Genomic DNA, 57,444 nt, shown 5'->3' with positions numbered 1-57,444 from the left:
ATATCGCCAAGGTCAACGCCACAAGGGCGGTGGCAAAAAAACGCATCGAGCGGCTGTTGCAGGACGCCGCCAAAGCCAAAGAACCCAGCGAGCGCGAAGCCATCCGCGCCGAGGTGGAGCGCGAGGAAACCGAGATGCCCGAGGAGATACGGGCACCGCGTCTGTTCACGGGCGACACGACCGCCGAGCGGCTGCAGGCAATGCTGGTAGAGCACGGCGAGCGCATGGCGGTGCACTCAGATGAGGCGGGAATCTTCCTCATCATGGCTGGTATCTACAACGGCGGCGCGGCGAATATCGACGTGTTCCTGCAGGGCCATGCGGGAACGCCCATGCGGGTTGACCGGGCCGGGCGGTCTGCCCATGTGGACAAACCAGCGCTGTCCTTTGGCCTGATGCTGCAGCCTGACGTGATGTCAGAGGTGGCCGGATCATCGCGCTTTCGGGGTTCCGGGCTGCTGGCGCGGTTTCTGTACGCCATGCCAGCGAGCAACGTGGGCACGCGGGATGTGCGCAAGCACACGCCCATCCCTGAGGAGGTGGCGGCTGAGTACCAAGACTATCTGTTCAGCCTATTGGAGGGCGTGCCTGGCGCGGTAGAAGCACCCAAGGTGCTGACCCTGTCCGAGGCTGCGCGTGATGTATGGCTTGACCTGGCCGAGGAGATCGAGCACCAGCAAGGCGAAGGCGGGCGCTATGAATCCATCAACGACTGGACCAGCAAGCTACCTGGTGCAGTGGCGCGCATCGCTGCGGTGCTGGAGCTGGCTGAGACAGGGCTGCAGGCTGTTGAGGTAAGCCATGCATCAATGGACAAGGCGCTGAAGCTGGGTAGGCTGCTGATACCTCATGCGCAAGCGGCTTTCGGTCTGCTTGGCACCGACGCCGTGGACAACGATGCAGTGGCCATCCTCAAATGGATCCGTGCCAACGAACGAACCGACTTCACCAGGCGCGAATGCCAGAAGGCGCAGGAGGGGCGCTTTCGCAGCATGGACCGTCTGCAGAAGGCACTGGCGCGACTGGAGCAGCAGGACGTGGTGCGCGAGTTCAAGCGCCATAACAAGGGTGCACCACCAACCACTGCCTACAGCGTCAACCCAAAGGTGCTGGCGACATAACCGGGTTTGTCGCAATAAGCTATTTTTTAACCTTTTTCTTTCTATATCAATGACTTACAGCCATATAGCCGTACGCACCACGACAATGTCGACAAACTCGACAGACCGGGGCGGGAAACTGAGTGTGTCGAGTTTGTCGACATTGTCGTTAGGGGTAGAGGTGGCTGGCCGATGTGGCCATGTGCGCCACCTACCCCCGTCATCGGGTCCTAGTGGAGGTCCGCCAGCCAAGGGTAATTCGAACCGCGTGAAACCGTTAGCGCATGAGGTTGGCAAATGGTGAACGGTGAACGTGTTGAAGTGAATACACGCTACCCGGCAACCATTAAAAACCCGAAAAAGGAGAGCACTACGAATTCAGTGATTTGTGCCTGGTGGCACCAACCCCCCACGGCAATAACCCCGCTGCAGGCCTTGCGCATTGCCGTCGATTGTCTGGAGACGAACCGCGTCGTACCTGGAGACGCAGCCGTCATCGTGGCCCGTGCATTTCGGCAATACTTGGACGGTCAACTCGACATTACCGGGAATCTGGGATTGCGTCCAAGGCAAGGAGGGGCGCACGACGTGCCCGCGAAGGTGGAGCGTCGGATGGTTCGGGACGCCGCCATCAAACACTTGTATGACGCGCAGCCAGAAGGCTGCAAGACGGCAAAAGCGCAGCAGGTGGCCGATATGCTGAAAACCCCGCCTGACGCCAGCCAGGTGACCGAGGCTGATGTTTTTGCTTATCTTTTGAATTTGCATCAGCAGTTCGGCACGGAATTGCCGAAATCCATGCGCCAGGTATTGCGCGTGGTTGAGGGCAAGCCCTGACAGTAAATCGTCTTGTGTGTCATTGGAGGGTCTGGGGTGATGATCGATTCATCACCTCCATACCCATCCATGAAAACACCTCCATTTATTGAAATCAACGATGCCGGAATTTCCTTTCTGGCTGACCGGCCCATCAAGCCAACACACCCGGCAGACAAGCCGGTTCAGGTGTCAATCCACCGCGACCTGAGTATCAAGATTGAAGGCCCTGGCTTTTCCGCCGCTACCCAGCTGAGCGAAGACGCTGCCTTTGGCCTGGCGTCTATGCTGATTTTCACCTTGCGCGACAGACAGTTCAAATGAACGCGCTGTACCGTAAGGCAAGCCTGGGCCAAGCTGATCTTGATGCGCGGTCCGTACCCGTGGTGATTGCCACGGACACGCCGTATCAGCGCAACGGCTATATCGAAGTTCTCGATATGTCGCGGGTAGACCTTTCTCGCGGCGACTTGCCGCTGATCGAATCACACAACGCCAATCAGTTGAATATTGGCATCGTGCGCAATGTTCGCGTTGACGGCAACAAATTGCGCGGCCTGGCCATCTTTGGTCAATCTGCCCGAGCCAGCGAGATTTTGGCCGACGTGAGCGCCGGAATCGTTACAGGCGTTTCAGTCGGCTACATGACCGACGAGGGCACGCCTTTGACCATCAATGGACAAGCAGTCCGAAAGTTCGGCTTTCAGCCTTTTGAAGTCTCTGCCGTGGCTGTACCAGCCGATACGGCTGCAGGATTTTTTCGCCGTCACACCCTTTCCCTTCCGCAAAAACAAACGCAAGAAACTCCAATGAAAACTACTGACTTACCCCTTGTTGCTGAAACCCGTAATCACGCCGCTGAAATCAGCGCCATCGCTGCCGTCATGCCAGGCGGTGCCGAGCTGGCCATTCGCTCCATTCAGGCCGGCCATACGGTCGAACAGTTTCAAGTCGAAGCCATCCGTGCCATGTCCAACAAGCCGCTGGTAACTGCGGGTTGCGCGGATATCCAAACAATCACCCCTGAGTCTGGCAGCATGAACGTGCTGCGCAGCGCTGACGACTTCCGGGCGCATTACGCCAAGCGCGCGCAAGGCGGCGAAGCGCTGGGCTTGACGGACTTCATTCGCGGTATTGCCCGCATGAAAACCACCGCAGCCGCCGCCCGTGCGCTTTCTGTGGGTGTTGATTCGTCAGGAGGCTACGCCGTTCCCAGCCTGGTGATGCCTGAAATTCTGGCTGCGCTGGTGCCTGCGTCTAGCTTGTTGCAGGCAGGTGTCGGCATTGTTCCTCTGGACGAGGGCGCTAAAAATTATTCGTTCGCGGCTGTGGATGCATTGCCCGTGGCCGGATGGCGCAATGAAAACGATGATGTCGTCGACAGCGCCCCGACCTTCAAAAATCTGGTCGTCACACCGCACAGCCTGGCGTTCATCGTCAAAATCAGCCGTGAACTGCTGGCCGATGCAACCAACATCGACAGCGCACTGCGTGAAACCATTGCGCAGGCGTTCGCCAAGGAAATCGACCGCGTGGGCCTGCGTGGCAGTGGCATCACGCCAGTGCCCCGAGGCCTGCTGAACACGGCCGGTGTCAATGCCGTCATCAACGGCGCAAACGGCGCGGTGCTGGCCAGCTATGGCAACCTGTTCAGTGGCGTTCAGGCCATCCTGGGCGCTGACGCGCCGATGCCCAACGCGGCCATCATGTCCCCGCGTTCGCTGGTCAAGCTGGGCGCATTGGCAGACACGACCGGCCAGCCTTTGCAGGTGCCGTCCATGCTGCAAAACCTGAAGATCGTGGGCACATCGCAGGTGCCGGACAACCTGACGGTGGGCACCAGCGCTGATTGCTCTGAAATCTACATTGGTGACTTCACAAAAATGGCACTGGCCATGCGGGAAAACCTGAGCATTCAGGTGCTGGAAGAAGCCTTTGCCCAAAAAGGCCAGATCGCTTTCCTGTGCCATGTGCGCATGGATACCGCCGTGTTCTACCCCAAAGCCTTCGCTTTGGTGACTGGCGTTCGCTAAGACAGTTTTGACGGGGATTAGTCGGCGAGTGCCCCTTATGCGGTGACGCAAAACCCCGACAGCCAGCGGTATACATTTCGGGTGCGTGGCTGGCACCTATTTCCAATCAAGCCTGGCAAGACCGGGCTTTTTTGCGTTTGCCTGAAGCAGTCTGTCGAGTTTGTCGACATTGTCGATGGGGTAGTGGGCTGGGGCTGAATGGTGCCGGACTGACCTGTGGCAAGCCGACGACAGCGAGAATTTATTTAAAAAGGAGTCGGCGCTGACTTCATCCGGCGCGATGTTTCAAAACAGGCAAAAAAGGGGGTAGCAGAAGCAAAGCGGGGGAACAAACGGGGGAACAAAATGAGGTTTTTAAAAGTGAAACCCCCTATCCATGCGGGTTTCCAGCCATCCTTCAATCGTACCTATCACCAGATACTGAAAAGCCCCGCAAGTCCATGACTTGCGGGGCTTTTTGCTTTTCCGGCCAGCCCGTGGCGCGATCAGACGCCTTCGCGTGCCATCTTCATGGCTTCTTTCAGAATGGCGAGGTCGCCAATATGGTTGGACAGCAGCAGCACCAGCCGGGCGTTGACCATGGCGCTTTGCTCGTCGCTCAAGCCTTGATGGGTGTCAATCAGCATTTCATAAAAATCGTCGCCGGCTGAAAAGGCGTGGCGGTAATGCTTGCCGATCTTGGAAAAATTAGGGTTCAGGTTCAAGGTCATGCCGGCTTTCTCATGAATGAAGGGTCGCGCTTGCACGGGCCAGCGCCGCCCGGACGGTGTCCAGCTCAAAATTACGCCAGCGGGCAGCGACATGCTGGTCAGGGCGCAGCAAATAGACCGTTCCGGGCTGGCTGTCATAGCGCTCGGCAAAGCGACCGGCGCTGTCCCTGAAAACCCGCAATCCCTCGGGCGCCCTGCCCGGCCCGGGTGAAACCAGCACGACCTCTACCGGAATCGCACCAGCCGACAGCGCATGGAAGGCGTTAAGCGTCGCCGCGTCAAGCGCGGTCGGGTCGCTGACACAGACCAGCGCCATGAAACGGCCACCGACGCGGTCCAGCAACCAGCACGCCTGACCGTCTTCCTGCATCGGTGCATCGTCCATCGCCGCGCCAGGCTGCATGCTGCCCTCAAACGGGTCGCTGTCCGGCGTGTTCAGCCGTGACGCGCTCAGGCAGGCCGGCACCGACAAGCGACCGGAATTGACCAGCGCCCGGGCAAACGCATGGTCCTTGGCCAGCGTCAGGACGGCATTGCGGAACATCAGCGAGGTCTTGCTCTTGGGCGTGATGAAGTCGGTCGAGCGCGTCGAGTTCATGAGGTTTTCGTCGGCGGCAAAGCCGCGCTCTTCGCAATAGCTGTCAAGCAGCGCCTCGGGTGCCTGGCCGCCAATCACCAGGCTGAGCTTCCAGGCCAGGTTGTCGGCGTCCTGGATGCCGGAGTTGGCGCCGCGCGCGCCAAACGGCGACACCTGGTGCGCGGCATCGCCGACAAACAGCACACGCCCATGCCGCAACTTGTGCATGCGCCGGCACTGGAAGGTGTAGACGCTGACCCATTCCAGCTCGAACGGACGGTCATCGCCGAGCATCGCCTGGATACGCGGAATCACGTTTTCAGGTTTTTTCTCTTCTTCCGGGTCCGCCTGCCAGCCCAGCTGAAAATCGATGCGGTAAACCTGGTCGGCCTGACGGTGCAGCAGCACCGACTGGCCACGATGAAAGGGCGGGTCGAACCAGAACCAGCGTTCATGGGGAAAGTCGGCCTTCATCACCACATCGGCAATCAGGAAGCGGTCCTTGAACACCTTGCCGTCGATGTCCAGCTTCATCATGCGGCGAATCGGGCTGCGCGCGCCATCGGCCACCACCAGCCAGTCGGTTTCCAGCGTATAGACGCCATCGGGCGTTTCGACCTGCAAGGTGGCGCCTTGGCCATCGGGCGCAACGTCCACCACCTTGTGGCGAAAGCGCAGTTCCAGGTTGGGCAGTTCCCGGGCGCGCCTGACTTCGAACTCTTCAAGGTAATACTGCTGCAGGTTGATCATGCCCGGGCGCTTGTGGTCGGGCTGCGGCAGCAGGTCGAAATGGTAGACCTCCTGGCCCTCAAAAAAGGTGCGGCCAACGTTCCAGCTGACGCCTTTATCGATACAGGCATTGCCGACGCCCAGCCGGTCCAGCACCTCCAGCGTGCGCTTGGCATAGCAGACGCCGCGCGAGCCAAGCGACACGGTGTCATCGTCATCGAGCAACAACACCGGCACGCCTGACTGCGCCAGGTCAATCGCCGCCGCCAGTCCGACTGGCCCGGCACCGACCACTACCACCGGATGGCGCCTGGTTTCGCCGCTCTTTTGCTCGGGCGGCTGGACATAGTCGTATTTCGGATATTGGTAGGTGCTCAGCATGGTGGCCTGTCTTTTGGTGATAGTTCCCGCTGCATCCGCAACACAGCGCAAGGCGGGTGCAAAAATCAGCCGGCAGCCTGCAGGCCGTGCCACATTTCGCGGTCGCGTTCGGCGGTCCAGATGCGCGGATGCTTGATGCCGCTGGCCTCGTCGACCGCGCGCGTCACGTCAAACGGCAGGCAGTGCTCGTAGATGAAGACCTGGCCGAACTTCGGGTCCATCGCCTTGCGTGCGTGCGCCATGGCCTGGTTCAGGTTCATGCCCTGGGCCACCGCTTCCCGGGCAGCGCCCAGCAGCGTGGTGACGAAATCGCGGGTGTAGTCCAGGCCTTCGGTGACGCGTTCGGGCGTCAGCAGCGCCGGGCCGCGTCCGGGCACCAGCTTTTGCGCGCCCAGCGCGGCCAGCACATCGAGCGTAGCCGGCCATTCCTCCAGCTGGGCATCACCGGTGTAGCAGGCGGCGTCAGCTTCGACCAGGTCGCCGGAGAACAGCACCTGCTCGGACGGCACCCAGACGATCGTGTCGCCGCGCGTGTGGCCGGCGCCGGGGTGCATGATCTTGACTTCGAGCGAACCCATCCACAGCGTCATTTCGTCCCTGAACACCAGCGTCGGCCAGGTCAGGCCGGGAATCGAGTCGAAATTCTGGAACAGGCGCGGAAAACGCTCGTATTCGGACTGGATGTCCTGGGCGCCGCGCTCGACGATCATTTCATAGGTGCCCTGGCTGGCAATGATTTCCTGCAGGCCGGCATCGAGGTAGCCCGAAGCCCCCAGCACCCGCACTGCGTGGTAGTGCGACAGCACAACGTACTTGATCGGCTTGTCGGTCACGCGGCGGATTTCGGCAATCAGGCCCTGGGCCATGACGGGGGTGGCCAGTGCATCGCAGATCAGCACCGAGTCGTCGCCGATGATGACGCCGGTGTTTGGGTCGCCTTCGGCGGTGTAGGCCCAGCAATGTTCGGACAGCTGGAGAAAGGTGGTTTTTTTGACTTCAAGGTCGGCCACGGAGGCGAAGGCTGGGCTGCTCATGGAAAACTCCTTTTTAAATATGGCTTGAAGCATAGACTTAATTTAAACATGGTACAACTCATTTGTTGATGACAAATTTTCAGTCGACTACGCAAGATGGCCAAAGGAATTCAATGCAGAACGAAGAAAAAGAAAGGCGCGGCATCCAGTCGATCGAAGTCGGCGGGCAGTTGCTGGCGGCGCTGGCCGACTCGGGCAGCGCGATGACCCTCAAGCAGCTGGCCGAAACGGCCCGGATGACCCCCGCCAAGGCGCACCCCTATCTGGTGAGCTTTGGCAAGATCGGCCTGGTGGCGCAGGACCCGGTGTCCGGCCGCTACGGTCTGGGTGCGCTGGCGCTGCGCATGGGCATTGCCGGCCTGCGCCAGCTCAATCCGGTCCGGCTGGGCATGGCCGCTGCGGTGGCGCTTGAGCAGCGGATTCACCACACGGTGGCGCTGTCGGTCTGGGGCAATGCCGGCCCCACGGTGATTCACCTGGAGGAATCGAGCCATCCGATCCACATGAACCTGCGTCCCGGCACCGTGATGGCGCTGACGACCGCCACCGGCATGGTGTTTGGCGCCTACCTGCCGGCCGAGAAAATGCAGCGCTTCGTCGAGCAATCGATGCATCCGCAGGCCTTTGCGCAGGTCGTCGGCGCCCTGCGCAGCTGGCCCAAGATGCAGCCCGACCTGCAGGAAGTGCGCCTGCGCGGCATGGCGCGCGTCATCGGGCAACCGATACCGGGCGTCAGCGCATTCGCCGTGCCGGTGTTCGACCACAACGGCCAGGTCGCGCTGGTGTTGACGGTCATTGGCCCGACCGGCGGGTTCGACCCCGACTGGCAAGGCGAGAACGCCCGCATCCTGAAAGACGTCGCAGGCGGCATTTCGGCACGGCTGGGATTTTCGGAACCGAACCCGTGAGGGCAGTGCGCTTCACGCCCTGCTGATCAGGTCGGCGCTTGCCCGCGGGCTTCATGGCAAGGCCGCTGCGCAAGGCGCAGCAAGCGCCTGAAGCCGGCCGTGCAGGCGTCGCTGGAGTTTTGGCTTCGACCCACATCGACACCGGATTTTGCGTGGGCGAACGGTGATCGACCGCGCTTTCGAAAGACTGGGCAGGCTGGGCGACAAAGCAGCCGGCGCAGGGCTGATGGCTGAGGCGTTCGAGACGGCCCGCAGCGGTGAGGCACTTTGTCTGCCGCTGGCGCAGGCACGTAAAACCCCAACCGCTGTTGCCCGACCCGTCCCCTTGACCAGGATCAAAATACGATGCCAGGCAAAGGCGTAATCTTCCGGCCGTGCGATGAGCCTGCTCCGGGCCTCATGCCAGAACCCTGATCCCGCATGGCCTCCTTTTCACTTCCCCCCGATACCGCAGCGGCTGCCCCGGCTGTCGCGCCGCAGCCCGCCCCCTTTGAACTGGTCTGCCCCGCTGGCAGCCTGCCGGCGCTGAAAGCAGCGGTCGACAACGGCGCCAGTTGCGTCTACCTGGGCCTGCGCGATGCGACCAATGCCCGCAATTTTGCCGGCCTGAACTTTGACGAAGCAGCGATTGCCACCGGCATCCGCTACGCCCATGAACGCGGCTGCAAGGTGTTCATGGCGCTCAACACCTACCCTCAGGCGTCCAACCCGGGCCTCTGGCGCACGGCGTTGGACAAGGCGGCGGACCTGGGCGTGGACGCGGTGATCCTGGCTGATCCGGGGCTCATGCAGTATGCCGCGTCAACCTACCCCACGCTGCGCCTGCACCTGTCGGTGCAGGGTTCGGCCACGAATTACGACGCCATCAATTTTTACCGCGAACAGTTCGGCGTGGTGCGCGCCGTGCTGCCGCGCGTGCTGTCGCTGACGCAGGTGGAGCAGGTGATCGAAAAAACGCCGGTGGAAATCGAGGTGTTCGGCTTTGGCAGCCTGTGCGTCATGGTCGAGGGACGCTGCGCGCTGTCGTCGTATGTGACGGGCGAGTCGCCCAACACGCATGGCGTGTGCTCGCCAGCCAAGGCGGTGCGCTGGCAGCAAACGCCCAAGGGTCTGGAATCGCGCCTGAACGGTGTGCTGATCGACCGTTATGCCGATGGCGAAAACGCCGGCTACCCCACGCTGTGCAAGGGGCGATTCGATGTCGGCGATGATGAAAACTATTACGCCATCGAGGAACCCACCAGCCTGAACACGCTCGAACTCCTGCCCCAGCTCATGAAGATGGGTGTTCGCGCCATCAAGATCGAAGGACGCCAACGCAGCCCGGCCTATGTTGCGCAGGTGACCAAAACATGGCGTGAAGCGATTGACCATTGCATTGCCAACCCGCACCGTTACGCCCCCAAGCCGGCCTGGATGACCAGCCTGGACAAGGTGGCTGAAGGCCAGCAGCACACACTGGGCGCTTACCACAGGCCCTGGAAATGACGATGACTCCTGCTTTGAAACTTGCGCTCGGTCCGCTGCAGTACTACTGGCCGCGTGACACCGTTTTCAGCTTTTACCAGGCGATGGCCGCCACACCGGTCGATGTGGTCTACCTCGGCGAAACCGTCTGTTCGCGCCGCCATGAGTTGCGCCTGGCCGACTGGCTGGACATCGCTGCCAGGCTGCAGGACGCCGGCAAGGAGGTGGTGCTGTCCACGCAGGTGCTGCTCGAATCGGGCGCCGAGGTGGGCACCATGCACAAGATTGCCGCCAACGGCAATTTTGGGGTCGAAGCCAACGACATGGGCGCGGTGCAGCGTCTGGCGGGCAAGGTGCCGTTCGTGGCCGGGCCGCAACTCAACCTCTACAACCTGCCTTCACTGCAATGGATGGCGTCGCTGGGTGCGAGCCGCTGGGTCATGCCGCTGGAGATGAAAAAGGACGATCTGGCCGTATTGCAGCAAGGCCGGCCCCAGGGACTGCAAACCGAAGTGTTTGCCTATGGCCGCATGCCACTGGCTTTTTCGGCGCGCTGCTTCACCGCGCGGCACCGCAACCTGCCCAAGGACGACTGCCGCTTCAGCTGCCTCGATCACCCTGACGGCCTGCTGCTCAAGACGCGCGAGAGCGAAGAGTTCCTGGTGATCAACGGCACGCAAACCCAGTCGTCCAAGGTGTACAACCTGGTCGATTCGCTGGATGAGATGCGCGCGCTCGGTGTCGATGTGCTTCGCCTAAGTCCGCAGGCGCAGCACATGAGCGACATCGTGGCCCTGTTTGACGCGGCCCGAACGCAGGCACTGGCGCCGCACGAGGCGCTGGCGCGCATGCAGCCGCTCATGCCGGCGCCGGGATGCAATGGTTACTGGCACGGTCGCCCGGGGCAAGAGCTTATCAAGGCGGTCGTCGCGGCCTGATCTACCGATGTACCACGGCGAGCGCTTCAACAGCATCAGCCACCTGGTGGGTGCGGCGCTGGCGCTGGCCGGCTCGGTGGTGCTGATCGTGCTGGCGGCGCGCCTGGGCGACCCCTGGAAAATCGTCAGCTTCAGCATCTACGGCGCCATGCTGGTGCTGCTTTATGTGTTTTCCACGCTTTATCACAGTGTGCGCGGCCCGGCCAAGAATGTGCTGCGCAAGTTCGACCACTGCTCGATTTACCTACTGATTGCCGGCACCTACACGCCGTTTGCGCTGGTGTCGCTGCGCGGCATCTGGGGCTGGTGGCTTTTTGGCGTGATCTGGGGGCTGGCGCTGGTGGGTATCGTCCAGGAAATCTGGCTGGCCAAAGGCGCGCGCATCGTCTCGCTGATCATTTACATCCTCATGGGCTGGCTGGCCATGGTGGCGGTCTTGCCGCTATGGAAGGCGCTCACGCCGGCCGGCTTTGCCTGGCTGGCAGCGGGTGGCGCCTGTTACACACTGGGCATTGTTTTTTATGTACTGGATCACCGGGTGCGCCACGGCCACGGCCTGTGGCACCTGTTTGTACTGGGCGGCAGCATCTGCCACTTCTTCACCGTGCTGCTTTACGTGGCCTGACTCACCGGACCGAAATGACTGCAACTTCTTCTTTTGAAATGCCCCGCCCCGTGGGCGCGCTGCTGTCCCGCCTGCCGGCCTATCCGGGCTCGCTGTTGCTGGTCAGCGGGTTGAACCTGGTGCTGGCCAAACAACTGCCTGACGACGTGCGCCAGCTGTTGCTGGACAAAAAACTGCGCATCCATGTGCGCGATGCCCGCCTGACTTTTGACTTTGGCTGGACCGGCCAGCGCTTTGCCGCCTGCCCGAAACAGCAATCCACCGATCTGACCCTCAGCGCCAGCGCACACGACTTTTTGCGTCTGGCGCAGCGCCAGGAAGACCCCGACACGCTGTTCTTCAGCCGCCGCCTGTCCATCGAAGGCGACACGGAACTGGGCCTGGTCGTGAAAAATGCGCTCGACGCTCTGGAGCTTCCCGTGTTCGACCTGCAGCAATTTGCGCCGCACCAGGTGCTGGGGCGCTTGACGGCATGGCGCTCGCGAACGGGATCATGAGTGCACAGAACAACCCCCTGCCCTTGGTGTACGCCTGCTCGGGCTGCTCCAGTGCCGCGCAACTGGCCAACCATGTCGCAGTGCGGCTAGACCGCAGCGGCGTGGCCGAAATGTCGTGCATTGCCGGCATCGGCGGCGACGTGCCCAGCCTGCTCAAGACGGCGCGGTCGGGCCGGACCATTATTGCGCTCGACGGCTGCCCACTGGTCTGCGTGAAAAACAGCCTGGCGCGCCACGGCATCACGCCCGGACGGCATTACCAGTTGCAGCAATATGGCATTAAAAAACGCCTGCATGAAGACTTTGACATCGCGCAGGCCACCACGGTGCTAGAACAGGTAAAAGCCGACCTATCATGCGAAAGCTGACCTATCCATTGAAACACCGGGCAAAAAGCCATCCATTGACATGACAAACGCATCTCTCCAGCAGACATTCGCAACCCGCACTCCGGACCTGGCTGCCCCATGAGCACCGCCTTCGCCCACATTTCCGCGCCACGCCGCATCATCGTCGCCATCTCGGGCGCCAGCGGTGCCGTTTATGGCGCGCGCCTGCTGCAGGTGCTGCGTGATACCCCCGGCGTCGAGTCGCACCTGGTGGTGTCGGACACCGGCTGGCGCAACATCGAGCATGAACTCGACATGGACCGCGACTTCATCGAAGACATGGCCGACGAAGTGCATGACGCGCACAACCTCGGCGCGGCCATTGCCAGCGGCTCCTTTGCCTGCAGCGGCATGGTGATTGCACCCTGCTCGATGCGCACGCTCGCGGCGGTGGCGCATGGCCTGAGCGACAACCTGCTCACGCGCGCCGCCGACGTCATGCTCAAGGAGCGCCGCCGCCTGGTGCTCCTGGTGCGCGAGTCGCCGCTGCACGCCACGCACCTGCGCAACATGCTCAGCGTGACCGAAATGGGCGGCATCATCTGCCCGCCCGTGCCCGCGTTTTACCTGCACCCGCAGTCCATCGGCGACATCGTCAACCACAGCGTAGCCCGCGCACTCGACCTGCTCGACGTACCGCACAACCTGGCCAAGCGCTGGGAAGGCATGGAGTTGGCTGAAGCAGCCTGAGCAAGCACCAGCGTCCGCGTCCGCGTCCGCATCCGAACCCGAACCCGAACCCGCTCCTGAATCAAACCCGTCCTGGCCGGGCCTGTGATGACCGGCAAAAGCGGGATCAGGGCCGCGCGCTGATTGAGCCGCAGGCGAGTTTGCGCGGACCCCCGCTTTTGCCGGGCAGCGCAGGTTGCCCGAAGCGAAGGGACCCGGACTGCGGGTCGCCTTTCTTTTGCTTACTTTTCTTTGGCGATAGCCAAAGAAAAGTGAGTCGCCGCCGGGCGATTCCCGGCCCCGGAACTCAAACCAGTCAACCAGTCAACCAGTCAACCAGTCAACCAGTCAACCACTATAAAAACAATAGCTACCCGCGCATACCCAGAAAGCGCAAACGTCAATTTTCACCAAAAATCCCTCGCCCCAGCCATCCCCCAGAGGGAGAGGAAGTAAAACCAAAAGCCAACCCATGCCCTACCAAGACCTGCGCGACTTCATCGCCCAACTGGAGCAGTCCGGCGAGTTGCGCCGCGTCAGGCAGCCGGTCTCGCCGCACCTGGAAATGACCGCCCTGTGCGACCGAGTGCTGCGCGCAGGCGGCCCCGCCATCCTGTTCGAGCAGCCCACCGGCCACACCATGCCGGTGCTGGCCAACCTCTTCGGCACCCCGGCCCGCGTGGCACGCGCCATGGGCGTGGCCGACCTGCAGGGCCTGCGCCCGTTCGGCGAGCTGCTGGCCGCGCTGAAAGAGCCCGAGCCGCCCAAGGGCTTCAAGGACATGCTCGGCATGGGCGGCCTGCTGAAAACCCTGTGGAACATGGCACCCAAAGAGCGCAGCTCGGCCCCTTGCCACGACGTGGTGTGGGAAGGCAACGATGTCGATCTGGCCAGGCTGCCGGTGCAGCACTGCTGGCCCGGCGATGTGGCGCCGCTCATCACCTGGGGACTGGTGATCACGCAGGGGCCGCACAAGGCGCGGCAAAACCTGGGCATCTACCGCCAGCAGGTGCTCTCGCGCAACCAGCTCGTCATGCGCTGGCTCGCGCACCGGGGCGGCGCGCAGGATTTTCGCGACCATGGCCTGGCCCATCCCGGCCAGCCGTATCCGGTGGCGGTGGCGCTGGGTGCCGACCCGGCGACCATTCTGGGCGCGGTCACCCCGGTGCCCGACAGCCTGTCCGAATACCAGTTCGCCGGCCTGCTGCGCGGCGCGCGCACCGAAGTCGTCAAGGCGTTGGGCGTGCCGCTGCGCATACCCGCCTCGGCCGAGATCGTGCTCGAAGGCCATATTTACCCCGACGCCAGCCACAAGAGCGGCTTTCAGCATGCGCTCGAAGGCCCGTACGGCGACCACACCGGCTATTACAACGAGCAGGCCGAGTTCCCGGTGTTCACCGTGGACCGCATCACGCTGCGCCGCGACCCGATCTACCACTCAACCTACACCGGCAAGCCGCCCGACGAGCCCGCCGTGCTGGGCCTGGCGCTCAACGAGCTGTTCATTCCGCTGCTGCAGCGCCAGTTTCCCGAAATCCTGGACTTTTACCTGCCGCCCGAAGGCTGCAGCTACCGCATGGCCGTGGTGAAGATCAAGAAAGCCTATCCCGGCCATGCCCGGCGCGTGATGATGGGCGTGTGGAGCCACCTGCGCCAGTTCATGTACACCAAGTTCATCGTCGTGGTCGATGACGATGTGAATGTGCGCGACTGGCGCGAAGTCATCTGGGCCATCACCACCCGCATGGACCCGGCGCGCGACACCCTGCTGGTCGAGCACACGCCGATCGACTACCTGGACTTTGCCTCGCCGGTGAGCGGCCTGGGCAGCAAGATGGGCCTGGACGCGACCAACAAGTGGCCCGGCGAAACCCAGCGCGAATGGGGCCGCACCATCGCCATGGATGCCGATGTAACGGCGCGCATGGACGTCTTGTACGAGTCGCTGGGCCTGTGATTCCATTTCCAGATCATTTCTAGATTAGGCGCGAAGCCGCAGACAGTGCTGCAGCACGGCAAGGCGAAGCAACGACCTATCGGAATGATTTGGAAATGGAATGACCCTGCCGCAGCTGTCGCCTGCGTGATGACAGCAAGCCCAAGCCGCTTCGACAATGGCGGATGGACTTTTCCCACTCCCCCACAGCGCAAGAACTCAACCAGCGCCTGGAAGCTTTCCTGCAGCGCTACCTGCTGCCCTACAACCCGGCCTGGCACCACTCGGTGCAAAACGGCATCTACCCGCCGCCCTTCCTGGAAGACCTCAAAAGCCTGGCCCGCGAAGAAGGCCTGTGGAACCTGTTCCTTCCCGGCCTGAAGGCGCACGAGCCCGGCACCCGGCTGTGCAACCTCGACTACGCGCCGCTGGCCGAAACCATGGGCCGGCTGCCCTGGGGCGCCGAAGTCTTCAACTGCAGCGCGCCCGACACCGGCAACATCGAGCTGCTGCACCGCTTTGCCACGCCAGCGCAAAGCGCCCAGTGGCTCACGCCGCTGCTCGAAGGCACGATCCGCTCGGCCTTCGCCATGTCAGAACCCGACGTGGCGTCGTCCGACCCGACCAACCTGCAAACCACCGTGCGTCGCGACGGCGACCAGCTCGTGATCTGTGGCCGCAAATGGTTCATCACCGGCGCGGCGCATCCGAACTGCCGGCTGCTCATCGTGATGTGCCGCAACGAGGGCGATGGCGCAGCCCCGGATTCGCCGCAACGCCACCACCAGCACAGCCTGGTGCTGGTGCCGCTGGACACCCCCGGCGTCCGGGTGCTGCGCAACATTGCCATGCTGCACCACCACGCGCCCGAAGGCCACTGCGAGATTTTGCTGCGCGACGTGCGCGTGCCGGGCGAGAGCCTGCTGGGCGGCTGGGGCGACGGTTTCGCGATGGCGCAGGCGCGGCTCGGCCCCGGCCGCATCCACCATTGCATGCGCACCATCGGCCAGTGCGAACTGGCGCTTGCGCTGGCCACCGAGCGCACGCTGGAGCGCCAGGCCTTTGGCCACTACCTGGCCGATTATTCCAATGTGCAGGACTGGATCGCCGAGTCGCGCATCGAGATCGACCAGGCGCGGCTGCTGGTGCTGCATGCCGCCTGGCGGCTCGACCAGGGGGAAGCGGCCAACGCGCAGGCCACGCGCGCGCAGGTGGCCGCCATCAAGGTGGTGGCGGCGCGGCTGCAAACCCGCGTGGTGGACCGCGCCATGCAGGTGTTTGGCGCGATGGGCCTGTCGCCCGATACGCCGCTGGCGCAGTTCTGGACCTGGGGCCGCGCGCTGCACCTGATGGACGGACCCGACGAAGTGCACCTGCGCAGCGTGGCACGGCACGAACTGGCGCAGGCGCGCAGCCGCATGGGCGAATCCAGCGCCTGGTTCACCACGCCCGAACAACTGCAGGCGCCGCCGCGCATCCGCTGAAAACCCGGCGCTGGCAGGCATGGGGCGCTGGCAGCCCCTGCCCGCCAGCATGGAGAAATTCCGGTCTGAGATAATGGCCGGCTTTCCCAACCACAGCCTCTGGATACAAACCATGAACCGCTGCACACCGCACACCCTGGTCACCGTGGCCGTTCTGGCCGCATCGGCCCTCCTGGCGTCCTGCGCCCACGACACCACCGGCGCCGGATACGCTGTCCGGCAATTTCCCGCCGCCGCCCTGCGCGGTGAAATGGTGGTGCTGGCGCCGCCCGTCATCACGCTGGACGGCAAGGCCGACCGACTGTCGCCCGGCGCGCGCATCCGCGATGCCAACAACATGCTGGTCATGTCGGGCGTGCTGGTGAAACAGAAAGTCGTCGTCAACTACATGCGCGAAAACGCCGGCAATGTCCATGAAGTCTGGATTCTCAACAGCGCAGAAGCCAGGCTGAAGCGCCCCAACACCAAGGCGCCCTGGTTCAGCTTTGGCAGCAACGCCGACGCCGCCGTTCCGGCCACCGCCAAGGCGCCCTGACGCATCGGCCGCAGACCGGCCAGCCGTCAAAACCCTAATTTATCAATCAAATTGGCCTTTTGCGCTCTATCCACGGGCGCAAGCAGCTATCAATCCAGTAGCAAACCACCATGAGCAAAAAAGTATTCATCAAAACCTTCGGCTGCCAGATGAACGAGTACGACTCGGACAAGATGAGTGACGTGCTGCATGCCGCCGAGGGCTACGAAAAAACGCAGGACATGGACGAGGCCGACCTGATTTTGTTCAACACCTGCTCGGTGCGCGAAAAGGCGCAGGAAAAGGTCTTCAGCGACCTGGGACGCGTCAAGCACCTGAAGAAAAAAGGCGTCTTGATTGGCGTCGGCGGATGCGTCGCCAGCCAGGAAGGCGCGGCCATCATCCAGCGCGCGCCTTATGTCGACGTGGTGTTCGGCCCGCAAACGCTGCACCGCCTGCCGCAACTGCTCGCCAGCCGCGCCCGGCTGGGCAAGCCGCAGGTGGACATCAGCTTTCCGGAAATCGAGAAGTTCGACCACCTGCCGCCAGCCCGGGTCGAGGGTGCCAGCGCTTTCGTCAGCATCATGGAAGGCTGCTCCAAGTACTGCAGCTACTGCGTCGTGCCATACACGCGCGGCGAGGAAGTCTCGCGGCCGTTCGAGGATGTGCTGGTCGAGGTTGCCGGCCTGGCCGACCAGGGCGTGAAGGAAGTCACGCTGCTGGGCCAGAACGTCAACGCCTACCGCGGAACCATGGGCGGTACGGCGGAGATTGCCGACTTTGCCACGCTGCTCGACTACGTGTCCGAGATTCCCGGCATCGAACGCATCCGCTACATCACCAGCCACCCGAACGAATTTACCCAGAGGCTGATCGACGCCTACGCCAGCCTGCCCAAGCTGGTGAATCACCTGCATTTGCCGGTGCAGCACGGCTCGGACCGCATCCTGATGGCGATGAAGCGCGGCTACACGGCGATGGAATACAAGAGCACGATCAGGAAGCTGCGCGCCATCCGGCCCGACCTGGCGATGAGCAGCGACTTCATCGTCGGCTTTCCGGGCGAGACCGAGGACGACTTTGACAAGCTGATGAAACTGGTGAACGACGTCGGTTACGACACCTCGTTCAGCTTCATCTTCAGCCCGCGCCCCGGCACACCGGCCGCGAATCTGGAGGACGACACGCCGCACGAGGTCAAGCTGCGCCGCCTGCAGCATCTGCAGGCCGTGCTCGACGACAGCGTGCGCGCCATCAGCGCCAGCCGGCTCGGCACGGTGCAGCGCATTCTGGTCGAAGGCACGGCGCGCAAGGATGCGACCGAGCTGATGGGCCGCACCGAATGCAACCGGGTCGTCATCCTGAAAGGCCAGCCGCGCCTGATCGGCCAGATGGTCGATGTAAAAATCACCGAAACCAGCCAGCGTTCCCTGCGTGGCGAAGTCCTGACGCAAGACCACACCGTTGCCGCCGTTGCGGCCTGAGCGCGCCTTCTGAACCTGCCTTCCAAGCCCATGCTGCAGCGGTTTTCGTTCCGGCCCCTGCTGGTGATTGCCTTCCTGCTGATTGCCGCGCTGCTCGGCGCGGCGTCGCTGCGCGCGCTGTTTGCGCTGGAAGACCTGACCGTGCAAAGCCGCGACAATGCGGCGCGCGCACTGGACCTGAGCGGCGCGGCGCAGTCGCTGCGCGAGCGAAGCGTGTCGATGGAGCGCAGTTCGCGGCAGTCGGTGGTGCTCGATGACCGCATCCTGCGGCAGCGCTTTCGCGACGAAGCCCGCGATGCCACGGCCATCCTCGCGCGGCTGGCGCATGAAAAGATACCGGCCGCCCGTGAAAAGCCCTGGCGTGCGCACCTTGACACCATGCTTGACCTGCTGACCGGACCGCTGGACACAGCGCTGGACCGCGAGCACCAGCTGGCGCAGGAATTCCGCGAACTGGAAGGCATCAACACCGCCATTGCACTTCAGGTGCAGCAAGCCATCCAGCAGCGCAACCAGTCACTGCAGGAAAAGCTCGAAACCAGCCGCCAGCACCTGGCGCAACAGGTCACGGGGGCCATCGTGCTGGCGGTCTTCATGGCGCTGGCCTTCGGCGTGTGGTTCACCCGGCCGCTCAAGCGGCTGGAAAACGCCATCGTCGGCCTGGGCGAGAACCGGCTCGACCAGGTGATTGCCATCAACGGCCCAGCCGACCTGGCGCTGGTCGGCGAGCGGCTGAACTGGCTGCGGCTACGGCTGGTGGAACTGGACGCGGACAAGTCGCGCTTTCTGCGCCACATTTCGCACGAGTTGAAAACGCCGCTGGCGTCGCTGCGCGAAGGCGTGTCGCTGCTGGAAGACGGCGTGGCCGGCCCGCTGAGCCAGGATCAACGTGAAATTGCGCAAATCCTGAAACACAACACCGGCGTGCTGCAAAGCCAGATCGAGGACCTGCTGCGCTTCAACACCGCCGCCTTCGAGGCGCGCCAGCTGCACCGCCGCACCGTGGACCTGCTGCAGCTCATCGAGGAACAGGTCGATGCGCAGCGCCTGCAATGGCGCGCCCGGGAGCTGAAGATCGTGGTGAACGGCGAGCCCTTGAAAATGGAAGTGGACCCGGAAAAAATAGGTACCGCGCTCGCCAACCTGCTGTCCAACGCCATCCGCTACTCGCCGCTCAAAGGTACCATTGAACTTTCACTGAGGCAGCAGCCTGGCCTGGTGCATATCGACATCCAGGACCAGGGTGCCGGTGTCGCGCCGGCTGACCGGGAACGGATTTTCGAGCCCTTTTACCGGGGCGAGCGCCAGCCGCAGGGCGGCGTTCGCGGCAGCGGCATCGGCCTGTCGATCGTGCAGGAATACATCGCCGCACACGGCGGACGCATCGAGTTGCTGCCGCAGGAAGCGGGTTCCCATTTCAGAATCGAGTTTCCCCATGTTTACAAGAGCTGAGTTTTTTGCGCACTTCGGCAGGGCCGGCTTGCGCCTGTCGTGCGCGGGTCTGGCGGCTGCCTTGCTGGCGGCCTGCGGGCTGGTCGCGCCGCCCCAAGGCGTCCAGCCGGCAGCACCGGCCAGCAGCGCTGCCGCCAACGGCAACGCAGCAGCGCCGGCGCCGCTTTCGGCGGACACGGCGCCAGCGCCCGAACGCGAAGCCGTGCTCCGGGTGCTGGCCTATGCAGACCGTGCCCGTTCAATGTCCTCTGCAGAATTGAACCAGGAAGTCGCGCGGCTGGGCAATCCCTACCTGCCGCCCAGCCAGTTGCAACTGGCCATTGTGCTCAGCCAGCTGCGCCAGACGCCGGAGCTGATACGCGCGCAGGAAGTGCTGACGCGGCTGCTGGCCAATCCCGATGCCCAGGCCCAGGTGCTGCATCCGCTGGCCCGCCTGCTGGCCGCCCGCTATGGCGAACAGCGCCGCATCGAAGACCTGCTGGAAAAACAGAACCAGCAAACCCGCGAAGTCCAGCGCCGGCTCGACCAGACCAATGAAAGGCTGGAAGCGCTCAAGGCGATTGAACGCAGCCTGACCAGCCGCGTGCCCGCGCCGGGTGCGTCGGCACCCGCCAGCCGTGGCCGCACGCCACCCCCAGCGCCATGACGCTTGCACCCGCCCCGCTCTCACCCACGGCAGCCAACCTGCTGGTGGTTGACGACGACGCCGACATGCTTCGGCTGCTCACCATGCGGCTCACGGCCGCCGGTTACCGCGTCACGGCCGTCACCTCGGCCGAGGCCGCGCTGACCGAACTCCAGCTCAAGCGGCCGCAGCTGGTGCTCAGCGACGTGCGCCTGCCCGGCAAGGACGGGCTGGCGCTGTTCGACGACATCCGCACCCTGCACCCATCGCTGCCGGTGATCCTGCTGACCGCGCACGGCACCATTCCCGACGCGGTCGAGGCCACCGAACGCGGCGTCTTCACCTACCTGACCAAACCCTTCGACGGCAAGGGCCTGCTCGACAAGATTGCCGAGGCGCTGTCGCTGAGCGCGCCGGCCCCGGCCCGGCTGGGCAGCGCCGAGGCCTGGCAAACCCGCCTCATCAGCCGCTCCAGCCGCATGGCCGAGGTGCTGGCCGAAGCCCACATGGTGGCCGCCACCGATGCCAGCGTGCTGCTGCGCGGCGAAAGCGGCACCGGCAAGGAGCTGCTGGCCCAGGCGATCCACCAGGCCAGCCCGCGCGCTGCCAAGCCCTTCATCGCGGTCAACTGCGGCGCCATTCCCGAGGCATTGCTCGAATCCGAACTGTTCGGCCATGTCAAGGGCGCTTTTACCGACGCCGTGAGCAACCACAAGGGCCTGTTCCTGGCGGCCGACGGCGGCACGCTGCTGCTCGACGAGATCGGCGACATGCCGCCGGCCTTGCAGGTCAAGCTGCTGCGGGTGCTGCAGGAGCACGAGGTGCGGCCGGTGGGCGCCAGCGTGTCGCTTCCGGTCGATGTGCGCATCATCTCGGCCACCCACCGCGACCTGGATGCGGCCATGGAAGCGGGCGACTTTCGCGCCGACCTGTACTACCGGCTCAATGTCGTCACGCTCACGCTGCCGCCGCTGTCCGAACGCCGCGAGGACATCCCGCTGCTTGCCAACCATTTCCTGGTGACGCTGGCGGCCAAGTACCACAAGCGCCTGAGCGGCTTTGCGCCCGAAGCCCTGAAGGCCCTCGGCACCGCCGCCTGGCCGGGCAATGTGCGCCAGCTCTACAACGTGGTCGAGCAGGTCTGCGCGTTGTCGGCCACGCCGCTGATTTCTTTGTCGCTGGTACAGCGCGCCCTGCGCTCGCCCAGCATCCAGGTGCTGACCTTTGCCGAAGCCAAACAGCGCTTCGAGCGCGACTACCTGGTCGGCCTGTTGAAGCTGACCGACGGCAACGTGGCCGACGCCGCCCGGCTGGCCGACCGCAACCGCACCGAGTTTTACCGCCTGATGCAAAAGCACAGCCTCACACCCGGCCACTTCAAGAGCGACAGCTCGCAGCCGTCGCCGGAGTGAGTCGCTTTCTGGCGACAAGCCAAGCCCTTGATTTCAAACAACTTTTCAAAATGGGCGGAATTTTTGTCGCTGTCTGGCGACAAAACCCGGGGTTTTCGCCTGTTTTTTCAGGATTCCCCGCCTGAAAATTCACATCTCGATTCCAAACGGTTGATTTAAAAAGGTTTTTTGAAGCTGGCACAGGGTTTGCCCTAGTGATTCCATGCAAGCCTTTTTTCATCGTTTCAAACCTTCCGGCGCGCCAAGCTGGCGGGTTTCTTTTTCAGCCGTGGCCTGCGCCGCCGTACTGGCCCTGGGCAGCAGCCCGGCACTGGCGTGGAATCTGGAAGATGTCGCCAAACTCGCCAGCCAGCGTGCCAAAACACCGTTCAAACCCGCCTCGCTTGCCGTGCCAGCCGAGCTGGCCAAGATGGAATACGACGACTACCGCGACATCCGCTTCAAGCCGGAAAGCACGCTGTGGCGCGCAGACAAGCTGGCGTATGAAGCCAACTTTTTTCATGTTGGCCGTCATGGCGACTCGGTGCGTGTCCATGAAATCACCGCCGCAGGCCCCAAGCGCATTCCCTATGATCCGGCCCGATTCAACTTTGGCAAGAACAAGCTGTCGCCGAAAAGCTGGGGCGACCTGGGCTATGGCGGCGTGCGCTTTTTCAGCAACCTCAATTCGCCGACCTATAAAGACGAACTGATTGTTTTCTCGGGCGCCAGCTACTTCCGGGCGCTGGGTTCCGGCCAGCTTTACGGGCTGTCGGCACGCGGCCTGGCGGTGGACACGGCCGGTCCCGGCCCCGAAGAATTTCCGCGCTTCACCGACTACTGGCTGGAAAAACCCGCCGCCGAAGGCGCTCCGCTGACGATTTATGCGCTGATGGATTCGGAGCGCATGACGGGTGCCTACCGTTTCGATGTCAAGCCCGGCGAGCAAACCGTGACTGAAGTGCGCGCCCGCATCTTCATGCGGCCCACCGACAAGCCGGTCACCACCCTGGGCATCGCGCCGCTGACCAGCATGTTTTTCTTTGGCGAAAACCAGCCGCGCCCCGGCGACTTCCGCCCTGAAGTGCACGACTCGGACGGCCTGATGATCGCCACCGATGACGGCAAGGGCGGGGGCGAATGGCTCTGGCGCCCGCTGCAAAACCCGGCGTCGCCGCTGGTCACCTCGTTCAGCATGCAAAAACTCAAGGGCTTTGGCCTGATGCAGCGCGACCGGGCTTTTCGCAGCTATGAAGACACCGAAGCGCGCTATGAAAAGCGCCCCAGCGCCTGGGTGACGCCGTTGAGCGACTTCGGCGCCGGCCGCGTCGAGCTGCTGCAATTTGCCACGCCCGACGAAACCCACGACAACGTCGCCGCTTACTGGGTGCCTGAAAAAATGCCGGTCGCCGGCGAGCCGCTGGACCTGGCCTACCAGATCGCCTGGCAGGGCAAGAACCAGCAGCTGCCGCCCAACGGCTGGGTGAAGCAGTCGCGCCGCGGCATCGGCTACAGCAAGCTCGGCGCCGATGCGCTGGGCCAGCAGATCCAGTTTGTCGTTGATTTTGCCGGTCCGGCCCTGGACGCCCTGCCCGAAGGCGCCAAGGTCGAGGCCATCACGACGGCGGGCAGCAATGCCCGCGTGGTCGAAAGCCTGGCCTACCCCAACCCGGCCACCGGCGCCTGGCGCATGACCGTGCGGGTCGAGCGCCTCAAGCCAGCCAACGCCGCCGAGCCGGTCCAGCCGATTGAACTGCGCGCCTTTCTCCAATACAACCAACAAACCCTGAGCGAAACATGGACCAACCTGATCACCAACTGAATCGGCGCAGCCCACTGCGTGAAGAGCGTCATCCCAATGCAGTCACCGCGCCGCCGGTGCACCGGGGTTCGATGGCGCCGCGTCCCTGGCGCGGTTTCTGGAACAGCCTGGGCACGGCGGCGCTGCTGCCGGTGGTCAAGCTCACCGGCCGCAAGACGCTCGAACAACCGGCATCCGCCGAGGCGATGGCGCCGTGGCAGCATGCCGCCAAGCGCCGCCGCACGGTGTTCATGCTGCTGACGCTCGTCAGCACGGTGGTGGCGACGGCGCTGTTTGCCGACATGCAGCCGGTCTATGACAACGCCTTCCTGCAATACGGCCAGCTGGGCCTGTTTGCGCTGCTGTCGGCCTGGGTGGTCACCGGCTTCATGACGGCGATGATGGGTTTTTACGTCACGCTGTTCGGCGACGCCCATACCCTGTCAGCCAAACAGGTCCAGCACCATACGCTGGACACCGCCACGCGCACCGCCATCATCATGCCGATCTGCAACGAGGACGTGAGCACCGTGTTCGCCGGCCTGCGCGCCACCTGCGAATCGGTCGCGGTGACGTCGCATGTCCAGAATTTCGACGTGTTCGTGCTGTCCGACAGCAACGACCCGGCGATCATCAAGGCCGAACGCGCCGCCTGGGAAAACCTGCGCGGCCAGCTCGCCAGCCAGCCACACCAGCCGCAGATCGAGGTCTATTACCGCCTGCGCAAGCGCCGCACCGACCGCAAGGCCGGCAACGTGGCCGACTTTTGCCGCCGCTGGGGCAAGGACTACCGCTACATGGTGGTGCTGGACGCTGACAGTGTGATGAGCGGCGACTGCCTGGTGTCCATGGTCAAGCTGATGGAAGCCAACCCGACCGCCGGCATCATCCAGACCGCCACCCAGGCCATCGGCCATGTGACGCTGCATGCGCGCGCCCAGCAGTTCGGCTCGCGCGTGACTGGCCGCCTGTTCACGCTGGGCATGCAGTTCTGGCAGATGGGCGAGTCCCACTACTGGGGCCACAACGCCATCATCCGCATCGAGCCCTTCATGCAGCATTGCGCGCTGGACCGCATCAAGGGAACGGGCGGCATGGCCGGCAGCATCATGTCGCACGACTTCGTCGAGGCCGCGCTGATGCGCCGCGCCGGCTACCACGTCTGGCTGGTGGCCGACCTGATCGGCAGCTACGAACAACAGCCGCCTGACTTGCTGGCCGAGCTGCAGCGCGACCGCCGCTGGTGCCAGGGCAACCTGCAGAACTCGCGCCTGATCGCCGAGCCCGGCATGCATCCGGTGCACCGCTCGATGTTTGCCACCGGCGCCATGGCCTACCTGTCGGCGCCGTTGTGGCTGTGCTTCATGACCCTGGGCACGGCGCTGTGGCTGTCGGGCTCGCCGATGGTCAGCAACTGGGACGTTTTGCCCGGCGAACTGCTGTCGCTGTGGGCCTGGACGCTGTCCATGCTGTTCCTGCCGCGCATCCTGGGCATTGCCGCCGTGTTGTTCAAGGGCCAGCAGCAGGCTTATGGCGGCACCGCCAGCCTGCTGCGCAGCGCACTGCTGGAAACGCTGATCGCACTGCTGCAGGCGCCCATCCGCATGCTGGCGCACTCGCTGTTCGTCGTCATCGCGCTGACCGGCCTGAAGCTGGAATGGAAATCGCCTCCGCGCGAAGCTGCCGCCGTGCCATGGCGCCATGCGCTGGCGCAGCTTGCGCCCATGAGCAGCGTGGTCGTGGTGCTGGCGGCCGGCATTGCGATGATCGACGCCAGCGCGCTGGTCTGGCTGCTGCCGGTCGGCCTGCCGCTGCTGCTGTCGATTCCCATGACGGTGCTGACCAGCAAGGTCGGCGTGGGCACTGCGATGCGCGCACAGAACTACCTGCTGATTCCCGAAGAAACCCGCTCGCCCGCCGTGCTGCGCCGCGCCTGGCTGCATGCCAGCCAGCTTGCCAAGCCGCGACTGAAAGCAGCCTGAGCATCAAGCGCGCAAGGGCAAATTTCGCAGGATGCTATATTTTTTATAGCTATAAATAAAGAGGGGATATGCGCAAGAGCCTGTTTTCTTTTGAAAACAGGCTCTTGCTGCTGTTTGGAGGGTTTGAGCAGTGCTGAAAACCATCAGAAACAAATAAATTGATAAAATGTAAATTTTAATGCGTTTTGTTGGCAAGGCAATGTGCAGCAAATCAACCCGCCCTTCTTTGATGGGTTAACGAAACGACCCATGAAACTCTCGACGTTCATCACCGCCCATCTTCAAAAAATCCTTGTCGAGTGGGACGCTTTTGCCCGAACGCTGTTTTCGGCATCGCCTGCCCCGCCGCATCACATCCTGCGGGACCATGCCGGGGAAATCCTGCAGGCAATCGTCGTTGACCTTGACACGCACCAGACGGCAGCGCAGCAGGCCGAAAAGTCAAAAGGGCAGACCGACGAAGACGTCAACAGAAAGAGCGCGGCAGCCATTCACGGCACGCTGCGCCAGGCCAGCGGCTTCACGCTGACCCAGCTCACCGCTGAATACCGGGCCTTGCGCGCCACCGTGCTGCGGCTGTGGATGCCGCACATGCAACTGGGCACGCCCGAAAGCGCGACCGACATGATGCGCTTCAACGAAGCCATGGACCAGGCGCTGGCCGAATCCGTTGTGACATATTCTGAAAACGCCGACCGCACGCGCGACACCTTCCTGGCCATTTTGGGACACGACTTGCGCAGTCCGCTGTTCACGATGAAGCTGGCAGGAAGCTACCTGATGCGGCCCGCCATCGGCAACGAAGGCACCCGGGAAATGGGCGCCCGCGTGGCCCGGAGCGCCGCCAACATGACTGCCATGGTCAAGGATTTGCTGGAATACGCGCGCACGCAGCTGGGGGGCGAAATCCCGCTCACCCTGCTCCCGGAGAACATGGCCGGCATCTGCCAGGCGGCGCTGGACGACGCCCAGGCCGGCTATCCGGACTGCCCTTTTGAGCTGGAGGTATCGGGTGATTTGTCGGGCTGTTTCGACAGTGCTCGCCTGCAGCAGCTTTTTTCAAACCTGCTCAACAATGCAGCGCAGTACCGCGACGACACCCGCGCGGTCACCATCACGGCCCTGGGCAAGGCCGATTCGATCACGGTAAAGGTGTGCAACCACGGCTCGGTGATTCCTGCCCCATCGCTGCAGGCGATTTTCGATCCCCTGGTTCAGCTCTCGGTGGAACCCGGGCCGCAGGAAGGCGCGCCTTCCAGCAGCCTGGGACTGGGACTTTTCATTGCCCGGGAAATCACCACAGCGCACGGCGGAACCCTCACGGTGGCGTCGAACGAACATTCCGGCACGGTATTTACGGTCAAACTCCCGCTTGCACCGGTTGCGCAACCGGTCAGGGCGTAAGGAAAAAGACTCCGCCTGCTGAATGCCGGACAGGGTCTGGGCGCCAACTCAGGCCGGCGCTTTGGAGTCAGAACCGTCTATCACGGTGGGCTGACCCGACAAGATTCCATAGTAGTTCGTCAGCGGCTTGCCGATCTTGATACCGTCTTTGTCGATGTCAAAGAAACAAATGTCCTTGCTGTGGTTGCTGGACCGGACCTTCACCACCGAGATCACGCGTTTGAACTTTCCGGCAATTTCAACGTAACGCAGCATCAAGATGGCATCGGTCAAAAATGCATTGCTATACGACGAAAAGCGCAGGTCGGTGTAGCGGTCTTCCAGTTCGGCGGTCATTAGCACCGTCACGCCCATGTTGGTCAACACCGCCGTCAGCCGGTACAGCGACTCGCGAAAGTTTTCTCTGAAAATGGACGCCAGCGCCAGCTCGAAGCCCGACAGCGAATCAATAACCACCCGCTTGGCCTTGGTTTTTTTGATCAGCGTGACCAGGTCATGCAGCGTTTCGTCAATGGACAGGTCGAGCGCGCGCGTGTCGATGACCGACACCTTGCCGCTTTCAACCAGCGCCTGGAGCCGGCTGCTGATCAACTGGCTGGGGCTTTTTTCAAACGCGGCAATCACCCCCGGCTCGCCCAGCCGCACACCCTCGGCCAGAAACTCGGTGCACATCACGCTTTTTCCGCTGCCGCTCGGCCCCACCACCAGCAGCGAATACCCCACCGGCAGGCCCCCGCCCATCATCTTGTCGAGCGAGGGCACGCCCATGGTCAGGCGCTGATTGCTGGATATTTCACTGGTCAGGCTGTCGCCGAATTTGAGAATGGCGCGTGGAAACACCTCGACACCGTCGTCATTGATGCGAAACGTGTGCAGTCCGGGGCGCTGCGCCTGGCCGCGCATCTTGACGACCTGCAGCTTGCGCACCATGGCATCGCGGTGAACATCCTGCAGCATCCAGATGATGCCGTCCGCCACGGTGAACACCGGGCTGGACGATTCTTCCTGCGACAGGTATTCGCCAATCAGGAAGGTTGTGGCCTGCCAGCTGGTCATCTGTACGCCGAGCGCCTGGATGAAATGCTGCAAGCCCCTGGTGCTGTCGTCCCGGACCAATTTGGCCGACTGCACCACCGAGCGAAAGGAGTCCACGAACACCAGGCTGGGTGAAAAGCTTTCCACCTCTTCAAGGATGCGGGCCAGCACCCGGTCAAAATCGCCGTCCAGCAGATCGCCTGAAAGGTTCACGAACTTGATCGAGGTGTTGATCTTGTCGATGTCGAAGTAGGAAAACTGTTGCTGGTAGCGAAGCATCTTGAGGGGCGGCTCCCCCAGCACGGTAAAAAACAGCGCGCGCCTGTCCGCGTTGGCCAGCGAAAACATGATCTGGTGCGCCAGCGTGGTCTTGCCCGATCCGGGCGTGCCGGCAATCAGGTTGAAGGAAAACTCCGGTATGCCGCCACCCAGCAGTTCATCCAGTCCTGGGACACCTGTGCGCAGCTGGCGTATGGTTACTTTTTTGTTCATTTTTGAAAATCCTTAGCGGGTGTTTCGGAAGTCTCTTTGCGCCAGGCCGATTGCAAAAGATAGGTTGTCAACTCCTCGCCAATCAGTGACGCCAGCACATCCAGAAAAATGGTGAACAGCGCCAGGCTGCCCAACCGGGCATGCGTCGCATCCTGCGCCCGAAGGCAGGCCTGCAAGTCAGTGAAACGCTGCTGGATGGCAGAAGATTTTGTGGGGTCCAGGGCCATCCAGGGATGCTCCTTGGCCGCCAGGCGCAGGCTGCGCTTGTAAAGCGGCTTGAAACCGCCCTCGCCGATGATTGAAATCAGTGAAGGCGCCAACTGCTCCCAAAGGCGCAGGGTCGCGTCCGCCATCGTTTGAGGATGGCTGGTGGTCAGGGCCGCTTCAATCAGCCGGCCGCGCGTAGATTCAGTCGTTTCCATGGGTCAGGCGATGGTGTCTGAAGGGAAATTTTTTGAAATAAGCGCCTCCAGCATCTCCATGGAAACCGGCTTGACCAAATACTGGTCAAAACCGGCTTCCCGGGCGTGGGCCAGGTAGTCCTGCTGGTCGTAGCCCGTGATGGCGATGCAGAAGGGCTCGGGCACCAGCCGCAGCGCCCGGATTTTGCGGATCACCTCATAGCCACTCATGGTGGGCAAGCCGATATCGGAGACCACGATGTCGTAAAGACCGTCTTTGGCCAGGGCAAGCCCGTCAAGGCCGTTGTGTGCAGAATCGACAGCATGGCCATCAAGCGTCAGGCAGCTATTGAGCGTTGCATTGGCGTCGATGTTGTCTTCAATGACCAGTATCCGGCAAGGGCGGGCCGAATATTCATGGATGTCCAAGGGAGCTTCGATGGCGACGGATTGCTCAGTCACCGGAAGCTCAACGATGAATTCGCTGCCACAACCCACTCCCTCGCTGCGTACCTGCACGCTGCCGCCATGCATTTGCACCAGCGTGCGCACCATCGACAGCCCGATGCCAAGCCCGCCTTGCGAACGGTCCAGCGTATTGCTTGCCTGCGTGAACAGGTCGAAAACGAAAGGCTGGTCTTTGGGATCAATGCCGATGCCCTGGTCCTTCACGGAAATAAGCACCATGCCGGCCGCAGACGGGTGCGCCGATAAGGTGATCGAAGCCTGGGGCGGCGAAAACTTGCTGGCGTTGATCAGGAGGTTGGAAAACACCTGTGACAGGCGGACTCCGTCGCCATCAAGCGTGATGGGGTCACGCGGCAGGTCAATGATCAGTTTCTGACCGAGTTTGACGAAATGCGGCTGGCTGATTTCGGCCGCGCCTTGAACAATGCTGCTTAGCAGCAGCAAGCCTTTTTTAAGAGTGATTTTTCCGCTGCTGACGCGCGCGGCATCGAGCAAGTCCTCGAGCAGCCGCTTCATGTGGGTGATCTGCCGGGTGATGACCTGCTGAATATCAGGCAGCAGTGGATGGGCCGTGGAGATTTTTCCGAGCATTTCAGCCGCCATCGCAATCGGCGCCAGCGGGTTGCGCAACTCGTGCGCCAGCATCGACAAAAACTCTGTCTGCCGCTCTACCGTGGCTTCGGCCTGATCCTGCAACTCCTGCGCCCGCAGGGAAGCGATCACCAGGTGCTCATTGGCTTCACGCAGCATGCTGGCGAGTTCTTGCGGGACTTCTGGGCTTTTTGGAAAGGGCATAACTTTGTGTGACTGCAATCAATAACCTTTCCTTGTACAAACCATCTGTTGATGATTGCAGGATTCGAACTGATTTCCAGGGGAGTCAGCAGGTAACTACTTGTAGACTCCGGCAACAGCAACAAACAGAAAGTTTTATCTCAAACCTTGAGAGGTCGAGTGTGGGCTTGATTTGCTTGAAGTCAAGCCATGCGCCTCTGGGATTGAGTTGTAAATTGCTACAAAACTCACGCGCCTGCGCTTCAAATTGCGCGGAAATGACATTATTTTTTACAATTCTCAGGGGGAGGGAAACCCCTGAAATCATCATTAGTGAGCCGCTGCGGCCTGCCTGTCGGGGCGGGCGTTCAGCCTGCACATCATTGAGCGATTGGCCTACATTTTCAGCACATTCCAAACGCTCGGGAACGCGCGAAAGGCTTTTGCAGACTGCACTGCAAAAAATGTTAAATGCTATAAAAAAAATAGCAACATGGGCATATGCATAGTGCGCTAGTGCCTGTTTTTATCTGAAAACCAGCGTTTTCAGAACTTCGGCATGCCCTTCATGCCGCCCATGCGCTTCATCATCTTCATCATGCCGCTGCCCTTCATCTTTTTCATCATGCCCTGCATCTGCTCGAACTCATTGAGCAGGCGGTTGACTTCCTGAACATGCACGCCCGAGCCGCCAGCAATTCGGCGCTTGCGTGTCGCCTTGATGAGGTCGGGCTTGCGGCGCTCCAGCGGCGTCATGCTGAGGATGATGGCTTCCTTGCGCTTCATGTCCTTTTCAGCCTTGTCCATGTCGATGGCGCCGGCCTTGGCCGCCATCTGCGTGGGCAGCTTGTCCAGCAGGCTGCTCAAGCCGCCCATGCTCTTCATCTGCTGGAGCTGGCTTAAAAAGTCGTTCAGGTCAAAGCCGTCGCCGGACTTGATCTTGGCGGCCAGCTTTTGTGCCTCGGCCATGTTCACGCCCGAGGCCATCTGCTCGACCAGCGCGACGATGTCGCCCATGCCCAGGATGCGGCCGGCGTGGCGCTCGGCGTCGAACACTTCCAGGCCGTCGAGCTTTTCACTGGTGCCCGCGAACTTGATCGGCGCGCCGGTGATCTGGCGCACGGACAACGCCGCGCCACCGCGCGAGTCGCCGTCGGTCTTGGTGAGGATGATGCCGGTCAGCGGCAATGCTTCCTTGAAGGCCTTGGCGGTATTGACCGCATCCTGGCCCTGCATGGCATCGACCACGAACAGCGTCTCGACCGGATTGAGGATGGCGTGCAGTTCCTTGATTTCAGCCATCAAGGCTTCGTCAATCGCCAGGCGGCCGGCGGTATCGACCAGCAGCACATCAAAGAAATGCTTTTTGGCGTAGTCAATGGCGGCGCGGGCAATGTCGGCCGGCTTCTGGTCGGGCGTGCTGGGGAACCATTCGGCGCCGGCCTGCCGGGTGACCACTTTCAGCTGCTCGATGGCTGCCGGCCGGTAAACGTCACCTGAAACCGTCAGCACTTTTTTCTTGCGCTTTTCAATCAGGTGCTTGGCCAGCTTGGCGGTGGTGGTGGTCTTGCCCGCGCCCTGCAGGCCGGCCATCAGGATCACGGCCGGCGGCTGCGCAGCCAGGTTGATGTCGCTGACGCCTTCGCCCATGGTGGCGGCGAGTTCCTTGCTGACGATGCCGACCAGCGCCTGGCCGGGCGAGAGCGAGCCCATCACCTCCTGACCCATCGCCTTGTCCTTCACACGGGCAATGAAGTCGCGCACCACCGGCAGGGCCACATCGGCCTCCAGCAGCGCCATGCGCACTTCGCGCAGCATGTCCTGGACATTGGATTCGGTGATGCGGGCCTGGCCGCGCATTTCCTTGACGAGGCGGGATAACTTGTCGGTAAGGGCTGTAGCCATGAAATGGTGTCCTGAAACGGGCGCTGCGGGGAAGCCAAAGGCCGGAAGGGACCGGGCCAGGCGCTAAACTCTGGGCATGATTTTAGCTTTCAGCGGTGGATGGGGTCTCGGGGCGGCAGCCGGTGCGGCGGCAGCCTATGCGGTGCTTGCACTGGCGACGCCCAGGCTGGGCGAAAGCGCACTGCGCGCCCTGCTGCTGGCGGCCTGGGGACTGCATGCGCTGACGCTGGTCGAAGCCCTGCTCGGCACGCCGCCGCGCTTTGGGTTTGCCCCGGCGCTGTCGATGACGGTCTGGCTGGTGCTGACAGTGTATGCGGTGGAACGCAGGCTGTTTCCGCAGCTTCATGCCCATTGGGCACTGGCCGGACTGGGCAGCGCCGCCGTCATCCTGTCGCTGGTTTTCCCCGGAACCAGCTACCACGTGATCGCTTCGCCCTGGCTGCCTCTGCATTGGGCCCTGGGCATCGCCTCCTACGGCCTGTTTGCGGCGGCCGTCGTGCATGGCTGGCTGATGGTGCGGGCCGAGCGCGCCATACGGCAGGCAGAGCAAAGCGATACCGGCGTTCCCCTGCTCACCCTGGAACGGCTCACTTTCAGATTTGTCGAAGCTGGCTTCGTGCTGCTGTCGGCCACCTTGGCTGTGGGCTGGCTGTTTGCAGAAACCCTGTATGGCCCGGGTCTGGGCTGGAAATGGGACCACAAGACAATTTTTTCACTGCTGGCCTGGGCTGTCTTCGCCGGCTTGCTGATCGGACGCGCACGGTTGGGCTGGCGCGGACTGAAGGCCGTTCGCGTGCTTTACCTGGGTGCCGGGCTGCTGCTGCTGAGCTATGCCGGTTCGCGCTTTGTGCTTGAAGTCATCTTGAGGCGGGCATGAAGTATTTGCTTGTCATTTTGTTGATACTGGTGGTTTTCTGGCTCTGGCGCAGCGACCGGCCGAGCCCGAAAAAGTCAGTCAAGCCGGGGCGCCCGCGCAATCAGCCTTCAGAAGGCAAGAAAATCACCGAAATGGTGGCCTGCGATGTCTGCCACGTTCACCTGCCCAAGTCTGAAGCCCTGATCGGGCGCGACGGCTTCTACTGCAGCGAGGCACACCGTCGTGAGGCCGGGGCCTAGATGAGACGGTCCATGCTGTTCTGGAAAAACACAGCAAAAAACGCGGCTGGCGCCTGGGAGCTGGAAACCGCACAGGGCTCCTTCGGGCGCCTCTGGATGGTGTTCATGAATGCCCGCGTCGCCATCGCTGCCGTGCTGATCATTTTGCAGGAGGCGCTTCAGGCCCTGGGCACGCCGTTGAACCACTGGACGCTGGCGGTGTGTATTGCCTATCTTGGTGCAACACTGGCGGTTCGATTCTGGGCGCATCCCCGGCCGCCGGGCAGCACGTTTGACGGACACTGGGTATTGACGATCGGCGTGGATGTGATGGCGTTCTCGCTGCTCAACTTTTTTCAGGCGAGCCCGTTGAATTACACCCCGCTGTTTGCGCTGCCGGTATTGCTGGCTTCGGTGCTCGGCCCCATCGTGCTGGCTTTTGGCACGGCAGCCAGCGTGACCCTGCTGCTGCTGGCCGACACCGCATGGAGTTCGATGCAAGGCGGCGGTGATGTCAACGCGGGTCTTTTGCAGGCAGCGTTGAGCGGCTCGGGTTTTTTTCTCGTGGCCCTGCTGGCCAACCATCTGGCCATGCGGCTCGCACGGGAGGAAAAACTGGCCAAGGAAAGCCAGTCGGCGGCCCGCATGCAGGTACAGGTCAATGAACTGGTGGTGGCCACACTCGCGGAAGGCGTGCTCGTGATGGATGGCAACGGCTTTGTCCGCTCCGCCAACCCTGCGGCGCGGCGCCTGCTGGCCGGGCCGGAAACTGCTTACCCCACGCCTTTCAAGCTGGCTGCGCAAACAGACTGGCAGCCACTGGTCGAGTTGATGCAACACACTTTTTCCCAACAGTCGGCGCACACAAGCAACATCAGCCTCATCCACGCAGGCCTGAACGCCCGACGCCTGCAGGTCCGGTCCCGCCTGACCGAGTCAGGGAACGGTCCGCATGAAAGCCTGTGTGTGATGTTTCTGGAAGACCTGCGTGAAATGGAGGCGCGCGTTCGGATCGAGAAGCTGGCGGCCATGGGGCGCATGTCGGCGGCGGTGGCGCATGAAATACGCAACCCGCTGGCCGCCATTGCACAGGCCAATGCGCTGCTTGAAGAAGACCTGCAGGATGCAGGGCAGCGCCAACTTACCGGCATGATTGGTCAAAATGTCCGGCGCCTGGCAAAAATCGTTGATGAAGTGCTCGACATATCGCGCGCGCAGCAGGAAATTCCGGCACCGCAGACCACCAGCTTGCGGCTTGACGAAACGGCACGGCGGATTGCGAATGACTGGGCGCTGCAAAATTCAGCCTCCGGACAATTGCGTATCTGCACCGGGTGCGCGAGCACGGAAGTCGGATTTGACGACGACCATTTGCGGCGCCTGATGCTCAACCTGCTCGACAATGCCCTGCGCTACACCAGTGGCGCAGCCCAGGGACTTGAAGTCAGCACCCGGCTGGTGGCGCCAAGCCAGGCCAGGCTGGCGGTCTGGAGCGATGGCCAGACGCTGGAGGAGACGGTCCAGGCCCACCTGTTCGAGCCTTTTTTCTCGTCCGAAAGCCGCTCCACCGGGCTGGGTCTGTATATCTGCCGCGAACTGTGCGAGCGCTACGGCGCCCAGATCGGTTATCAGCGGGTACTGCGGGGAAATATCCAGGGCAATGAATTTTTCGTCATGTTCCAGCCTGCGTCACAGTGCCTGCGCACCGAGCTGCCGAGCATGGATTCCGTCCTCGTCTGAAAAATCATGAATTCGCAAGCACCCGCACACTTACCCTTACCCTTACCCTTACCCTTACCCGCCCGGATCCTGATCATTGACGATGAGCCCGACTTGCGCACCCTGTACGAACTGACGCTGCTCCGGCAGGGCTACCGCATAGAAGCCGCCAGCACGCTTCAACAGGCTCGCGAACATCTTGGAGCGGCCCGGTTCGATGCGGTGATCACCGACATGCGCCTGCCTGACGGGATGGGGCTTGAACTGCTGCGCGAACTGGCCCAACAGCAGCGCGCAGAACGTTGTGTGGTCATCACGGCGCACGGTTCGGCTAAAAATGCGGTTGAGGCGCTGAAGGCCGGGGCCTTTGACTACCTCACCAAACCGGTGGACCTCAAGCAGTTCCGCAGTGTGGTGGCATCGGCCGTGCAGGAAACCCGAAACATCATCCAGGCGCTGGTCAAGACCGATATCCGCAGCGCGACGGCCGGCGCTGCTGCCCCAGCGCCTGGAAAACCGGCTGACACGTCGGTCATTCTGCAAAAACTCGTGGGTGAAACGCCCGTGATGCAAGCCGTGAAGTCGCGCATTGTCAAGGTTGCCGGCAGCATGGCGCCGGTGCTGATTCGCGGCGAGTCCGGCACCGGCAAGGAACTGGTAGCCCGCGCCGTGCATGACTGCAGCCACCGCGCCGCCAGCCCCTTTGTGGCGGTCAACTGCGGTGCGATTCCCGAAAACCTGCTCGAAGCCGAGTTCTTTGGCGCACGCAAGGGTGCCTACACCGGCTCGTCGCAGGACCGGCTGGGCTACTTTCAGGCAGCCAAGGGCGGAACACTGTTTCTTGACGAGATTGGCGACCTGCCGCTGGCCATGCAGTCCAAGCTGCTCCGGGCGATCCAGGAGCGCACCGTGCGGCCGCTGGGCTCGCCGCAGGAGGACACGGTCGATGTGCGCATCGTCAGTGCCACCCACAAGGACCTGGCATCGGGAGTCGAGGCGGGCAGCTTTCGCCAGGACCTGTATTACCGGCTCAATGTGATCGAGATCACGGTGCCACCGCTGCGTGAACGGCTGGACGACTTGCCGGCACTTTGCAATGCACTGCTGGCCAGGATCTGCCAGGAGTCCGGCCTGGACATGCCCGTGCTGAACCCTGCGGTGCTCGCCCATCTGCGTTCGCTGCCCCTCAGCGGCAATGTCCGCGAACTGGAAAATATTTTGCATCGGGCCGTTGCTCTGGGTGAAGACAGTCTGACGCAGGTTGACACGCCGCCAGAGCAGCCTGTAGCAGTTCCGGAAAATCTTCAAAATTTTCTAGACCAGCAGGAGCGAAGCATCCTGGTCAAGGTATTGCAGGAAACCGGTTTTAACCGCACAGCTGCCGCCATCCGGCTGGGTTTGAGCCTGCGCCAGATCCGCTACCGCATTGCGCGCCTGGGTATCACCACGCCCGGCCACGATGATGCGGCCGAAACCCTCGATGACCTTGCCTGAATCAGGCCTTCCACAGGACACCGGCTTGTGGCAGCACGGCTGGTACCGGCATGCGCGGGCCATGGCGTCGCCGAACGTCAACCAGCGCCCTGCTGGCGCAAAAATTGATTTGGTCGTGATTCATTCGATCAGCCTGCCGCCGGGGGAATTCGGCAATGGCAATGTGCAACGCCTGTTCACCAATCAGCTCGACTGGAACGCGCACCCCTATTTTGAGGGCATCCGGGGACTTGAGGTTTCGGCGCACTTCTTCATCACCCGCACAGGTGCCCTTTGGCAATTTGTCAGCTGCGACGACCGTGCCTGGCATGCCGGCCACTCGGCTTACCGGGGGCGAAACCAGTGCAATGACGACTCGATCGGCATTGAACTCGAAGGCCTGGAAGGAAGCATTTTTGAAGCACCGCAATACGAAACACTTGCAAGCCTGTGTGCAGCGCTTATACAGACCTATCCCGTGGCGCATATTGCTGGACACGAGCATATTGCGCCGGGGCGAAAACTAGACCCGGGACCTGGCTTCGACTGGCGCCTGCTGCAGGATTCACTGGCTCTGCCCCATCGGTATTTCCCCCGAACCGCTTGAGGACATTCTCCCTGGTACCGACCTCCAGGCCCGTCTACGCATCCCGTGAATCCATCCTGCACGTCTTGCCTGTCGAGGCTTTATCAGCGTTTGCAAACCAAAACCGGCGGAAAGCCGCACCAGCGCTTGGCCTGTTGTCAAAAAGCCTGTTTCCATCAGGCCTGAGCACGTTCTCATGCCAATTCGGGGCGCGTTGACATTATCAAAAAATAATAAAAAACCCAGGTTGGGTGACGACAACGCCAGGCGACGATACACTACCGGTAGTGGTTGCAGCGGCTTCAGACGCTAGGTATAGTGCCTAACCATAGTTCAGCCCATTTGGGTCTGGTCACGGAATTGAAGAAAAAACAGGTCCGTCGACACGCTGGTTTTCGACAGGCTTCTTCCTTTTACTGATCCCGCATATCACTTGTTCACCACAACAAATTCAGAGGAAATCATGCAAACAGCACCCTACGCCGTGCCCCATTCATCCGATGTGACCGTCAGCAGTTCTGCCCGCAAAACCGAGCCGCCCATTTCCGGCGCGCTGGCCAACTACCAGATCATTCGCCGCAATGGCTCTGTCGTTGCCTTCGAGCCGCACAAGATCGCCGTCGCCATGATGAAGGCTTTTCTGGCGGTTCACGGCACCCAGGGCGCGGCATCGGCCAGCGTACGCGAAACCGTCGACATGCTGACCCAGGCCGTCGTTCGCGCCCTGATGCGCTCGCGCCCCAGCGGCGGCACTTTCCACATCGAGGATGTGCAGGACCAGGTTGAACTTGGACTGATGCGCGGCGGTCACCACGAAATCGCCCGCGCCTATGTGCTGTACCGCGAAAAGCACAACCAAGAGCGTGCCCGGCAGTTGCAGGACCAGACGCCTGCCGTGCCGCAACTGCATGTCATGGATGGCGGCAAGCGGGTGGCACTCGATATCGTCAATTTGCAGGCGCTGATCGAAGCATCCTGCGCCAACCTCGGCGCCGACGTGAAGCCCGGCCCGATTGTTTCGGAAACCATGCGCAACCTCTACGACGGCGTGCCCATCGACGAGGTCTACAAAGCGTCCATCCTGGCGGCCCGCACGCTGATTGAAAAAGATCCCGACTACACCTACGCCACCGCGCGCCTGTTGATGCACACCATTCGCCGGGAGGTGCTGGGAGAGGAAGTCAACCACGAAGCCATGGTGCAGCGTTACCCGAGCTACTTTCCCGAGTTCATCGCCAAGGGCGTGGAAAACGAACTGCTCGACGAAAAGCTCCAGCAGTTCGACCTGGCGCGCCTGGGCGCGGCGCTCAAGCCCGAGCGTGACCTGCAGTTCGACTACCTCGGCCTGCAGACGCTGTTTGACCGCTACTTCCTGCATGTCCGCAAGCAGCGCATTGAACTACCGCAAGCCTTCTTCATGCGTGTGGCCATGGGCCTGTCACTCAATGAAACCAACCGCGAAGAGCGCGCCATCGAGTTCTACGAAACCCTGTCGTCGTTTGACTTCATGTCGAGCACGCCGACGCTGTTCAATGCCGGCACGCTGCGCTCGCAGCTGTCGTCGTGCTACCTGACCACCGTGGCCGACGACCTGGGCGGCATTTACGACGCCATCAAGGAAAACGCCCTGCTGTCCAAATTTGCCGGCGGCCTGGGCAACGACTGGACGCCGGTGCGCGCCATGGGCGCCCACATCAAGGGCACCAACGGCGAGTCGCAAGGCGTCGTGCCTTTCCTGAAAGTCGTCAATGACACCGCCGTGGCGGTCAACCAGGGCGGCAAGCGCAAGGGCGCGGTCTGCGCCTACCTGGAAACCTGGCATCTGGACATCGAGGAATTCCTGGAGCTGCGCAAGAACACCGGCGACGACCGCCGCCGCACGCACGACATGAACACGTCAAACTGGATTCCCGACCTGTTCATGCGCCGCGTGATGGAAAAAGGCAGCTGGACGCTTTTTTCGCCGTCCGACACGCCTGACTTGCATGACCTGTATGGCCAGGCGTTTGAAAAGGCGTATGTGGCCTATGAAGCGCGCGCCGAACGCGGAGAGCTCAAGCCGTCACGCAAGCTGCAGGCCACCGACATGTGGCGCAAGATGCTGTCGATGCTGTTCGAGACAGGCCACCCCTGGATCACCTTCAAGGACGCCTGCAACATCCGCTCACCGCAGCAGCATGCCGGCGTGGTGCATTCTTCCAACCTGTGCACCGAAATCACGCTGAACACCAGCGCGACTGAAACCGCCGTCTGCAACCTGGGCTCGATCAACCTGGTCCAGCACCTGAAAGACGGCGCGCTCGACCACGACAAGCTGAAAAAGACCATCACCACGGCCATGCGCATGCTGGATAACGTGATCGACATCAACTACTACGCAGTCGAAAAGGCCCGCCATTCCAACCTGCAGCATCGCCCGGTCGGCCTGGGCCTGATGGGTTTTCAGGACTGCCTGTACGAATTGCGCGTGCCGTATGCCTCGCAGGCGGCGGTGGAATTTGCCGACACGTCGATGGAAGCAATCTGCTACCACGCCTACTGGGCATCGACCGAACTGGCCAGGGAACGCGGTCAGTACGCCAGTTACAAGGGTTCTCTCTGGGACCAGGGCATCCTGCCGCTGGACACGCTGGACATGCTGGCCAAAGAGCGTGGCGGCTATGTCGAAGTAGACCGCTCAGCCACACTCGACTGGGACGCACTGCGCCAGAAGATTGCCAAGGACGGCATGCGCAACTCCAACTGCGTGGCGATTGCACCGACGGCGACCATTTCCAACATCATCGGCGTCGATGCCTGCATCGAGCCGTGCTTTGGCAACCTCTCGGTCAAGTCCAACCTGTCAGGCGAGTTCACCGTGATCAACCACTACCTGGTGCGCGACCTCAAGCGCCTGGGCCTTTGGGACGATGTGATGGTGGTGGACCTGAAGCATTTCGATGGCTCGCTGCGGCCGATCGACCGCGTGCCCCAGGACATCAAGTCGCTGTACGCCACGGCGTTTGAAATCGAAACCTCGTGGCTGGTCGAAGCCGGATCGCGCCGCCAGAAATGGATAGACCAGGCGCAGTCGCTGAACATCTACATGGCCGGTGCATCGGGCAAGAAGCTGGACGAAACCTACAAGCTGGCCTGGGTTCGGGGCCTGAAAACGACCTACTACCTGCGCACCCAAAGTGCCACGCATGTCGAGAAATCGACCGTCTCGGCCGGCAAGATGAACTCGGTGTCTTCAGGATCGCAAGCGGCGGCGGGCATGAGCGCCATCGACAAGGCCGCCGCTTCAGCGCAGGCACAGCTGAGCGCATCGCCCGCGACCGACATCAAGTTTTGCGCGATCGACGATCCGGGGTGCGAAGCTTGCCAATAAGCCAGCAATGAATCGCGCGACAACCATTTTTCGCACGATTCACTGCCAGCCCAATGCCATAAACCAATGCATTGCGCCATAAAATTCGTAGCGGTGTGAATGAACGCTTTTCATTTCTCATCGCTGCTTTCATAATCCCGAAGTATTGGAATTCTCTATGTTGACCTGGGACGAAGAAGTCACACCATCTTTGCAGACCCCTCACACCAGCGACCTGCCAGCCGGTCGCTCAGCGGATGTCCCGCCTCCTCCTTTCGCTCCTTTAATGCAGCCAGCGGCTGAAATTCCTGCGCCTGCCGCAATGGCAAAGCGCGTCAAGGCTTCCGACAAGCGCATCATCAACGGGCAGACCGACGTCAACCAGCTGGTGCCGTTCAAGTACAAATGGGCCTGGGAAAAATACCTGTCGTCCTGCGCCAACCACTGGATGCCGCAGGAGGTCAACATGACGCGTGACATCGCGCTGTGGAAAGATCCGAACGGCTTGAGCGACGACGAGCGCCGCCTCGTCATGCGCAACCTCGGATTTTTCGTGACGGCCGATTCACTCGCCGCCAACAACATTGTGCTGGGCACCTACCGCCACATCACTGCCCCCGAATGCCGCCAGTTCCTGCTGCGCCAGGCCTTTGAAGAAGCCATCCATACCCACGCCTACCAGTACATCACCGAGTCGCTGGGTCTGGACGAAGGCGAGATCTTCAATGCCTACAACGAAGTGCAGTCGATCAAGGACAAGGACCAGTTCCTGATTCCGTTCATCGAAGCGATATCCGATCCGACCTTCAAGACCGGAACGCCCGAAGCCGACCAGACCCTGCTCAAGTCGCTGATCGTGTTTGCGTGCCTGATGGAAGGCCTGTTCTTCTATGTCGGCTTCACGCAGATTCTGGCGCTGGGCCGGCAAAACAAGATGACCGGCGCGGCCGAGCAGTACCAGTACATCCTGCGCGACGAGTCGATGCATTGCAACTTCGGCATCGACCTGATCAACCAGCTCAAGCTGGAAAACCCGCACCTCTGGACGCCCGAGTTCAAGGCCGAAATCAACGCCCTGTTCATGAAAGCCGTCGAACTCGAATACCGCTATGCCGAGGACACCATGCCGCGCGGCGTGCTGGGCCTGAACGCCTCCATGTTCAAGGGCTACCTTCGCTACATCGCCAACCGACGTGCCACGCAGATCGGACTCGAAACGCTTTTTCCCAACGAAGAAAATCCGTTCCCCTGGATGAGCGAAATGATCGACCTGAAAAAAGAACGCAACTTCTTTGAGACCCGTGTGATCGAATACCAGTCTGGCGGCGCCCTCTCCTGGGACTGACAGCCCACGATTGACAAAAAGCACAAGGCTCATACAACAATGATTTTTAGATTCGCAATGGTTCAAGCCAGCACCCCAGAGTGCGCGGTGACCGTTGCGCCTGTGTTTGCGGCATGGGGCCCGGTGATCCGAAGGCCCCATGCTGCGAATCGCTTCGCCTGCACCTCAGACGAAGTGCTTTTTGCAAACTGATCGAGGAGAAAACCATGGCAACTGCGAAAAAACCAGCGGCAAAAAAAGCCGCTCCTGCGCAAGCAGCGGCAAAAAAATTGACAGCTACAGCTGCGCCAGCACCGGCGCCAACAACACCGGCGCCAACAACAGCGGCGTCTACCAAGCCGGCGGCCAAAAAGGCTGCGGCAAAAGCGCCTGTGAAAAAGGCTGCGGCTGAAAAAGTGACAGCTGCCCCCGCAGCTACGCCAACAACTGCTGCAGCTCCCAAGCCAGCAGCCAAAAAGGCTGCGGCAAAAGCCGCCGCCAAGGCACCTGAGACCGCATCGGCAAAGCCTCCTGTAAAACCAGCAGCAGCCAAAAAAGCGGCATCTGCAAAGGCACCTAAAACGCCGGTCGCCGAAAAACCAGCCGTTCAAGCCGTAGCAGCCAAAAAACCCGCAGCAAAAAAGGCCGAATCCAAGCCAGCCGAAATCGCCAAGGCGGTAAAAAAGCCGGCAGCCAAAAAAGCGGTGAAAGCCGAGAAACCCGAGAAAAAACCTGCCGCCAAGGCACCGGCAGTTGCACCAACGGCCCAGACCACCATCAGCCCGCAAGCGTCCTGGCCTTTCCCAAAAGGCAGCAAGCCATAAGTTTTACACGCCTTGCGCTTCAAGCCCGATGTTGCAAAATATCGGGCTTTTTCAATTCGTTCTTTTTATACCGATACGCACCTTGCGGCTTTATCGTCGCCAGCAGGCCCGTCACGACCTTGGCTTGACTGTGGCGTTCGCGTTCCAATGAAAAATGAACTCGGTAAAATTTTCCACCCCATCATCTGGCGCCAACACAAAAGCTCTTAGCTATTAAATTTATAGCAAAAAAGTCTTGTGGCATATGCGCTAACCGCCTATTACAGTCGAATCAAGCGAATAATTCTGCCCGCCGCGGCTGGCGATCTTGCGCGCGCCCACCCGGTTCCCCAGCGCTGCGCAACGGACCAGCGACCAGTCTTGCTCCAGTCCGAACAGCAGCGCGCCACGAAAGGCGTCGCCGCAGCCTGTCGGGTCCACCACCGCACTGGCCTTTACCGGCGGCACCAGGGTCTTTTCGCCGTCAATCCACACTTCGCAGCCTTCGGCGCCCAGCGTCACCACCAGGCCGCGCACGCGGCGTGACAATTCGGCGCACGACAAACCGGTCCGGTCGCACAGCATCCGGCCTTCGTAGTCATTGACCGTGACCCAGCTTGCCAGATCGACAAAATGTGCCAGTTCCTGTCCGTCAAACATCGGCAGGCCCTGGCCCGGGTCAAAAACAAAGGGAATGCCGGCAGCGTTGAACTGTTCTGCATGCTGCAGCATCGCATCCCGGCCATCCGGCGAGATCATGCCCAGCTTGATGTCGCTGCGCGCCTCGATCCGGCTGACGTGGGCCTGCATCATGGCGCCAGGATGAAACGCAGTGATCTGGTTGTTGTCACGGTCGGTCATGATCATGGCCTGCGCGGTGTAGAGATCATCGACTGCCCGAACAAATTCGGTGCTGATGCCCTGCGCCCGCATGCGCGCCAGGTAGTCGGCGCCGTCGTTGCCCACGGTCGCCATGGGCAGCGGCGATCCGCCCAGTTGCTTGAGGCTGTAGGCGATGTTGCCGGCGCAACCGCCAAACTCGCGGCGCAGCGCCGGCACCAAAAAGGACACGTTGAGGATGTGCAGCTGGTCGGGCAGGATTTGATCGGCAAACCGCCCCTCGAAACTCATGATGGTGTCAAAGGCCAGCGAGCCGCAAATTACAGAAGACATTCAGTTCTCGATTCAGTTCAGGGATAAAAAGCCAGGATACGGTAGCCAGCCACCGGCAATAAACCGGCTTGCAGCGAAGGTGCAGACCCTTGTCCGCCAGCGCCGGCAACTTTCAGGCTCAAGTCACCCGCCAGCTTCGAATAGGCAGCGAGCGTGGTGGCCGTGGCGCCAAACTCCGCCGGCATCACCACCCGGCGCACCACAGCCTGGTCCTGGCTGTCGGTCAGGGTGACTTCCAGCGCCGGAATTTCAAGTTCCGCATCGCTGGTATTCGTAAAACTGAAGCTCAGACGATAGGCATCGGGGCCGGTCCGGCTGAAGCTGGCGTTTTCAATCACCAGCGATTCAATGCGCCGCAATGGCCGGACTGCGCAGCCGAGGGGGCGGCACATGGCCTGAAGCCAGGGGGCAAGCCGCGGCGCCTGCGCAGCCAGGACGTCCTTTTGCCGGACAGCCCATTGCAGCATCAAGGCGAGCGCCAGTACCAGGCACAGCACGGCCAACACATTGCGAACAAGGGGCGACGTCCAGAAATTATTGCGCTGCGCTTCGCGTACGAAGGCCACCTCGGGGAATGCCGGCGAATCCTGCTGTCCTGCAGAAGACGGGAGTTCAGACCCGCTGGCGTATGGCGTCGAACCCGCGGGCTTGAAATCGAAGCTCTCAGCACTGAAGACCGGTTCATGCCGTCCCTCATTCCCGACCAAAGGATCGACGGCTTCGGGGCCTGCCCGATGCGCAGGCATGGAATTCTTTTCACCAGGCAAGGGCATGCCTGAAACGTCCCGGATTTCTGAAGCAGAACCAGGCTGCATTGGTTCTGTATCAACCGCAGCTCCCGCAGAATTCCCGTCCCGTGCAGCCCCGGGCGCCATCAGAGGAACACCTGCGAGTTCCTTTGTGGATTCAGGCGGCGGCGGGGCAACCGCATGATCGGCCAGAGAGAATGGCGGTGCTTTCTGCGACGACAAGGCGGTTTCATCGGCCAAGCCTTGCAGGGCAGAGGGCAGTGCCTCCGGCTCGCCTGCATCGCCAGGAACCAGGTGCAGCGACGCTTCAAACACTTCGCCGCACTGGCCGCAGCGCACCCAGCCTTGCGCCACCTGGAGCTGGTCGGCAACAACCTTGAACATCGTCGCGCAGGCAGGGCAGCGGGTGATCTGGCTCATCGGGCGCAATGGGTTAAAAAATTTCCGGAGACAAACCGCGCCTGAGGCCGGGTTACGCCGGCACGCTCAGAACTGCGCCGTCATCAGAATCCAGCCTTCCTGCGCATCATGGACCTCAAGCTGGCAATAAGGCAGGTAGGCGGCTTTCAGCTCATCGGCCTGGCGATCCAGAATGCCGGCCAGTACCAGGTTTCCGCCTGGCTGGACATGCCCGCACAACAGCGGCGCCAGCACGCGCAAGGGTGTGGCCAGAATGTTGGCCAGCACCGTCTGGTAACTGCCCACGGCCTTGTCGGGCAGGCCGATCTGCAACTGCACATGGTTGGCCTGGGCATTGGCGCGGGTCGATTCCACCGCTGCCTCGTCGATATCGACCGCGTCAATCTCAACTGCGCCAAATTTTGCTGCGCCGATGGCCAAAATGCCGGAGCCGCAGCCGTAATCCAATACACGCCCCAGTGATTTTCCGGCAGCGCCCTGGCCCGCAATCCAGCGCAGGCACATGCGTGTCGTCGGGTGCGTGCCGGTGCCAAAGGCCAGGCCCGGATCGAGCCGGATCACTTGCTTTGCCTGTGCCGGCGGCTCATGCCAGGTCGGCACGATCCAGAATTCCGGCGTGATCTCGACCGGCGTGAACTGCGACTGCGTCAGCCGCACCCAGTCCTGCTCGGGCACGGTCTGGATGGCAACCAACTGGCAGCCGGCAAAAAAGTCCTGCACCTGCAATACGTTCGCTGCATCACGCGCCAGTGCCTCGGTGGCAAACAGCGCCACGATGCGCGAACGCTCCCAGCCCGCCTTGGGCGGTGGCATGCCGGGCTCGCCAAACAGCGCCTGCTCGGCCGGCGTGTGGGCATCGGCGTCCTCGACCGAAACACTGAGCGCGTCCAGCGCATCCAGCGCGTCGCTGAGGGTTTCCACCTCATCCACGGGCGCCAGCAAAATCATTTCAAACATCATTTATCCAAAACAGTTTGCTCAAGCCAAGGCTGCTAGGCTGGCTTTGCCAGACGGCAGACGCAGCAGGCAGCCTGGGAGAGAAGGAGCCACACGCAGTGAGCGACTGCAGGGGCATTCCGCCCCAGCCAGGGCCGCGGGACTGGCTTTGCCGGGCCGCAGGCGCAGCGGCCCCCTCGGGGGGCAGGGAGCCACACGCAGTGGGCGACCGTGGGGGCTTCACCGTTCACGCTTCGACAGCCACTCTTCGAGGTAGTGGATATTGGTGCCGCCGTCCATGAACTTGGCGTCCACCATCAGTTCACGGTGCAGCGCAATGTTGGTGTTGATGCCTTCGACCACGGTTTCACCCAGCGCTGCGCTCATGCGTGCCAGCGCCTGTTCACGCGTGTCGGCGTGAACAATGATCTTGCCGATCATCGAATCGTAGTTGGGTGGCACAAAATAATTAGAGTAAATGTGCGAGTCCACGCGCACGCCCGGGCCGCCCGGCGGGTGCCAGTTGGTAATGCGTCCCGGCGATGGGGTGAACTTGTACGGGTCTTCGGCGTTGATGCGGCATTCGATGGAATGCCCCCTGATCTGGATGTCGCGCTGGGCAAAGGGCAGGCGCTCGCCGGCCGCCACCATGATCTGCGTCCTGACGATGTCGATGCCGGTGATCCATTCCGTGACCGGGTGCTCGACCTGGACCCGCGTGTTCATCTCGATGAAATAAAACTCGCCGTCTTCGTAGAGGAACTCGAAGGTGCCTGCGCCCCGGTAGCCAAACTTCTTGACCGCCGTCACGCAGCGCGCGCCGATGCGCTCGATCAGCTTGCGCGGAATACCGGGCGCCGGGCCTTCCTCGATGACCTTCTGGTGGCGGCGCTGCATGGAGCAGTCGCGTTCGCCCAGCCAGACGGCGTTCTTGTACTGGTCAGCCAGGATCTGGATCTCGATGTGCCGGGGGTTCTGCAGGAATTTCTCCATATAGACCTCCGGGTTGCCAAAGGCCGCAGCGGCTTCGGCCTTGGTGGTCTGCACGGCATTGAGCAGCGCCGCCTCGGTATGCACCACGCGCATGCCGCGTCCGCCGCCGCCACCAGCGGCCTTGATGATGACCGGGTAGCCGATCTGCTTGGCCACGCGCTTGATGAAAGCCGGGTCTGCTGGCAAGGCGCCCTCGGAGCCCGGTACGCAGGGCACGCCGGCTTTCAGCATGGTCTGTTTGGCCGACACCTTGTCGCCCATCAGGCGGATCGATTCGGGCGAAGGGCCGATAAACTTGAAGCCGCTTTTCTCGACGCGCTCGGCAAAATCGGCGTTCTCGCTCAGGAAACCATAGCCGGGGTGGATCGCCTCGGCGTCGGTCACCTCGGCGGCCGAAATGATCGCCGGCATGTTGAGGTAGCTCAGCGCCGACGGGGCCGGTCCGATGCAGACCGCTTCATCGGCCATCTTGATGTATTTGGCCTCGCGGTCAGCTTCGGAGTACACCATCACGGCCTTGACGCCGAGTTCACGGCAGGCGCGCTGGATGCGCAAGGCGATCTCGCCACGGTTGGCGATCAGTATTTTTTTAAACATGCGTCGAAGTACCTGGTCTGGCCGATGGGGCCGGCGTTGCGGCCGGTCTGGCGATAAAGGGCAACAGGCCCGATCACTCAATCATGAACAGGGGCTGGCCGTATTCGACGGCCTGGCCGTTTTCCGAAAGAATTTTGGTGACGGTGCCCGACTTGTCGGCTTCAATCTCGTTGAGGATCTTCATGGCCTCGATGATGCAGACCGTGTCGCCCTCCTTGACCACGCTGCCGATCTCAACAAACGGATTGGAGTCAGGGCTCGACGAGCGGTAAAAGGTGCCGACCATTGGTGACTTGATCGCATGGCCTGCCGCTTCTGCTGCTGGAGCAGGTGCCTGCGGGGCTGCCGTCTGGACCTGGTGACTGGGCACCATGTTCATGGCGGGCTGCTGCATCATCATCATTGGAACGCCGCTTGACTTGACGATGCGTACCTTGCCTTCGGCTTCCGTGATTTCAAGTTCGGACACATTGGACTCTGAAACAAGGTCGATCAAGGTTTTGAGTTTTCTTAGATCCATAGATTCTTTCCAACGGAGGTGGAGGCTGGCATGCGGTTTTCGGACGCACGGTTTGATCGAAGAGGGAAATGGCGTACTGAGCCGATCATCCCTTTTTTTTCGCTTACTTTCTGCTATTTCGCCTTACAGCGCTTATCAGATAATGATTACGCGGCAACGCAAGGCGCCCTGATACAAAAAAACAAAGTGTACCTCAAGGCCAATCCGGCAAGCTTTTCAAACCAAGCCAGCCCGGGAAAATCCGCCAAGGAAGCAGGACGCAAGCAAGCCAACGGGCGACAACCCGGCCCCGCTTGGGAAAATCCAGAAAGACAGCTTTTACACCCTGCCCGGCCTCAGACCAGTTTTGTCCATTGCACCAGTTCTTCGGGCAATACCTTGCCGACCTTGCGATGCAGCATCACGCCTGCAGGACTGAAAACCACGGTGAAAGGCAGGCTGCCCGTCATGTTGCCCAGTGATTTGCTCAGTTCGGTTCCGCCCAGTCCGGCCATGCCGACCGGAAAATTCAGCGGTCGGGTCTGCAGCCAGGTTCGCACCGCGCTGGGTTGATCGACCGCCAGGCCGACCACCTGAAGGTTTTTGTCCTTGTTTTCCTGGTAGAAAAAATCCAGCAGCGGAAGTTCTTCGACGCAGGGCGGACACCAGGTGGCCCAGAAATTGACCAGCAGCAGCTTGCCGCGAAAACTGCTCATCGCCAGCGGTTTACCGTCAGGCGTGTCAAAGCTCAGGCTCCAGAAGGACGCTGCCACTTTTGCAGCGTCTGCCGGGGTTTCGGGCGATGCGCCATGCGGCTGAAATTTCCACCAGGCCGCACCGGCACCGGCCAGCGCCGCTGCAGCGGCAACGCCGCCATACAGCATGTTTCTGCGATTCACTTTTCAAGCTCCAAAAGGGGTGGACAACAATTTTTGCACGGCCGCCAGGTCGCCGCGCGGTGTACGGCCTTTGGCGTCAAGCCGCAAGGCGCCGCGCAGGTCGTCATGGTCATAGACCATCAGGTGAACGCCGATGTTTTCATTCAGCGCCTGGCATCGGCTGCTCAAGGAAAGCGCCTCGACGCTGCCGCCGGTAAAGCCGGTCACGGTGCGCGGCTCGTAATCGACGTTGTGCTCGATCAACGCAATTTCAGCCGACTTCGGATCGTCGCAAAACAGCTGGATATAGATGTCGGACAGCCGGGTCGCCGTGCCGTGCCAGACCGCGCCGGCCAGGTAAGGCCGGAACGTTGCCATGCGCTGCATCCACACCAGCGCCAGTTCGCGCAGCGCGGCCAGCTCGGCCGGCTGGGTGTCGGCGCAAAACAATGCGATGTAGTCGCGCACGGCGTCTTCCATCTCGCCGTTGTCGGGCAAGGCGGTGCGCGCGGGCAGGGCCAGCTGCTTGAGCGCGCGGCGTTTGGCCGGACCGTATTCCAGCCCTTCTTCGACCACCAGCGCAGCGGCGGTGGCGGCAATTTCGGATTTGAGGGTGTTCAATTTCAGGATCGACTGGCCTGCAAAGCCAGGAGCGAAGGGTCAGGGGGTTGAAAGTCAGCCCGAAGGCGTTGAAAGCAATTGTGCCCACATTAGGGCCACGCCTGCACGCAAAGTTCACGTCAATCTTCGCCCGCTATGAAATAAAGAGCTGCTTGCGCACGTCCTTAATGCACCAGAAGCTTATTTTCCTTAAAAAATGGCAGCCCGAAACAGCCTCCCTAAAATACGGGCGATGCACATACATATTCTGGGAATCTGCGGGACTTTCATGGGCGGCCTGGCCGCGCTGGCGCGCGAGGCGGGGCACAAGGTGACGGGTTGCGACACCGGCGTCTATCCGCCGATGAGCGACCAGTTGCGCGGCCTGGGCATCGAGCTGATCGAAGGCTACAGCGCCGACCAGATGGCGCTGGCGCCCGACGTGTTCGTGATCGGCAACGTGGTGTCCCGGGTGCGCCTGCCAGACGGCAGCCCTAAATACCCACTGATGGAAGCCATCTTGAACAGCGGCCAGCCCTACACCAGCGGCCCGCAGTGGCTCTCTGGCCATGTGCTGCACCATCCGACGCACCACGCCACCGGCCCGCGCCATGTGCTGGCCGTCGCCGGCACGCACGGCAAGACCACCACCACCGCCATGCTGGCCTGGATTCTGGAATGCGCCGGCCTGCAGCCCGGCTTTCTGATCGGCGGCGTGCCGCTGAACTTCGGCGTGTCGGCGCGCCTGGGCACGGGCAACACCTTCGTGATCGAGGCCGATGAATACGACACCGCGTTTTTCGACAAGCGCAGCAAGTTTGTCCATTACCGCCCGCGCACGGCGATTTTGAACAACCTGGAATTCGACCACGCCGACATTTTTGACGACCTGGCAGCCATCGAGCGGCAGTTTCATCACCTGGTCCGCACCGTTCCTTCGCAGGGCCGGGTGGTCGTCAATGCAAAAGAAGCCAGCCTGCAGCGCGTGCTGGCCCAGGGCTGTTGGAGCGAACAGGTGCCGTTTGGCAGCACAGCGGACGGCGGCTTCAGCGCGCTGGGCGAACCTGGCGACTTCAAGGTGCTCAAGGCGGACGTTGCCGTGGCGCGGGTGCAGTGGGACATCAGCGGCATGCACAACCAGCTCAACGCCCTGGCGGCCATCGCGACGGCCGAGCATGTCGGCGTGGCGCCCGAACAGGCCGCCGAGGCGCTTGCGTCGTTCCAGAACGTCAAGCGGCGCATGGAAGTGCGTGGCCTGGTGTCGCGCGACGGGGGCATTATTACGGTGTATGACGATTTCGCCCACCACCCGACGGCCATTCACACCACCGTCGATGGCCTGCGCCGCCAGTTGAACAGCGCGGGCAAAGGCGAGGAACGCATCCTGGCGATTTTCGAGCCACGCAGCAACACCATGAAACTTGGCACCATGACCGCGCAACTGCCCTGGAGCCTGGAGCAGGCCGACCTGGCGTTCTGCCATGCCGGCGGGCTGGACTGGGATGCACGAAGCGCGCTGGCGCCCATGGGCGAACGCGCCCAGGTGGCGGACAACCTGGTGCAGCTGCTGGCGCAGGTGAGCGCCGTTGCCCGGCCGGGCGACCATTTGCTGTGCATGAGCAATGGCGGTTTTGGCGGCATTCACGCAAAATTGCTGGCAGCGCTGGCACAGCCTTGATGCTATCTATTGAATAGCTGCTGATGCCCGCCAGTATTGCGAAAAGTGGTTAAAAGACCTGCAATTGCGTAATTTCTGACGCCACCTTGCGCTGCCGGTCAAAAGTAACCGGCATCCCGGCTCATGCTGGCCTGGTTTTTTAGCCAGCGCTTGAATCCTGCGTCGTCCTGCACCAGCGCAATGTCCGCTTCCATGAACGTCAGTTCCTCTTTCAAGTCTTTTGCCCGCAGTTCAAGCTGGCGGCGCAGCGCGGCGGCTGTCGGCGCCTGGTAGAACGCCAGGTCGAACTCCTCCATCAGGTGGTGTTGACGGGCAAACAATTCACTCTCCAGCTCGCTGGCCTGCTGCTTGAGCAGCAAACTCATGGCGGCGATGCGTTCTTCGGGCTGCTGCAGCATGTCCTGCATGTCGGCCTGGGCAATGCGCAACTGCAAATGCAGCAGGGCCAGCAGGTCTTGTTTGGCATAGGCCGCGTTGGCTTCGCTCATCAAGGCGGTTTTGCGCTGTTGCTCGGCCGGGTCGCGCTCGCGGTCGGGGTGCAGCGCGCTGGCCAGTTGGCGGTAAACCTGGCGCAAAACGGTGTCGGCGTCTTCCTGCTGCTGTTCCGCCTTGAGCTGGGTCGGCGTGGGTTTTTTCTTTTTTCTTTTGGCCTGGGCCGCCTCGCGCTGCGCCTCTTCGGCCTGCATCGCTTCGTGCAGGCGCTCGTGGCTGGCGCGCATCACGGCTTCAAGCGGGTCGAGTGAATCATCCTGCGCCTGCATGTCCAGCGGTGCGCCCAGCGCTTGCTCCATCATGGACCGCATCATGGCAGCCTGGTCTTCTTCCTTCTGCCGCAAGGTGCGCGCGCTGCGCTGGTCGTGCAGTGCGGCCATGGCCTCATCGCCAAAGGCCGCCAGTGTTTCGCACAGCTCGCACAGGATTTCCAGGCCGTTGCGTTTCTGGGTTGGCGTCACGCCCTTGCGCTGCAGCCGCTCGTCCAGCGTCAGCGCCATGCGCCGCATCAGCGCCCGGTGCGCCTCGCGCAGCGGCTCCAGCGTGCCCTGGTAAAGCGGGCGGAAGGCATCGGCCAGCGTATTGATTTCGGTGACCTGGCCTTCAAGCTTGTCGATTTTTTCCAGCAGGCGGTTAAAGCGCTGCTGCGCGGCGGACAGGCGCGGGCCGCTCTTGCCGCTACCCAGCCGCAAGGCAGTGCAGGCTGTTTCGGCAGGCGTGGCTTGCGCGAACAGATCGGGTTGGGATTTGGAGGGATCCTTGGTTTTTTTCATGGTCTGGGCGTCAACAAAGGAAAGGAGCGCGCGAGTGAAGAAGGCTGTCCTGCATCAGGTAGCGGCCTAAAGCCTTGGCATGCTGGCGAGAGCAAAGCAGAAAGCGCCCCGAACCCGGGCCCTTCGCTGACAGTCAAGCCATGCAAATGGAATGCAAGGTAATCCGGCGGTTGCCGGATGCCAGGCAAGGGCCATCACACCAACCGTTATTTTTTAAGTAATTCAGGGCTTTTGCGCAATACCCAAATGCATAAGCAGCTATTTTTTCAATAGCAAAAAATTTGGCCTGTGGGCCTGCGCTGTCAAACCCCGGATCAATAGCTGATGCTCAGCGCCGTCACATCGATGTTCACCATGGGTCGTCCCAGCGCCGTGGTAGCGGCTTGGGCAAAGGCCTGCGCCCACTGGGCATCGGCAAACCTGGACGGACCGGCAGCCTCGGCGACGACCACGACCTTGTCGGCGGTCAGCAGCTTGCCGGTGGGCCGCAGCGGCTCGCAGCCCATCTGGGTGAACTGCTCGTCGAGCCAGCGGCGGGCCGCCTCGGTAGGCATGGGCTCCAGTTGATCATGCAGTTCAATCTGAAAAGGGGGCTGGTTCTTGAAGGTGACAGTGACTTCGCTGCGCATAAGGGTTTCCTGTAGAGGTGATGACGAATCCGGCGCCAGCCCAAGTGCCGCGCCTGTCGTGGTCACTGAAAAGTGCAAAGGCCCGGCCAGTGCCCGCCAGCCCGGCCGTTGGCAGGCTGGCGGGTGTGACGCATCATTTTGCCCGACGCGCCTCGACAGCGGCTGACAAAGTCGCCAGCATGTCCAGCGAATCGTTCCAGCCCAGGCAGGCATCGGTGATGCTGCGGCCGTATTCGAGCAATTTGGCGTCGTCCTTGCCGGCGGTGAACTTTTGCGCGCCGGCCACCAGATGGCTTTCGACCATCAGGCCAAACACCTGGCGCGAGCCGCCGGCAATTTGCGCGGCAATGTCGCGCGCCACGTCCATCTGCTTTTCATGCTGCTTGGAGCTGTTGGCATGGCTGCAATCGACCATCAGCGTTGCCGGCAGTTTGGCGGCTTCGAGTTCTTTGCAGGCGGCGGCGACGCTGTCGGCGTCGTAGTTGGGCGCCTTGCCGCCGCGCAAAATCACGTGGCAGTCCTGGTTGCCGTTGGTCTGCACAATCGCCACCTGGCCGTTCTTGTGGACCGACAGGAAGTGGTGGCCGCGCGCCGACGCCTGGATGGCGTCGGTGGCGATGCGGATGTTGCCGTCGGTGCCGTTCTTGAAGCCAATCGGCGCCGACAGGCCCGACGCCAGCTCGCGGTGTACCTGGCTTTCGGTGGTGCGTGCGCCAATCGCGCCCCAGGAGATCAGGTCGCCGATGTACTGCGGCGAGATCACGTCGAGGAATTCGCTGCCGGCCGGCACGTCCAGGCGGTTGATGTCGATCAGCAGCTGGCGGGCAATGCGCAGGCCCTCGTCGATGCAAAAGCTTTCGTCCAGGTAGGGGTCGTTGATCAGCCCTTTCCAGCCCACCGTGGTGCGCGGTTTTTCGAAGTACACGCGCATCACGATTTCCAGCGTCCCGGCGTATTTCTTGCGCTGCTCGGCCAGCTGGCGGGCGTAGTCGAGCGCGGCCATCGGGTCATGAATCGAGCACGGGCCGATCACCACCAGCAGCCGGTCGTCGGTGCCGGCCATGATGTTGTGGATGTTCTGGCGGGTCTGGGTGATCAGCGATTCGGCCGCCGTGCCAGCAATCGGGAAAAAGCGGATGAGGTGTTCGGGAGGGGGTAGCACGGTGATGTCCTTGATGCGTTTGTCGTCGGTCTCGCTGGTTTTTTCGACGTTCGCATACCAGCTGGCGCTGGCGGGGTTGGCTTTGGCATTCATCACGGGCTTCCTTTTTTTCAAGATTTCAAAACGGATTCGGGCTGTTTCACAGGGGTTGGCAAATCGGGACGGGCAAAAAAAAACCGCCGGGAGGCCCGGCGGTTTTTGGAGATTCGCTGCGTTTTCTGCTGCTTACGCGAAAGTCTCTCTACCGCCGGAGGCGCTTGAGAACCAAAAGTAAGCAAAAGAAAATTTCGCGGAATTCATCTGCTGGAATGTAGCACAGCTTGAAAACAATACGGCTTACGCAGTGCCGCCAACGGTCAGACCATCAATGCGCAGCGTCGGCTGGCCGACGCCGACCGGCACGCTCTGGCCTTCCTTGCCGCAGGTGCCAACGCCGCTGTCGAGTTGCATGTCGTTGCCGATCATGGTCACGCGGGTCAGCGCATCCGGGCCGTTGCCGACAATCGTTGCGCCCTTGACCGGGTAGAGGATCTTGCCGTTCTCGACCCAGAACGCTTCACTGGCCGAGAACACGAACTTGCCCGAGGTGATGTCAACCTGGCCGCCGGCAAAGTTGCTGGCGTACAGGCCTTTCTTGATGCTGGCGATGATTTCCTCGGGCGCCTTGTCGCCGCCCAGCATGTAGGTGTTGGTCATGCGCGGCATCGGCACATGGGCATAGCTTTCGCGCCGGCCGTTGCCGGTGGGCTTGACGTTCATCAGGCGCGCATTCATCGAATCCTGGATATAGCCTTTCAAAATTCCGTCTTCGATCAGCACGTTGCGCTGGCTGACATTGCCTTCGTCATCGACATTGAGCGAGCCACGCCGGTCGGCAATCGTGCCGTCGTCGAGCACTGTCACGCCCTTGGCAGCGACGCGCTGGCCGATGCGGCCGGAAAATGCGCTGGAGCCCTTGCGGTTGAAGTCGCCTTCCAGGCCGTGGCCGATGGCTTCATGCAGCAAGATGCCGGGCCAGCCTGAACCCAGCACCACGGTCATCTGGCCGGCCGGTGCGGGACGGGCTTCCAGATTGGTCAGCGCTGCATTCACCGCCGCATCGACATATTCGCCAATTTGCGTGTCGTCAAAATAGGCCAGTCCAAAACGCCCGCCGCCGCCGCCCGAGCCGACTTCGCGCCGGCCCTTTTGTTCTGCAATGACGGTCACGCTCAGGCGCACCAGCGGGCGCACATCAGCCGCCAGGGTGCCGTCGGCGCGCGCCACCATCACCACGTCGTATTCGCTGGCCAGCCCGGCCATCACCTGCACGATGCGCGGGTCTTTGGCCTTGGCGAGCTTTTCGACCTTGCCGAGCAGTTCGACCTTGGCCGTGCTGTCGAGCGTGGAAATCGGGTCCAGGTCGCGGTAGAGCGAGCGGCTGGTGGCGACCTTGCGAGCCGGTGTCTTGACGCGGCCGGATTGGGAAGCAGCTGAGATGCTGCGCACGGTGCGCGCCGCATCGAGAAGCGACGCTTCGGAAATGTCGTCGGAATAGGCAAAGGCGGTTTTTTCGCCGCTCACCGCACGAACCCCGACACCCTGGTCGATGTTGAAGGAGCCGGTCTTGACGATGCCCTCTTCCAGGCTCCAGCCTTCGCTGCGTGTGTACTGGAAGTAAAGGTCGGCATCGTCCACGCCATAGGAAGTGATTTCACCCAGCGCCCGGCTCAGCGCAGCTTCGTCCAGGCCGAAGGGCGACAGCAGCAGTTTTTGGGCAATCGCCAGCCGCTCCGACGTGGAATCCTTGCTCGGCCGGGCCGGAGGACGCCCGGAGACATTGGTTTGGCGAACAGAGGCGGCAGCGGAGTTGAGTGAAATCATCCAATGATTGTAGGCAGTGTGACCCGCCAGTGCTGTTCATAGGGATGATGGCTGGAAGGATGGCAGGCAAAGCAACAAGCGTAAGGGAGGGGCACTTCCTACCAGCAGGGGCCGCGGGACTGGCTTTGCCAGACCGCAGGCGCAGCGGCCTCCTCGGGGGGCAGCGCAGTATGCGAAGCGACAAGCGTGGGGGCCATCCCCTACCAGCCAGGGCCGCGGGACTGGCTTTGCCAGACCGCAGGCGCAGCGGCCCCCTCGGGGGGCAGGAAGCCACACGAAGTGGGCGACCGTGGGGGCTACATCCTTATGTCTGCACCAGGCGCTTGGCCTTGGCAATCGACATCAGCATGCCCAGCGCCAGCCCCAGCGTCACCATCGCCGTGCCGCCATAGCTGATGAAGGGCAGCGGCACGCCCACCACCGGCAGGATGCCGCTGACCATGCCCATGTTGACAAAGGCATAGGTGAAAAAAATCATCGTCAGCGCGCCCGCCAGCAGCCGCGAGAACTGCGTGGGCGCATTCATTGCGATCGCCAGGCCGCGAAAGATCAGGAACAGGAACCCCGAGATCAGCAGCAGGTTGCCGATCAGGCCGAATTCCTCGGAATAGGCTGCAAAGATGAAGTCGGTGGTGCGCTCGGGGATGAACTCAAGGTGCGTCTGCGTGCCCGCCATGAAGCCCTTGCCGAAGACGCCGCCCGAACCAATCGCGATCATCCCCTGGATGATGTGAAAACCCTTGCCCAGCGGGTCGCGCGACGGGTCCAGCAGCGTGCAGATGCGCTGCTGCTGGTAATCGTGCAGCACAGGCCAGCGCATGCCGTCGGCGCACAGTTGCGGCTCATACCAGACGACCAGCGAAATGCCGATGACGCCCAGCAACAGCGGCGGGGCAATCAGCTTCCAGCTCAGGCCGGCAAAAAAGATCACCGCCAGGCCGGCGGCCAGCACCAGCAGCGACGTGCCCAGGTCGGGCTGTTTCATGATCAGCCCCACCGGCACGGCCAGCAGCACCAGGCCGACGGCGAAATCGAGCGGGCGCAACTGCCCTTCGCGCTTCTGGAACCACCACGCCAGCATCAGCGGCACGGCGATCTTCAAGATCTCGCTGGGCTGGATCACCACGCCGACATTCAGCCAGCGCCTGGCGCCCTTTTTCGTGATGCCAAACACCAGCACCGCCACCAGCAGCGTCACGCCGGTGAGGTACAGCGGCACGGCGAACACCATCAATTTTTGCGGCGGCACCTGCGCCACCACGAACATGATGGCGCCGGCAATCAGCATGTTGCGGCCATGGTCGGCAAAGCGGGTGCCGTGGTCGTAGCCTGACGAATACATGATCAGCAGGCCGGCACAGGCGAGCAGGAACACGGCAAAGGCCAGCAGGCCGTCGAAGCCCTGCAGCAAGGGCAGGGTTCGCTGGTAAATGGAGGGTTGGTCGAAAGATGCGGCGGACATGGCCGCGATTATCGGTTAGCCGGCAAGCCGCCTGGAAGCCAAAGGGCTTGTCCACCAGCGCTGTTTCACTATTTAAATGAGCCACTTGCACAATCCAGAAAGTGGTGAATTAGTGGCTTTGCGAAGATGCAAATTTGAGAGGTGAAAGAGTAGGCGCAGCCACTGGGAAG

Annotated in this window: 50 protein-coding genes (1 of these 50 only partly in view); 30 read left to right on the top strand and 20 right to left on the bottom strand. The window is 61.9% G+C overall.

Annotated features, from left to right (window positions below):
• The 4 genes from GZ092_RS00250 to GZ092_RS00235 all read left to right on the top strand — a co-directional run.
• A protein-coding gene (locus GZ092_RS00250) for a YfjI family protein (protein ID WP_293633464.1) crosses the window boundary here: on the top strand, nucleotides 1-1,121 show its 3' portion. It extends 427 nt beyond the left edge of the window; the window shows 1,121 of its 1,548 coding nt (coding positions 428-1,548); its start codon lies beyond the left edge, outside the window; the stop codon is at nucleotides 1,119-1,121.
• Between the two features lie 276 nt (nucleotides 1,122-1,397).
• Nucleotides 1,398-1,937 carry a hypothetical protein gene (locus tag GZ092_RS00245; protein ID WP_293633462.1) on the top strand — a complete coding sequence of 180 codons (540 nt, stop codon included), beginning with the start codon at nucleotides 1,398-1,400 and terminating at the stop codon, nucleotides 1,935-1,937.
• A 69-nt stretch (nucleotides 1,938-2,006) separates the two neighbouring features.
• Complete coding sequence (locus GZ092_RS00240) at nucleotides 2,007-2,240, top strand: hypothetical protein (RefSeq protein WP_293633460.1); 234 nt, start codon at nucleotides 2,007-2,009, stop codon at nucleotides 2,238-2,240.
• On the top strand, nucleotides 2,237-3,949 hold the full coding sequence (locus GZ092_RS00235) for a phage major capsid protein (protein WP_293633458.1): 1,713 nt from the start codon (nucleotides 2,237-2,239) through the stop codon (nucleotides 3,947-3,949). Before GZ092_RS00240 ends, GZ092_RS00235 begins: the two co-directional genes overlap by 4 nt.
• Before the next feature lie 485 nt (nucleotides 3,950-4,434).
• Here the strand turns inward: GZ092_RS00235 and GZ092_RS00230 are convergent, their stop codons facing one another.
• The 3 genes from GZ092_RS00230 to GZ092_RS00220 form a co-directional block, all read right to left on the bottom strand.
• Entirely contained in the window at nucleotides 4,435-4,659 is a 225-nt protein-coding gene (locus tag GZ092_RS00230) for a DUF2783 domain-containing protein (protein WP_293633456.1), read from the bottom strand.
• A gap of 10 nt (nucleotides 4,660-4,669) precedes the next feature.
• Nucleotides 4,670-6,346 carry an FAD-dependent oxidoreductase gene (locus GZ092_RS00225; RefSeq protein ID WP_293633454.1) on the bottom strand — a complete coding sequence of 559 codons (1,677 nt, stop codon included), beginning with the start codon at nucleotides 6,344-6,346 and terminating at the stop codon, nucleotides 4,670-4,672.
• A gap of 65 nt (nucleotides 6,347-6,411) precedes the next feature.
• Nucleotides 6,412-7,380: an MBL fold metallo-hydrolase gene (locus GZ092_RS00220; RefSeq protein ID WP_293633452.1), complete on the bottom strand. Its 969-nt coding sequence runs from the start codon at nucleotides 7,378-7,380 to the stop codon at nucleotides 6,412-6,414.
• A 113-nt stretch (nucleotides 7,381-7,493) separates the two neighbouring features.
• Between GZ092_RS00220 and GZ092_RS00215 the strand changes: the two genes are divergently transcribed.
• From GZ092_RS00215 to GZ092_RS00135, 17 genes are all read left to right on the top strand, one after another.
• Entirely contained in the window at nucleotides 7,494-8,288 is a 795-nt protein-coding gene (locus tag GZ092_RS00215) for an IclR family transcriptional regulator (protein WP_293633450.1), read from the top strand.
• Nucleotides 8,289-8,708: 420 nt separating this feature from the next.
• Nucleotides 8,709-9,776, top strand: a complete 1,068-nt coding sequence (locus tag GZ092_RS00210) for a peptidase U32 family protein (RefSeq protein WP_293633448.1) — start codon at nucleotides 8,709-8,711, stop codon at nucleotides 9,774-9,776.
• A gap of 14 nt (nucleotides 9,777-9,790) precedes the next feature.
• Nucleotides 9,791-10,693, top strand: coding sequence for a U32 family peptidase (locus GZ092_RS00205; protein ID WP_293633858.1), 903 nt, complete (start codon nucleotides 9,791-9,793; stop codon nucleotides 10,691-10,693).
• A 7-nt stretch (nucleotides 10,694-10,700) separates the two neighbouring features.
• Nucleotides 10,701-11,318 carry a hemolysin III family protein gene (locus tag GZ092_RS00200; protein WP_293633446.1) on the top strand — a complete coding sequence of 206 codons (618 nt, stop codon included), beginning with the start codon at nucleotides 10,701-10,703 and terminating at the stop codon, nucleotides 11,316-11,318.
• Nucleotides 11,319-11,332: 14 nt separating this feature from the next.
• Complete coding sequence (locus GZ092_RS00195; protein ID WP_293633444.1) at nucleotides 11,333-11,815, top strand: SCP2 sterol-binding domain-containing protein; 483 nt, start codon at nucleotides 11,333-11,335, stop codon at nucleotides 11,813-11,815.
• Nucleotides 11,812-12,183 carry a putative zinc-binding protein gene (locus GZ092_RS00190; RefSeq protein ID WP_293633442.1) on the top strand — a complete coding sequence of 124 codons (372 nt, stop codon included), beginning with the start codon at nucleotides 11,812-11,814 and terminating at the stop codon, nucleotides 12,181-12,183. The genes GZ092_RS00195 and GZ092_RS00190 overlap by 4 nt, the downstream gene beginning before the upstream one ends.
• A gap of 99 nt (nucleotides 12,184-12,282) precedes the next feature.
• On the top strand, nucleotides 12,283-12,894 hold the full coding sequence (locus GZ092_RS00185) for a UbiX family flavin prenyltransferase (protein ID WP_293633440.1): 612 nt from the start codon (nucleotides 12,283-12,285) through the stop codon (nucleotides 12,892-12,894).
• Nucleotides 12,895-13,345: 451 nt separating this feature from the next.
• On the top strand, nucleotides 13,346-14,830 hold the full coding sequence (gene ubiD, locus GZ092_RS00180; protein ID WP_293633438.1) for a 4-hydroxy-3-polyprenylbenzoate decarboxylase: 1,485 nt from the start codon (nucleotides 13,346-13,348) through the stop codon (nucleotides 14,828-14,830).
• Nucleotides 14,831-14,994: 164 nt separating this feature from the next.
• Nucleotides 14,995-16,293 carry an acyl-CoA dehydrogenase family protein gene (locus GZ092_RS00175; protein ID WP_293633436.1) on the top strand — a complete coding sequence of 433 codons (1,299 nt, stop codon included), beginning with the start codon at nucleotides 14,995-14,997 and terminating at the stop codon, nucleotides 16,291-16,293.
• Between the two features lie 112 nt (nucleotides 16,294-16,405).
• Complete coding sequence (locus GZ092_RS00170; protein ID WP_293633434.1) at nucleotides 16,406-16,828, top strand: hypothetical protein; 423 nt, start codon at nucleotides 16,406-16,408, stop codon at nucleotides 16,826-16,828.
• Between the two features lie 110 nt (nucleotides 16,829-16,938).
• Nucleotides 16,939-18,291, top strand: a complete 1,353-nt coding sequence (gene miaB / locus GZ092_RS00165) for a tRNA (N6-isopentenyl adenosine(37)-C2)-methylthiotransferase MiaB (protein WP_293633432.1) — start codon at nucleotides 16,939-16,941, stop codon at nucleotides 18,289-18,291.
• Nucleotides 18,292-18,321: 30 nt separating this feature from the next.
• Nucleotides 18,322-19,743 (top strand): ATP-binding protein, encoded by a 1,422-nt coding sequence (locus GZ092_RS00160; protein ID WP_293633430.1) that lies wholly within the window; start codon nucleotides 18,322-18,324, stop codon nucleotides 19,741-19,743.
• Nucleotides 19,727-20,389, top strand: coding sequence for a hypothetical protein (locus GZ092_RS00155; RefSeq protein WP_293633428.1), 663 nt, complete (start codon nucleotides 19,727-19,729; stop codon nucleotides 20,387-20,389). The genes GZ092_RS00160 and GZ092_RS00155 overlap by 17 nt, the downstream gene beginning before the upstream one ends.
• Nucleotides 20,386-21,780, top strand: coding sequence for a sigma 54-interacting transcriptional regulator (locus GZ092_RS00150; protein ID WP_293633426.1), 1,395 nt, complete (start codon nucleotides 20,386-20,388; stop codon nucleotides 21,778-21,780). Before GZ092_RS00155 ends, GZ092_RS00150 begins: the two co-directional genes overlap by 4 nt.
• A 202-nt stretch (nucleotides 21,781-21,982) precedes the next feature.
• Complete coding sequence (locus GZ092_RS00145) at nucleotides 21,983-23,581, top strand: glucan biosynthesis protein G (protein WP_293633424.1); 1,599 nt, start codon at nucleotides 21,983-21,985, stop codon at nucleotides 23,579-23,581.
• On the top strand, nucleotides 23,557-25,542 hold the full coding sequence (gene mdoH, locus GZ092_RS00140; protein ID WP_293633422.1) for a glucans biosynthesis glucosyltransferase MdoH: 1,986 nt from the start codon (nucleotides 23,557-23,559) through the stop codon (nucleotides 25,540-25,542). Before GZ092_RS00145 ends, mdoH begins: the two co-directional genes overlap by 25 nt.
• Nucleotides 25,543-25,791: 249 nt before the next feature.
• Complete coding sequence (locus GZ092_RS00135) at nucleotides 25,792-26,946, top strand: sensor histidine kinase (protein ID WP_293633420.1); 1,155 nt, start codon at nucleotides 25,792-25,794, stop codon at nucleotides 26,944-26,946.
• Nucleotides 26,947-26,994: 48 nt separating this feature from the next.
• Here GZ092_RS00135 and GZ092_RS00130 read toward each other — a convergent pair whose 3' ends face one another.
• From GZ092_RS00130 to ffh, 4 genes are all read right to left on the bottom strand, one after another.
• Entirely contained in the window at nucleotides 26,995-28,473 is a 1,479-nt protein-coding gene (locus GZ092_RS00130) for an ATPase domain-containing protein (protein WP_293633418.1), read from the bottom strand.
• Nucleotides 28,470-28,895, bottom strand: coding sequence for a hypothetical protein (locus GZ092_RS00125; protein WP_293633416.1), 426 nt, complete (start codon nucleotides 28,893-28,895; stop codon nucleotides 28,470-28,472). The genes GZ092_RS00130 and GZ092_RS00125 overlap by 4 nt, the downstream gene beginning before the upstream one ends.
• 3 nt (nucleotides 28,896-28,898) lie before the next feature.
• Complete coding sequence (locus tag GZ092_RS00120; RefSeq protein WP_293633414.1) at nucleotides 28,899-30,092, bottom strand: hybrid sensor histidine kinase/response regulator; 1,194 nt, start codon at nucleotides 30,090-30,092, stop codon at nucleotides 28,899-28,901.
• A gap of 570 nt (nucleotides 30,093-30,662) precedes the next feature.
• On the bottom strand, nucleotides 30,663-32,021 hold the full coding sequence (gene ffh, locus GZ092_RS00115) for a signal recognition particle protein (protein ID WP_293633413.1): 1,359 nt from the start codon (nucleotides 32,019-32,021) through the stop codon (nucleotides 30,663-30,665).
• A gap of 76 nt (nucleotides 32,022-32,097) precedes the next feature.
• On the opposite strand from ffh, the gene ccsA reads away from it, so the two are divergent.
• The 8 genes from ccsA (at nucleotide 32,098) to GZ092_RS21180 (ending at nucleotide 41,979) form a co-directional block, all read left to right on the top strand.
• A complete protein-coding gene (gene ccsA / locus GZ092_RS00110; protein WP_293633412.1) occupies nucleotides 32,098-32,898 on the top strand; it encodes a cytochrome c biogenesis protein CcsA in 801 nt (266 codons plus the stop codon).
• Complete coding sequence (locus GZ092_RS00105) at nucleotides 32,895-33,137, top strand: PP0621 family protein (protein WP_293633410.1); 243 nt, start codon at nucleotides 32,895-32,897, stop codon at nucleotides 33,135-33,137. The genes ccsA and GZ092_RS00105 overlap by 4 nt, the downstream gene beginning before the upstream one ends.
• Nucleotides 33,138-33,149: 12 nt before the next feature.
• Nucleotides 33,150-34,856, top strand: coding sequence for an ATP-binding protein (locus GZ092_RS00100; RefSeq protein WP_293633408.1), 1,707 nt, complete (start codon nucleotides 33,150-33,152; stop codon nucleotides 34,854-34,856).
• A 6-nt stretch (nucleotides 34,857-34,862) separates the two neighbouring features.
• Entirely contained in the window at nucleotides 34,863-36,329 is a 1,467-nt protein-coding gene (locus tag GZ092_RS00095; protein ID WP_293633406.1) for a sigma-54 dependent transcriptional regulator, read from the top strand.
• The gene (ampD, locus tag GZ092_RS00090; RefSeq protein WP_293633404.1) at nucleotides 36,316-36,915 is read left to right on the top strand and encodes a 1,6-anhydro-N-acetylmuramyl-L-alanine amidase AmpD; all 600 of its coding nucleotides are present in this window, start codon (nucleotides 36,316-36,318) and stop codon (nucleotides 36,913-36,915) included. Before GZ092_RS00095 ends, ampD begins: the two co-directional genes overlap by 14 nt.
• Before the next feature lie 442 nt (nucleotides 36,916-37,357).
• Entirely contained in the window at nucleotides 37,358-40,264 is a 2,907-nt protein-coding gene (locus tag GZ092_RS00085; protein ID WP_293633402.1) for a ribonucleoside-diphosphate reductase subunit alpha, read from the top strand.
• Between the two features lie 157 nt (nucleotides 40,265-40,421).
• A complete protein-coding gene (locus GZ092_RS00080; RefSeq protein ID WP_293633401.1) occupies nucleotides 40,422-41,588 on the top strand; it encodes a ribonucleotide-diphosphate reductase subunit beta in 1,167 nt (388 codons plus the stop codon).
• 181 nt (nucleotides 41,589-41,769) lie between these two features.
• On the top strand, nucleotides 41,770-41,979 hold the full coding sequence (locus GZ092_RS21180; protein WP_363254110.1) for a hypothetical protein: 210 nt from the start codon (nucleotides 41,770-41,772) through the stop codon (nucleotides 41,977-41,979).
• A 431-nt stretch (nucleotides 41,980-42,410) separates the two neighbouring features.
• Here GZ092_RS21180 and GZ092_RS00070 read toward each other — a convergent pair whose 3' ends face one another.
• From GZ092_RS00070 to GZ092_RS00035, 8 genes are all read right to left on the bottom strand, one after another.
• Entirely contained in the window at nucleotides 42,411-42,539 is a 129-nt protein-coding gene (locus GZ092_RS00070; RefSeq protein ID WP_293633399.1) for a hypothetical protein, read from the bottom strand.
• Nucleotides 42,540-42,640: 101 nt separating this feature from the next.
• Nucleotides 42,641-43,543, bottom strand: a complete 903-nt coding sequence (locus GZ092_RS00065; RefSeq protein WP_293633398.1) for a carbohydrate kinase family protein — start codon at nucleotides 43,541-43,543, stop codon at nucleotides 42,641-42,643.
• 17 nt (nucleotides 43,544-43,560) lie between these two features.
• Nucleotides 43,561-44,712: a DUF3426 domain-containing protein gene (locus tag GZ092_RS00060; protein WP_293633397.1), complete on the bottom strand. Its 1,152-nt coding sequence runs from the start codon at nucleotides 44,710-44,712 to the stop codon at nucleotides 43,561-43,563.
• A gap of 66 nt (nucleotides 44,713-44,778) precedes the next feature.
• Nucleotides 44,779-45,669 (bottom strand): 50S ribosomal protein L11 methyltransferase, encoded by an 891-nt coding sequence (gene prmA / locus GZ092_RS00055; RefSeq protein WP_293633396.1) that lies wholly within the window; start codon nucleotides 45,667-45,669, stop codon nucleotides 44,779-44,781.
• A gap of 219 nt (nucleotides 45,670-45,888) precedes the next feature.
• Entirely contained in the window at nucleotides 45,889-47,238 is a 1,350-nt protein-coding gene (gene accC, locus GZ092_RS00050; RefSeq protein ID WP_293633395.1) for an acetyl-CoA carboxylase biotin carboxylase subunit, read from the bottom strand.
• Between the two features lie 73 nt (nucleotides 47,239-47,311).
• Nucleotides 47,312-47,758 (bottom strand): acetyl-CoA carboxylase biotin carboxyl carrier protein, encoded by a 447-nt coding sequence (gene accB / locus GZ092_RS00045; RefSeq protein ID WP_293633394.1) that lies wholly within the window; start codon nucleotides 47,756-47,758, stop codon nucleotides 47,312-47,314.
• Between the two features lie 335 nt (nucleotides 47,759-48,093).
• A complete protein-coding gene (locus GZ092_RS00040) occupies nucleotides 48,094-48,636 on the bottom strand; it encodes a TlpA disulfide reductase family protein (protein WP_293633393.1) in 543 nt (180 codons plus the stop codon).
• A gap of 3 nt (nucleotides 48,637-48,639) precedes the next feature.
• Nucleotides 48,640-49,236, bottom strand: coding sequence for a hypothetical protein (locus tag GZ092_RS00035; RefSeq protein WP_293633392.1), 597 nt, complete (start codon nucleotides 49,234-49,236; stop codon nucleotides 48,640-48,642).
• A gap of 232 nt (nucleotides 49,237-49,468) precedes the next feature.
• Here GZ092_RS00035 and mpl point away from each other — a divergent pair, with 232 nt between their 5' ends.
• The gene (gene mpl, locus GZ092_RS00030) at nucleotides 49,469-50,893 is read left to right on the top strand and encodes a UDP-N-acetylmuramate:L-alanyl-gamma-D-glutamyl-meso-diaminopimelate ligase (protein WP_293633391.1); all 1,425 of its coding nucleotides are present in this window, start codon (nucleotides 49,469-49,471) and stop codon (nucleotides 50,891-50,893) included.
• Between the two features lie 98 nt (nucleotides 50,894-50,991).
• Here mpl and GZ092_RS00025 read toward each other — a convergent pair whose 3' ends face one another.
• The 5 genes from GZ092_RS00025 to rodA form a co-directional block, all read right to left on the bottom strand.
• Nucleotides 50,992-52,158 carry a hypothetical protein gene (locus GZ092_RS00025; protein ID WP_293633390.1) on the bottom strand — a complete coding sequence of 389 codons (1,167 nt, stop codon included), beginning with the start codon at nucleotides 52,156-52,158 and terminating at the stop codon, nucleotides 50,992-50,994.
• Between the two features lie 314 nt (nucleotides 52,159-52,472).
• A complete protein-coding gene (locus GZ092_RS00020; RefSeq protein WP_293633389.1) occupies nucleotides 52,473-52,787 on the bottom strand; it encodes a hypothetical protein in 315 nt (104 codons plus the stop codon).
• Nucleotides 52,788-52,920: 133 nt separating this feature from the next.
• Nucleotides 52,921-54,042, bottom strand: coding sequence for a 3-deoxy-7-phosphoheptulonate synthase (locus GZ092_RS00015; protein ID WP_293633388.1), 1,122 nt, complete (start codon nucleotides 54,040-54,042; stop codon nucleotides 52,921-52,923).
• A gap of 243 nt (nucleotides 54,043-54,285) precedes the next feature.
• On the bottom strand, nucleotides 54,286-55,812 hold the full coding sequence (gene tldD, locus GZ092_RS00010; RefSeq protein ID WP_293633387.1) for a metalloprotease TldD: 1,527 nt from the start codon (nucleotides 55,810-55,812) through the stop codon (nucleotides 54,286-54,288).
• A 304-nt stretch (nucleotides 55,813-56,116) separates the two neighbouring features.
• On the bottom strand, nucleotides 56,117-57,274 hold the full coding sequence (gene rodA, locus GZ092_RS00005; protein ID WP_293633386.1) for a rod shape-determining protein RodA: 1,158 nt from the start codon (nucleotides 57,272-57,274) through the stop codon (nucleotides 56,117-56,119).
• Nucleotides 57,275-57,444: the final 170 nt, after the last annotated feature.

Origin of the sequence: Polaromonas sp., assembly GCF_010365105.1 — a bacterium.
In the GTDB taxonomy this organism is placed as follows: domain Bacteria; phylum Pseudomonadota; class Gammaproteobacteria; order Burkholderiales; family Burkholderiaceae_C; genus Polaromonas.
This window is presented reverse-complemented; position numbering and strand designations above follow the sequence as displayed.

What these genes read in the sequence shown, in the direction of transcription:
- GZ092_RS00175 (WP_293633436.1), top strand. Translation starts at nt 14,995, where the DNA reads ATGGACTTTTCCCACTCCCCCACAGCGCAAGAACTCAACCAGCGCCTG.
- GZ092_RS00245 (WP_293633462.1), top strand. Translation starts at nt 1,398, where the DNA reads ATGGTGAACGGTGAACGTGTTGAAGTGAATACACGCTACCCGGCAACC.
- GZ092_RS00240 (WP_293633460.1), top strand. Translation starts at nt 2,007, where the DNA reads ATGAAAACACCTCCATTTATTGAAATCAACGATGCCGGAATTTCCTTT.
- GZ092_RS00220 (WP_293633452.1), bottom strand. Translation starts at nt 7,380, where the DNA reads ATGAGCAGCCCAGCCTTCGCCTCCGTGGCCGACCTTGAAGTCAAAAAA.
- GZ092_RS00190 (WP_293633442.1), top strand. Translation starts at nt 11,812, where the DNA reads ATGAGTGCACAGAACAACCCCCTGCCCTTGGTGTACGCCTGCTCGGGC.
- tldD (WP_293633387.1), bottom strand. Translation starts at nt 55,812, where the DNA reads ATGATTTCACTCAACTCCGCTGCCGCCTCTGTTCGCCAAACCAATGTC.
- GZ092_RS00215 (WP_293633450.1), top strand. Translation starts at nt 7,494, where the DNA reads ATGCAGAACGAAGAAAAAGAAAGGCGCGGCATCCAGTCGATCGAAGTC.
- GZ092_RS00065 (WP_293633398.1), bottom strand. Translation starts at nt 43,543, where the DNA reads ATGTCTTCTGTAATTTGCGGCTCGCTGGCCTTTGACACCATCATGAGT.
- GZ092_RS00135 (WP_293633420.1), top strand. Translation starts at nt 25,792, where the DNA reads ATGAAACTCTCGACGTTCATCACCGCCCATCTTCAAAAAATCCTTGTC.
- rodA (WP_293633386.1), bottom strand. Translation starts at nt 57,274, where the DNA reads ATGTCCGCCGCATCTTTCGACCAACCCTCCATTTACCAGCGAACCCTG.
- mdoH (WP_293633422.1), top strand. Translation starts at nt 23,557, where the DNA reads ATGGACCAACCTGATCACCAACTGAATCGGCGCAGCCCACTGCGTGAA.
- GZ092_RS00130 (WP_293633418.1), bottom strand. Translation starts at nt 28,473, where the DNA reads ATGAACAAAAAAGTAACCATACGCCAGCTGCGCACAGGTGTCCCAGGA.
- GZ092_RS00230 (WP_293633456.1), bottom strand. Translation starts at nt 4,659, where the DNA reads ATGACCTTGAACCTGAACCCTAATTTTTCCAAGATCGGCAAGCATTAC.
- ffh (WP_293633413.1), bottom strand. Translation starts at nt 32,021, where the DNA reads ATGGCTACAGCCCTTACCGACAAGTTATCCCGCCTCGTCAAGGAAATG.
- accB (WP_293633394.1), bottom strand. Translation starts at nt 47,758, where the DNA reads ATGGATCTAAGAAAACTCAAAACCTTGATCGACCTTGTTTCAGAGTCC.
- ubiD (WP_293633438.1), top strand. Translation starts at nt 13,346, where the DNA reads ATGCCCTACCAAGACCTGCGCGACTTCATCGCCCAACTGGAGCAGTCC.
- GZ092_RS00105 (WP_293633410.1), top strand. Translation starts at nt 32,895, where the DNA reads ATGAAGTATTTGCTTGTCATTTTGTTGATACTGGTGGTTTTCTGGCTC.
- GZ092_RS00145 (WP_293633424.1), top strand. Translation starts at nt 21,983, where the DNA reads ATGCAAGCCTTTTTTCATCGTTTCAAACCTTCCGGCGCGCCAAGCTGG.
- GZ092_RS00100 (WP_293633408.1), top strand. Translation starts at nt 33,150, where the DNA reads ATGCTGTTCTGGAAAAACACAGCAAAAAACGCGGCTGGCGCCTGGGAG.
- GZ092_RS00210 (WP_293633448.1), top strand. Translation starts at nt 8,709, where the DNA reads ATGGCCTCCTTTTCACTTCCCCCCGATACCGCAGCGGCTGCCCCGGCT.
- GZ092_RS00060 (WP_293633397.1), bottom strand. Translation starts at nt 44,712, where the DNA reads ATGAGCCAGATCACCCGCTGCCCTGCCTGCGCGACGATGTTCAAGGTT.
- GZ092_RS00195 (WP_293633444.1), top strand. Translation starts at nt 11,333, where the DNA reads ATGACTGCAACTTCTTCTTTTGAAATGCCCCGCCCCGTGGGCGCGCTG.
- GZ092_RS00155 (WP_293633428.1), top strand. Translation starts at nt 19,727, where the DNA reads ATGTTTACAAGAGCTGAGTTTTTTGCGCACTTCGGCAGGGCCGGCTTG.
- GZ092_RS00125 (WP_293633416.1), bottom strand. Translation starts at nt 28,895, where the DNA reads ATGGAAACGACTGAATCTACGCGCGGCCGGCTGATTGAAGCGGCCCTG.
- GZ092_RS00015 (WP_293633388.1), bottom strand. Translation starts at nt 54,042, where the DNA reads ATGAATGCCAAAGCCAACCCCGCCAGCGCCAGCTGGTATGCGAACGTC.
- GZ092_RS00185 (WP_293633440.1), top strand. Translation starts at nt 12,283, where the DNA reads ATGAGCACCGCCTTCGCCCACATTTCCGCGCCACGCCGCATCATCGTC.
- mpl (WP_293633391.1), top strand. Translation starts at nt 49,469, where the DNA reads ATGCACATACATATTCTGGGAATCTGCGGGACTTTCATGGGCGGCCTG.
- GZ092_RS00225 (WP_293633454.1), bottom strand. Translation starts at nt 6,346, where the DNA reads ATGCTGAGCACCTACCAATATCCGAAATACGACTATGTCCAGCCGCCC.
- GZ092_RS00025 (WP_293633390.1), bottom strand. Translation starts at nt 52,158, where the DNA reads ATGAAAAAAACCAAGGATCCCTCCAAATCCCAACCCGATCTGTTCGCG.
- GZ092_RS00020 (WP_293633389.1), bottom strand. Translation starts at nt 52,787, where the DNA reads ATGCGCAGCGAAGTCACTGTCACCTTCAAGAACCAGCCCCCTTTTCAG.
- GZ092_RS00170 (WP_293633434.1), top strand. Translation starts at nt 16,406, where the DNA reads ATGAACCGCTGCACACCGCACACCCTGGTCACCGTGGCCGTTCTGGCC.
- GZ092_RS00160 (WP_293633430.1), top strand. Translation starts at nt 18,322, where the DNA reads ATGCTGCAGCGGTTTTCGTTCCGGCCCCTGCTGGTGATTGCCTTCCTG.
- ampD (WP_293633404.1), top strand. Translation starts at nt 36,316, where the DNA reads ATGACCTTGCCTGAATCAGGCCTTCCACAGGACACCGGCTTGTGGCAG.
- GZ092_RS00085 (WP_293633402.1), top strand. Translation starts at nt 37,358, where the DNA reads ATGCAAACAGCACCCTACGCCGTGCCCCATTCATCCGATGTGACCGTC.
- ccsA (WP_293633412.1), top strand. Translation starts at nt 32,098, where the DNA reads ATGATTTTAGCTTTCAGCGGTGGATGGGGTCTCGGGGCGGCAGCCGGT.
- GZ092_RS00150 (WP_293633426.1), top strand. Translation starts at nt 20,386, where the DNA reads ATGACGCTTGCACCCGCCCCGCTCTCACCCACGGCAGCCAACCTGCTG.
- GZ092_RS00120 (WP_293633414.1), bottom strand. Translation starts at nt 30,092, where the DNA reads ATGCTGCGTGAAGCCAATGAGCACCTGGTGATCGCTTCCCTGCGGGCG.
- miaB (WP_293633432.1), top strand. Translation starts at nt 16,939, where the DNA reads ATGAGCAAAAAAGTATTCATCAAAACCTTCGGCTGCCAGATGAACGAG.
- GZ092_RS00200 (WP_293633446.1), top strand. Translation starts at nt 10,701, where the DNA reads ATGTACCACGGCGAGCGCTTCAACAGCATCAGCCACCTGGTGGGTGCG.
- GZ092_RS00235 (WP_293633458.1), top strand. Translation starts at nt 2,237, where the DNA reads ATGAACGCGCTGTACCGTAAGGCAAGCCTGGGCCAAGCTGATCTTGAT.
- GZ092_RS00095 (WP_293633406.1), top strand. Translation starts at nt 34,863, where the DNA reads ATGAATTCGCAAGCACCCGCACACTTACCCTTACCCTTACCCTTACCC.
- accC (WP_293633395.1), bottom strand. Translation starts at nt 47,238, where the DNA reads ATGTTTAAAAAAATACTGATCGCCAACCGTGGCGAGATCGCCTTGCGC.
- GZ092_RS00080 (WP_293633401.1), top strand. Translation starts at nt 40,422, where the DNA reads ATGTTGACCTGGGACGAAGAAGTCACACCATCTTTGCAGACCCCTCAC.
- prmA (WP_293633396.1), bottom strand. Translation starts at nt 45,669, where the DNA reads ATGTTTGAAATGATTTTGCTGGCGCCCGTGGATGAGGTGGAAACCCTC.